This window comes from Pseudomonas sp. GP01-A4, from assembly GCF_058780865.1.
Genome location: NZ_JBYSWF010000008.1, coordinates 1 through 57,671, shown reverse-complemented (window position 1 = coordinate 57,671; position 57,671 = coordinate 1). Strand labels below are relative to the sequence as shown.

The following is a 57,671-nucleotide window of genomic DNA, read 5'->3' as shown; positions in this document are numbered from 1 at the left end:
GAACTGGCGAAGATCATCCTCGAAGACCCGGCGGTGGAGAGCCTGTCGTCCTATATCGGGGTAGACGGTGATAACGCCACCCTCAACAGTGGTCGCCTGCTGATCAACCTCAAGCCCCACGGCGAACGGGACCTGAGCGCGGCGCAGATCATCACGCGCCTGCAGCCGCAGTTGGACAAGCTGGTGGGGATTCGCCTGTTCATGCAGCCGGTGCAGGACCTGACCATCGAAGACCGCGTCAGCCGTACCCAGTACCAGTTCAGCATGTCCTCGCCGGACGCCGAGCTGCTGGCCTTGTGGAGTGAAAAGCTGGTACACGCCCTCAGCCAGTTGCCGGAACTCTCCGACGTCGCCAGCGACCTGCAGGACAAGGGCCTGCAGGTGTACCTGGTGATCGACCGTGACGCCGCATCGCGCCTTGGTGTGTCGGTGTCGACCATCACCGACGCGCTGTACGACGCGTTCGGCCAGCGGCAGATATCCACCATCTACACCCAGGCCAGCCAGTACCGCGTGGTATTGCAGGCCCAGTCCGGTGAAACCCTCGGCCCGGACGCCCTGAACCAGATCCATGTGAAAACCACCGACGGCGGCCAGGTGCGGCTGTCGAGCCTGGCCCATGTGGAACAGCGCCAGGCCCAGTTGGCAATCGCGCATATCGGTCAGTTCCCGGCGGTGATGATGTCGTTCAACCTGGCCCCCGGCGTGGCGCTGGGCAAGGGCGTCGACCTGATCAACCAGACCCAGAAAGACATCGGCATGCCGGTGGGCGTGCAGACCCAGTTCCAGGGCGCGGCCCAGGCATTCGAGGCTTCGCTGTCGAGTACCTTGCTGCTGATCCTGGCGGCGGTGGTGACCATGTACATCGTGCTCGGGGTGCTCTACGAGAGCTACATCCACCCGATCACCATCCTCTCGACCCTGCCGTCGGCAGCGGTGGGCGCCTTGCTGGCCTTGCTGCTCAGTGGCAACGACCTGGGGATGATCGCGATCATCGGCATCATCCTGCTGATCGGCATCGTGAAGAAGAACGCGATCATGATGATCGACTTTGCCCTCGACGCTGAGCGCAACCAGGGCCTGGACCCGCAAACCGCGATCTACCAGGCGGCGCTGTTGCGCTTCCGGCCGATCCTGATGACCACCCTGGCGGCGCTGTTCGGTGCCGTGCCGTTGATGCTCGCCACCGGCTCCGGCGCCGAGTTGCGCCAGCCGCTTGGCCTGGTGATGGTGGGCGGGTTGCTGATGAGCCAGGTGTTGACCCTGTTTACCACCCCGGTGATCTACCTGTATTTCGACCGCCTCGGCCGTCGCTGGCGCAAAGAGCCGGTGCGCCTGGAGCCGGTTGAGTCATGAACCTGTCCGGACCTTTCATTCGCCGGCCGGTAGCCACCATGCTGCTGAGCCTGGCGATCATGCTGCTGGGCGGCGTCAGCTTCAACCTGTTGCCGGTGTCGCCATTGCCGCAGATCGATTTCCCGGTGATCGTGGTGTCGGCCAGCTTGCCGGGGGCCAGCCCCGAGGTGATGGCGTCTACGGTGGCCACGCCGCTGGAGCGCTCCTTCGGCGCGATTGCCGGCATTACCACCATGAGCAGTTCGTCGAGCCAGGGTTCGACCCGGGTGATCCTGGCGTTCGACTCCAATCGCGACATCAACGGCGCGGCGCGGGAAGTGCAGGCGGCGATCAACGCCTCGCGTAACCTGCTGCCCAGCGGCATGCGCAGCATGCCCACCTACAAGAAGATCAACCCGTCCCAGGCGCCCATCATGGTGCTGTCCCTGACCTCGGACGTGTTGCCCAAGGGCCAGCTGTACGACCTGGCCTCGACCATCCTGTCCCAAAGCCTGTCCCAGGTGCCGGGCGTGGGTGAAGTGCAGATCGGCGGCAGCTCGTTGCCCGCCGTGCGTATCGAACTGGAGCCCAAGGCCCTCGACCAGTACGGCGTGGCCCTGGACGATGTGCGCAATACCATCGCCAATGCCAACGTGCGCCGGCCCAAGGGTTCGCTGGAGGACAGCCAGCGCAACTGGCAGATCCAGGCCAACGATCAGCTGGAAAAGGCCAAGGACTATGAACCGCTGCTGATCCGCTACCAGAATGGCGCGGCCTTGCGCCTGGGGGATGTGGCGAAGATCAGCGACGGCGTCGAGGACCGCTACAACAGCGGCTTCTTCAACAATGACTCGGCGGTGCTGCTGGTGATCAACCGCCAGTCCGGCGCCAACATCATCGAGACGGTGAAGCAGATCAAGGCACAACTGCCGGCCTTGCAGGCGGTGTTGCCGTCCAGCGTCAAGCTGAACCTGGCCATGGACCGTTCGCCGGTGATCACCGCCACCTTGCACGAAGCCGAGATGACCCTGCTGATTGCCGTGGCCCTGGTGATCCTCGTGGTTTACCTGTTCCTCGGCAACTTCCGCGCCTCGCTGATTCCCACCCTGGCGGTGCCGGTGTCGCTGGTGGGTACGTTTGCAGTGATGTACCTGTTCGGCTTTTCCCTGAACAACCTGTCGCTGATGGCGCTGATCCTCGCCACCGGCCTGGTGGTGGACGATGCCATCGTGGTGCTGGAGAACATTTCCCGGCACATCGACGAGGGTGTGCCGCCGATGAGGGCGGCGTATCTGGGAGCCCAGGAAGTCGGCTTCACCTTGCTGTCGATGAACGTCTCGCTGGTGGCGGTGTTCCTCTCGATCCTGTTCATGGGCGGGATCGTCACCAGCCTGTTCCGCGAGTTTTCCATCACCCTGGCAGCGGCGATCATCGTCTCGCTGGTGGTGTCGCTGACCCTGACCCCGATGCTCTGCGCCCGCTGGCTCAAGCCCCATGTCAAAGGCCAGGAGACAGGCTTGCAGCGCTGGAGCCAGAAGATAAACGACCGCATGGTGGCAGGCTACGCCCGCAGCCTGGACTGGGTGCTGCGCCACAAGCGCCTGACACTGCTCAGCCTGTTGGTGACCATCGGGGTCAACGTCGCGCTGTATGTGGTGGTGCCGAAAACCTTCATGCCCCAGCAGGACACCGGGCAACTGATCGGCTTTGTGCGTGGCGACGACGGGCTGTCATTCAGTGTGATGCAGCCGAAGATGGAAATTTTCCGCAAGGCCGTCCTGCAGGACCCCGCGGTGTTGAGCGTGGCAGGCTTTATTGGCGGCAACAGCGGCACCAACAACGCGGTGATGCTGGTGCGGCTCAAGCCCATCAGCGAACGCAAGATTTCTGCCCAGGCGGTGATCGAGCGCATGCGCAAGAATGTGCCACTGGTGCCCGGCGGGCGCCTGATGCTGATGGCTGACCAGGACCTGCAATTCGGCGGCGGCCGCGACCAGACCACCTCGCAGTATTCCTACATCCTGCAAAGCGGTGACCTGGCGGCCTTGCGCCTGTGGTACCCGAAAGTGGTTGCCGCGTTGCGTGAGCTGCCGGAGCTGACCGCCATCGATGCCCGTGAAGGACGTGGGGCGGCCCAGGTGACGTTGATTGTCGACCGCGACCAGGCCAAGCGCCTGGGCATTGACATGGACATGGTCACTGCCGTGCTCAACAACGCCTACAGCCAGCGGCAGATTTCCACCATCTACGACAGCCTCAACCAGTACCAGGTGGTGATGGAGGTCAATCCGAAGTACGCCCAGGACCCGATCACCCTCAATCAGATGCAGGTGATCACGTCCACCGGTGCGCGCGTGCCGCTGTCGGCCATCGCTCACTATGAGAACAGCCTGGCGGACGACCGGGTCAGCCATGAAGGCCAGTTCGCCTCGGAAAACATTGCCTTTGATATGTCGCCCGGCGTCACGGTGGAGCAGGGCACGGCTGCCATTGAGCGGGCGATTGCCAAGGTCGGCCTGCCGGAAGAGGTGATCGCGAAGATGGCCGGTACGGCCGACGCCTTCGCCGCCACCCAGAAAGGCCAGCCGTTCATGATCCTCGGTGCACTGGTGGCGGTGTACCTGGTATTGGGGATTCTGTATGAGAGCTATATCCACCCGCTGACCATTCTGTCGACCTTGCCGTCGGCGGGGGTGGGCGCCTTGCTTTCGATTTACCTGCTGGGGGGCGAGTTCAGCCTGATCTCGCTGCTGGGGCTGTTCCTGCTGATCGGGGTGGTGAAGAAAAACGCGATCCTGATGATCGACCTTGCGCTGCAACTGGAACGCAAGGACGGCATGAGCCCGCTGGAATCGATCCGCGCCGCTTGCCTGGTGCGGCTGCGCCCGATCCTGATGACCACGCTGGCGGCGATTCTTGGCGCCGTGCCGCTGCTGCTCAGCACGGCCGAAGGCGCGGAAATGCGCCAGCCCCTGGGCCTGACGATTATCGGCGGGCTGGTGTTCAGCCAGATCCTGACCCTCTACACCACGCCTGTGGTTTACCTTTATCTCGACCGCCTGCGCCACCGTTTCAACGGTTGGCGCGGAGTGCGTACCGATGCTGCCCTGGACACTGCGCTATGACCGATTCAACGTTTCCCACCGTGCAACGTCTGGCGATGACTCGCGGCTCAAAGCTGCTGAGCCTGGCCCTGTGCGGCGTGATGCTCAGCGCCTGCGCCGTCGGCCCGGACTACAAACGCCCCGAATTGACCGAGCCTGCCCAGTACAAAGAGGCCCAGGGCTGGCGCCAGGCCGCGCCCAGCGACTCGCTGGCCCGGGGCGCCTGGTGGGAGCTGTACGGCGACAAACAACTGAATGAGCTGGTAGAAAAACTCAACAGTTCAAACCAGACCGTGGCCCAGGCCGAGGCGCGTTATCGCCAGGCCGCCTCGCAGGTGCGCAGTGCCCGTGGGGCGTTCTTCCCCACGGTTGACCTGAGTGCCTCGAAAAGCCGGGCCAGCCAGGGTACCGGCAGCAGTAACGCCAGCCTCAGCAGCTCCAGCAGCGGTATTCGCGACACCCTCAACACCCAGTTGGGCGTGAGCTGGGAAGCCGATATCTGGGGCAAACTGCGCCGGGGCCTGGAAGCCAATGAAGCCAGCGCCGAAGCCAGCGCGGCGGATCTTGCGGCGATGCGCCTGAGCCAGCAATCGGAACTGGTGCAGGATTACCTGCAACTGCGGGTCATGGACGAACAGACCCGTTTGCTGCAAGCCACGGTGGACACCTACCAGCGCTCCCTGCAGATGACCCAGAACCAATACCGCGCCGGTGTCTCGGGCAAGGACGCCATCGCCCAGGCCCTGACCCAGTTGAAAAGCACCCAGGCCAGCATGATCGACCTGATCTGGCAGCGGGCGCAGCTGGAAAACGCAATTGCCGTGCTGATCGGTGTGCCGCCGGCCAACTTCAACTTGGCGGTGAGCAAGGACATTCCGGCGCTGCCGCAGATTCCGGTGAGCTTGCCGTCGCAACTGCTGGAGCGCCGCCCGGATATCGCCCAGGCGGAGCGCTCGGTGATCGCGGCCAACGCCAACATCGGCGTGGCCAAGACCGCCTACTACCCGGACCTGACCCTGAGCCTGGCCGGCGGCTACTCCAGCAGCACCTACGCCGACTGGATCAGCCTGCCGAACCGCTTCTGGTCGGTGGGGCCGAAACTCGCCATGACCCTGTTCGACGGGGGCCAGCGTTCGGCCGAAGTTGACCGCGCCGAGGCGTCCTACGATGAGACCGTGGCCAAGTACCGCCAGACCGTACTCGATGGGTTCCGCGAGGTGGAAAACTACATGGTCCAGCTCAAGGTCCTGGAAGACGAGGCGGTCGTGAGTAACGAGGCCCTCGAAGCGGCCCGGGAATCCCTGCGCCTGACCCAGAACCAGTACAAGGCCGGGTTGATCGCCTATCTCGATGTGGTCACCGTGCAAGCCACCGCCCTGAGCAACGAGCGTACGGTGCTGACCCTGCTGCAAACCCGGCTGGTTGCCAGTGTGCAACTGATCGCTGCACTGGGCGGTGGCTGGGATGGCCAAATGCAGCTGAGCGACAAGAAGTAAACACCGCTCTGGCTGGTGTACGGGCTTGTGTGGGAGCGGGCTTGCTCGCGAAAGCGGTGGGTCAGTCAACTGTGTATGAACTGACCCGCCGCTTTCGCGAGCAAGCCCGCTCCCACAAGGGTTCTGCGGTGTTTTTGAGCCAGCGGATTGGCGTCAAATTTTGAATGATGGCTATACGACAATATTTCAGGTGTACAAGATTTATTCTCGCTACAATCCCTGACTTTTCAGCCCGGCACGGATGCCGTTCGGCCCATAGGTCACGAGAAGTCCCATGCTCACCGGTAGTTATTCCCCCGCCCTGGTCCTGATTTCCCTGTTCGTCGCGATCCTCGCATCCTATACGGCGTTGGACCTGACCGGCCGCATCGCCACTGCCAGGGGCCGCGCGGTGTACCTGTGGATGGGCGGCGGCGCGCTGGCGATGGGCGTGGGCATCTGGTCGATGCACTTTATCGGCATGCTCGCCTTCCGCCTGCCCATCAGCCTCGGCTATGACGTCGGCATCACGGCGCTGTCGTTGTTGATCGCGATCCTGTCCAGCGGTTTTGCCTTGTGGCTGGTGAGCCAGCCGCGTTTGCCGGCGTGGCAACTGGCATTTGGCGCATTGATCATGGGCGCCGGCATCAGCGCCATGCACTACACCGGCATGGCCGCCATGCGCATGACCCCCGGCATCGACTACGACCCCACGCTGTTCACCGCCTCGTTGCTGATTGCCGTGGGTGCGTCGGCGGCGGCGTTGTGGATTGCCTTCAACCTGCGGCGCAACACGCCGTATGTGCGGTTGGCCCGAGGCGGGGCGGCGATGGTGATGGGCGTGGCGATTGTCGGCATGCACTACACCGGCATGGCCGCCGCGCGTTTCGCCGATGGCAGCTTCTGCGGCGCGGCCCTGGACGGCTTGAGTGGCAAGGGCCTGGATAACCTGGTGCTGGTTACCACCCTGGCAGTGTTGATCATCGCGCTGCTGACCTCCCTGGCCGATGCCCGCCTGGAAGCCCGCACCGCGGTGTTGGCCGACTCCCTGACCCAGGCCAACCAGGAACTCACCCACCTGGCCCTGCACGACATGCTCACCGGCTTGCCCAACCGCACCCTGCTCGCCGACCGGATCCAGCAGGCGATACAGCGGGTGAACGAAGAGGGCGGCTGCTTCGCGCTGATGTTTATCGACCTGGACGGCTTCAAGCCGGTGAATGACGCTTTTGGTCACCACATGGGCGACCAGCTGCTGCAGCAAGTCGGTCTGCGCCTGCGCGAAGACTTGCGCAGCCAGGACACCCTGGCCCGCATCGGCGGTGACGAGTTTGTATTGCTGGTGCAATTGGGCCAGCCCGACGATGCGTTGCGCCTGGCCGAGCGCCAGGTGGGCATGATCAACCAGGCCTTCCACGTCGCCGAGCATGAGCTGAAAATCTCCGCCAGCATCGGCATCGCACTGTTCCCCGGCAACGGCGCCACGCCCCAGGAACTGCTGATGAACGCCGACGCGGCGATGTATCACGCCAAGGGCATGGGCAAGAACGGCTACAGCTTTTTCGACGTGTCGATGAACACCAATGCGCGCAAGCAACTGCAACTGCTGCAGGACTTGCGCAATGCCGTGGAGCACGAGCAGTTCCGGCTTTATTACCAGCCCAAGTTCGACGCCATCAGCGGCCGCCCGGTCGGTGCCGAGGCGCTGCTGCGCTGGGAGCACCCGCAACAAGGCCTGTTGTTGCCGGACAAGTTTATCGAGCTGGCGGAAAAGACCGGGCTGATCATCCCCATCGGCGAATGGGTACTCAACGAAGCCTGCCGCCAGATGCAGGTGTGGTATGCCCAGGGCTATCACGACTGGCGCATTGCCGTGAACCTGTCGGCGTTGCAGTTCTGCCACGCCGGGCTGGTCAAGAGTGTCGCCGCTGCCCTGGAACGCCACCGCTTGCCAGCCAACAGCCTGACCCTGGAAATCACCGAAACCACCGCCATGAGCGATGCCGACGCGAGCATGACGGTGTTGCAGAAGCTTTCGGACATGGGCGTCGACCTGTCCATCGACGACTTCGGTACCGGCTATTCGAGCCTGATGTACCTCAAGCGTCTGCCGGCCAATGAGCTGAAGATCGACCGGGGATTTGTGCGTGACCTGGAGCACGACAGCGACGACGCCGCTATCGTCTCGGCCATCGTCGCCCTCGGTCAGGCCCTGGGCCTGCGCATTGTGGCCGAGGGTGTAGAGACCGACTCACAGCAGAGCTTCCTCACCCGGCTGGGCTGCGATTCGCTTCAGGGGTATCTGCTGGGGCATCCGTTGCCGGCCGAGGGTTTCATGGCCGACATCCAGCGCGCCGAGCAGGTGGTGAGTGTGCATTCGGTGATGTGAGCCCATGCAAAACCTGCAGGGCGCAGGTAGTATTGGATCCATCAGCTCACGTTGAACCAGGAGACCTTACACATGGACAAAGTCGTCGTCATCACCGGTGGCAGTCGTGGGATCGGCGCCGCCACGGCGCTGCTGGCCGCCGCCCAGGGCTATCGCATCTGTATCAATTACCAGGCCGATGAAGACGCCGCCCACCGCGTACTTGAGCAAGTGCGTGCCCTCGGCGCCCAGGCGATTGCCGTGCGGGCTGATGTGAGCATTGAAGACGAAGTGATTGGCCTGTTCCACCGGGTCGATACCGAACTGGGCCGGGTGACGGCACTGGTCAACAACGCAGGTACCGTCGGGCACAAGTCGCGGGTCGATGAGATGTCCGAGTTCCGCATCCTGAAGACCCTCAGGACCAATGTGTTGGGGCCGATCCTGTGTGCCAAGCATGCGCTGCTGCGCATGTCGCCCAAGCATGGCGGGCAGGGCGGCAGCATCGTCAACGTTTCATCGGCCGCCGCCCGGTTGGGCTCGCCGGGGGAATATGTGGATTACGCCGCGTCCAAGGGCGCGCTGGATACCTTCACTCTCGGGCTCTCCAAGGAAGTGGCGGGCGAGGGGATCCGGGTCAATGGCGTGCGTCCCGGGTTTATTTTCACCGACTTCCACGCCCTGAGCGGCGACCCGGATCGGGTCAGCAAGCTTGAGCCGGGCATCCCCATGGCCCGTGGCGGGCGTGCAGAGGAAGTCGCGGAAGGGATTATCTGGCTGCTCTCGGACAAGGCGTCCTATGCGACGGGAACCTTTCTTGACCTGGCGGGCGGTCGGTAGTTTTGTACCGCCTGTGGCGAGGGGCACGCCGCTCGCCACAGCCCAGGTATCAAGCGCCGCGCAGCGCTTCATAGCCCCTGAGGGAAAACGCCTTGAGCAGGCTGGCCTCCGAGTCTGGATGAATGGCGTAGCCGTGATTCGAAAAACCGTCCAGGACACCGTTGCGGCTATGGCTGGCGCTTAATTTGAGATCGTCCACGTTGTCGATAAATCGCAGTACCTTATCCAGGTTGTAGGTGGCGTCGGCGCGAGAGTCCGGGTCTTGGTTGGCCGCGCTCCAGTCACCCACCTGGCGCTTCAGGTCATCGCTCACTTCGTAGTGGTCGCGGTTATCCAGGAAGTTCTTCAGCACAGGGCTTTGTTCGGTAATCTGGTCACTTGATCGATGATCTCCCGCGGGGCGCCCGGTAGCGCCTGTCATTTCGCGCACCTGTTGCTGCTCTGCGGCACGCATATAGTGGGGAGGAACGGGAAGGGGTCGCAGGCCGGCAGCTGAAGAAATAGTCATAAGGCATCTCTGATGTGAACCAAGTGAATGCGCTCTTTCTATCGTAAGAAATAGCGCACTCCTGTGTGGTTCTTAGCCCGGCTACGGTTCCCATCCGTAGGTTAAAACGACCGCACAATCTTCCCCAGCGTCTCCATCGCCTTCTCACACGACTCATCCCACGGGCTGCCGTAGTTCAAGCGAATGCAGTTCCTGAAGCGCTGTGTCGGCGAGAAGATCGGTCCCGGTGCGATGCTGATGCCCTGGGCCAGCGCCATCTGGAACAACTTCAACGAGTCGGTCTGCTCCGGCAATTCCAGCCACAGGAAGTACCCGCCGGCAGGCTGGCTGACCCGTGTCTGCGCCGGGAAATAGCGCGCGATGGCGGCGAGCATGGCGCTTTGCTGTTCTTCCAGCGCGTAACGCAATTTACGCAGGTGCCGGTCGTACCCGCCGTGTTGCAGGTAATCGGCAATCGCCGCCTGGGCGGGCATCGAGGCACACAGCGACGTCATCAATTTCAGCCGCTCGATCTTCTGCGCATAACGTCCCGCGGCGACCCAGCCGATGCGGTAGCCCGGAGCCAGGCTCTTGGCGAACGAGCCGCAATGCATCACCAGGCCTTCGGTGTCGAACGCCTTCGCCGGTTTGGGCGCCTGTTGACCGTAGTACAACTCGGCGTACACGTCGTCTTCGATCAGCGGCACCTGGTGGCAGCGCAGTAACTCCACCAGTTCCTGTTTCCGGGCCTCGGGCATGGTTGCGCCCATCGGGTTCTGGAAACTGGTCATGCACCAGCAGGCCTTGATCGGGTAGCGCTCCAGGCTTTGCGCCAGCACCTTGAGGTCGATGCCATCGCGCGGATGTACGGGGATTTCCACCGCCTTGAGTTTCAGGCGCTCGAGGATTTGCAGGCTGGCGTAGAACGCCGGTGCTTCGATGGCCACCAGGTCGCCCGGCTCGGTCACGGCTTGCAGGCACAGGTTCAGTGCTTCAAGGGCGCCGTTGGTGATCAACAGTTCTTCCATGGGCAGCATCAGCCCGCCCACCATGTAGCGCAAGGCAATTTGCCGGCGCAGTTGCGGGTTGCCCGGCGACATGTCGGTGACCACCATGCGCGGGTCCATTTCCCGGCTGGCGCTGGCCAGGGAACGGGCCAGGCGTTGCAGCGGGAACAGCGTCGGGCTGGGGAAGGCCGAGCCGAAGGGCACGGTTTGCGGGTCCTTGATGGAATCGAGCACCGAGAACACCAATTCGCTGACGTCCACCTCGGTGGACTCGTGCACATGGGCACTCACCACCGGCTCGGAAAACGGGCTGGGCGCATGGGTGTTGACGAAGTACCCGGAGCGCGGCCGGGCGCGGATCAGCCCGCGTCGCTCCAGCAGGTAGTACGCCTGGAACACCGTGGACGGGCTGACACCGTAGGTCTGGCTGGCATAACGCACCGAAGGCACGCGCTGGCCGGGCCCGAGCACGCCGGAGCGGATCAGTTCTGCGATGTCGTCGGCGAATTTCTCGTAGCGTTTCATTGGGGCTCAGTGCTTTGAACAGATTTTGCTGATTGAACACAGATCAAACGGTGGGAGCGGGCTTGCTCGCGAAAGCAATCTTTCAGTTGATGTATCCATTGACTGGCACACCGCTTTCGCGAGCAAGCCCGCTCCCACATTTTGATCTCCAGTGTTGCTGAAAGCTGGGCTCAGCGATTCAATGGCGCCACAAACCGGCTGTCCGCCGCGCTGTAAATCCACGGCTCATCCACGTCCGAGACCTTGAAGCGGATCGTCTGCGAACTGCTGGCGGGCTTCTCTGCGGTCATCGCCACCGACACCGGCACATCGGTAATCTCACCTGGTGCCAGGCTGATCTCGGTCTTGCCCTGCAGCTGGAAGCCGTCGCCGTCCATCAGCTCCAGGCGGTAATCCTGGCGCTGCTGGGTCTTGTTGATGACCTTGAGGCTGTAGATGTTCTCGATCAAGCCGTCACTGTTCTCGCGAAACATCCCCCGGTCCTTGGTCACGTCCAGCGACACCATCGGGCGTTCTACCAGCGCCACCACCAGCGCGCCGATCATCACCAGCAGCACGGCACTGTAGCCGATCAGGCGTGGCCTGAGCAGATGGGTCTTGCCACCTTGCAACTGATGCTCCGAGGTGTAGCTGACCAGGCCGCGGGCATAGCCCATTTTATCCATGATCGAATCACAGGCATCGATACACGCGGCGCAGCCGATGCATTCCATTTGCAGGCCGTCACGGATGTCGATGCCGGTGGGGCATACCTGCACGCACAGCTGGCAGTCGATGCAATCACCCAGGCCGACGTCCGCCGGTTGCACGTCTCGTTTGCGCGGGCCACGGTTCTCGCCGCGGGCTACGTCGTAGGAAATGGTCAGGGTGTCCTTGTCGAACATCACACTCTGGAACCGCGCATACGGGCACATGTGCATGCACACCGCTTCACGCAGCCAGCCGGCGTTGATGTAGGTGGCGCCGGTAAAGAACAGCACCCAGAACAGGCTTACGCCACCCATCTGCCAGGTCAGCAGCTCCTCGGCCAGCGGCCGGATCGGCGTGAAGTAGCCGACAAATGTCAGCCCGGTCAGCACGCTGATCCCCAGCCACAGCGTGTGCTTGGCCGAGCGCCGCGCCAGCTTGTCCAGGCTCCAGGGCGCAGCTTGCAGCTTGATGCGTTGGTTTCGCTCGCCTTCAGTGACCTTTCCGCACCACATGAACAACCAGGTAAACGAGCTTTGCGGGCAGGTATAGCCACACCACACACGCCCTGCGAATACGGTGATGGCGAACAGGCCGAACGCGCAGATGATCAACAGCGCCGACAGCAGGATGAAATCCTGGGGCCAGAACGTGGCACCGAAGATGTGGAATTTGCTTTCAGCCAGGTCCCATAACACCGCCTGCCGTCCGCCCCAGTTCAGCCACACGGTGCCGAAAAATGCCAGGAACAGAAAGCCCGCGCCTGCCACGCGCAAGGTACGGAACAGGCCGGTAAAACTGCGGGTGTGAATCAGGTTGTCGCTGGATTTGGCCTTCATCTTCTTTGGATGTGCAGGCTCAAACACTTCTACGGTTCGGACGGGGATTCTATCGCTCATGGTCTTTCGCTCATCAGCCTCCATCAGGCAGATGAACTATGACCGGCGCTCTGTTTGCATAACAGACTCAGGTATGGCGATAAAAAGCGGATCAGATGGGCCGCCCGTGCATGCCTGCGACAATGTGCTGCACCCGGTGGTGCGCGGGGTGCAGCGCTTTTGAGGCGGGGCTGATCCAGGTCAATCAAATCACCGAATCACCGTCGGTAGCTTTCAAGTGCTTACGGCCGTCTTTGGCACCCGCTACGGTCAATGCGTCGGCTTCGGCTTCGGTGATATAGGTGCGGTCACCGTTCAGCTTCACGAACGACATGGATTTCTCGCTGTCGGTTTCGACCGTGACATGGGTGGCTTCCAGTTGTTTCTCGTGGCCGTCCACATCGACGGTGAAGAAACATTGCTGACCTTCGATACGTACGGGCATATCGATCTCCTTTTTGTGGGCTATTACTGATTAGGGTGGGATGCGCAGGCAATGGTTCTGCGCAACTGACTGACGGTCGATGCTGTCCATGTTCTATCGACCCCCAACAAGGAAACGTCCATGGACGCCTGGTGGCATGAAGTCTGGGTAACCCTGCAAGCGGAATTTGCCGATATCGGCGATGCCCGGCAACTCACGCAAATCACCGTTCGGCTGCTGATTGCGGCGATATTGGGCGGGATCCTGGGTTACGAGCGCGAACAGAAAGGCAAGGCCGCCGGGGTACGCACCCACATGCTCGTGGCCCTGGGCGCCGCGCTGTTCGTGTTGGTGCCGAGCATGTCCGGCTCCCAGGCAGACGCCATGAGCCGTGTGCTGCAGGGCGTGATCGCGGGCATCGGCTTTCTTGGCGCCGGCACCATCCTAAAGGGCAAGGAAGACGAGGAGGGTCAGCACGTCAAAGGGCTGACCACCGCCGCCGGCTTGTGGATGACCGCCGCCATTGGGGTGGCGGCGGGAATGGGGCGGGAATCCACGGCGGTACTCAGCACGTTGTTGGCCTTGGCGGTGTTCAGTGTGATGCCAAGAATCGTCAGGCTATTGGAAAAGAATTAGTCGCCGTATGTTTCATCAGGTCGCGCGTGAATGGGCTGACAGCGTGATATCGAGGCGTGTGCAACTTCACGCTCCTGCTGGACTGATCACCGTACCGGAATGGTGATTTGATCTTCTTTGTGATACGCGAATATGCGTTGGTCTTGAGCGAGCAAGTCAACACGAACCACCGGAAGCAGGCGCTGCGTATAGCCGTAATACTCGCGCTGAAGTTTCTTGGCCGCATCTCTTCCTGGCAAGTTGGCAGCGTTATAGAAGAAAGCCTGGAAGGGGACTTTATCAATCTCGGACACTGTCCAGGCTGAGGTGACGACTTCATTCCAATCTTCAATATAGTTTGCCGGCATCAGTTTTCTGACAGTGATGCTTAGAGAAAACTGCTGCACCGATCCACGAAACGCACACATAAAAAAATAAGCCGGTTTGACTTTGTTGAAGTGGGCCAGCCAGGTGGGGCCATCCACCACGCCTTGCTCATCGCAGTGCCGGCTCCATTCACGCTGGTAGCCTGGCAGCTCCCTGGAAGTTTCGCCGCATCCATCCGGGCGGTCACCTGTCGCACCATTGGTGGGAAAAGAGCAGCGCACGCTGATTGGGCCCGCTGCGGTGGAGGGCAATGCCGACATTATTACGCCAGCGTCCCGTGCAAACAGCTTCCTGATACCCAGGTCGGCTCGCAGGTAAGAGAATGCGGCGGCATTGCGCTCAAGCTCGCCGGGCGATGCTATGAGGCTGTCAGTGACGCGAATAAGCACCCCATTGCAGTGATACAGGGCCAGGCCATCGGCACACTGAGCAGCGGTGTCCTGGTAGCGGTTGTTTAATTTGCTTGCGATTTCCGTATCGAGCGGGCCGGAGGGTTCGGTGGTGCAGGCGGTCAAGGTGCAAAGGAAAAGCAGCAGGTAGGCGGCTGTTCTTTTCATGAGGTATCTCCGAGAGGTTTTATTGTTCTGTTGTTCGCGCGTCGCACACTTTGATCATGGGCGGCGTTCGTCTCGGTTGATACTGTCGGTTTTGACAGTTCTTTATAATTTTTTGTGAATGAAGTTGCAGCTTATAGATTCAAGTAAACGCGGAAGCCTGAAGCTTCCGCTTTTTACTTCCTGTGATCGGTCTCTTCAGACAATCACCGGCGGCATCGTCGTCGGTGGTTCCTCCACCGGTGGTGGCTGTGTGCCTGGCGGTTCCTGCTCGGGAACCGGGTCGGGTTCGGTCGGCGGTAATGTGGGCTTATCTATATTGGGATCAGGCGTTTCAGCCGGAATAGGGATATTCATCGGTATGGCCTCCTTTGTGCTTTGCTCTATCGGTGGACAATCGCGTGGTGGATTTGATTCCCCGCCCGATGGCGGGATATCCGCCTGAACTTTTCACTCGTCGGCATGCTCGGAACCTAGACGGCCCTGCTCAGGGAGAGTGGCGTCGTTTCAGAATTTGAATCAAGCACAAGAGCGTCCACTGGGCGTTAAGGGGAGATGCTCGATGACTGCTGAAACACTGACTCAAGACGATTCAACCTCCACATTACCGCTGTCCCAGGCACTGTTGCTGCCAAGGATCGCGATTGAAAGCACGACCCCGGTGATCGATGGCGGCGAGTTCGCCGTCAAGGCTGTGGTTGGCCAGCGCGTGCAGGTTGCCAGCAAGGTGTTCGCTGATGGCCACGACAAGCTTGCGGTGATGATCCGCTGGCGCCCGCGCAGTGAAGAAAGCTGGCACAGCGTGGTGATGACCGATGTCGGCAACAACGGCTGGGAAGGCGCATTCACCGTGACCGCCCAGGGCCCGCATGAGTATTGCATCGAAGCCTGGATCGACACGTTTGCCAGCTTTCGCTACGAACTGAGCAAGAAACACGAGGCCGGGGTGCCCGTCAGCCTGGAGTTGCAGGAAGGTCGCAGCCAGGTCTTGCAAGCCGCCGAGCGCAGTGACAATGAGCTGCGTGACCGCTTGATGTTGCTGCACCACGAACTCTCCGGTTTGCTGGAAACCGAGCAGGTCGCGTTGTTCCTGCACGAAGACAGTGCACACCTGATGACCCAGGCCGATCACCGCGCCTATTTGAGCATCAGCCCGGTGTACCCGATTGATGTAGAGCGCGAGGCTGCGCAATTTGCCAGCTGGTACGAGTTGTTTCCCCGCTCGATCACCGACGATCCCGCGCGCCATGGCACATTCAACGATGTGCACTCACGGCTGTCGATGATCCACGACATGGGCTTTGACGTGCTGTACTTCCCGCCGATCCATCCGATCGGTCGCAGCCACCGCAAGGGCAAGAACAATTCCCTGACCGCCGGGCCGGACGACCCGGGCAGCCCGTATGCCATCGGCAGCGAAGAGGGCGGCCACGAGGCGATCCATTCGCAGTTGGGCACCCGTGAGGATTTCCGCAACCTGGTCAAGGCCGCCGCCGACCATGGCCTGGAAATCGCCCTGGATTTTGCCATCCAGTGCTCCCAGGACCACCCGTGGCTCAAACAGCATCCGGGCTGGTTCAACTGGCGGCCCGACGGCACGATCAAATACGCCGAGAACCCGCCGAAGAAATACCAGGACATCGTCAACGTCGACTTCTATGCGGCCGACGCGATTCCCAGCCTGTGGGTCGAGTTGCGCGACATCGTGGTCGGTTGGGTGGAAGAGGGCGTGAAGACCTTTCGCGTCGACAACCCCCACACCAAGCCGCTGCCGTTCTGGCAATGGCTGATCAGCGATGTGCGTTCTAAATACCCCGAAGTGATCTTCCTCGCCGAAGCCTTCACCACCCCGGCGATGATGGCGCGCCTGGGCAAGGTTGGTTACTCCCAGAGCTACACCTACTTCACCTGGCGCAACACCAAGGCAGAGTTGAGCGAGTACCTGAGCGAACTGAACGAGTCGCCGTGGCGCGAGTGCTTCCGGCCGAACTTCTTCGTCAACACCCCGGACATCAACCCCGGCTTCCTGCATGAATCCGGCCGCGCCGGCTTCTTGATCCGCGCCGCGTTGGCCACCATGGGCTCAGGCCTGTGGGGCATGTACTCGGGTTTTGAACTGTGCGAAGCGGCCCCGGTGCCGGGCAAGGAAGAGTACCTGGACTCGGAGAAGTACGAGATCCGCCCGCGAGACTTCACGGCGCCGGGCAACATCATTGCCGAGATCGCCCAGCTCAACCGCATCCGCCGGCAGAACCCGGCCTTGCAGACGCACCTGGGGCTCAAACTCTACAACGCGTGGAACGACAACATCCTGTACTTCGGCAAACGCAGCGAGGATGGCAGCAACTTTATCCTGGTGGCCGTGAGTCTCGACCCGTTCAACGCCCAGGAGGCCAATTTCGAGTTGCCGCTGTGGGAGCTGGGCTTGCCGGACGATGCCCAGACCCAGGGCGAAGACCTGATGACCGGCCACCGCTGGACCTGGTACGGCAAGACCCAGTGGATGCGCATCGAACCGTGGCATCAGCCATTCGGCATCTGGCGCATTACCGTAAGTTGAGATCGTTCCCACGCTCCGCGTGGGAATGCAGCCCCGGACGCTCTGCGTCCCCCAAGCGTGACGCGGAGCGTCGCAACAGGCATTCCCACGCAGAGCGTGGGAACGATCAGCGGCCCTCACGAATTTTCCAGGAGTTTCCAATGGCGAAGAAACCCAAGGCTGCCACCTTTATCAAAGATCCGCTCTGGTACAAGGACGCGGTGATTTATCAGGTTCACGTCAAATCGTATTTCGACTCCAACAACGACGGCATCGGTGATTTTCCCGGGCTGATCGCCAAGCTCGACTACATCGCCGACCTTGGTGTGAACACCATCTGGCTACTACCGTTCTACCCCTCGCCACGCCGTGACGATGGCTACGACATCGCCGAATACCGCGGCGTGCACAGCGACTACGGGACCATGGCCGACGCCAAGCGCTTTATCGCCGAAGCCCATAAACGCGGGCTGCGGGTGATCACCGAGCTGGTGATCAACCACACCTCCGACCAGCACCCCTGGTTCCAGCGCGCCCGCAAGGCCAAGCCCGGCTCGGCGGCGCGGGATTTCTACGTATGGTCCGATGACGATCAGAAATACGACGGCACCCGGATCATTTTCCTCGACACCGAAAAGTCCAACTGGACCTGGGACCCGGTCGCCGGCCAATACTTCTGGCACCGCTTTTACTCCCACCAGCCGGACCTCAACTTCGATAACCCGCAGGTCATGAAAGCCGTCCTGTCGGTGATGCGCTACTGGCTCGACATGGGCATCGACGGCCTGCGCCTGGACGCGATTCCGTACCTGATCGAGCGCGACGGCACCAACAACGAAAACCTCCCCGAAACCCACGACGTGCTCAAGCAGATCCGCGCCGAGATCGACGCCAACTACCCCGACCGCATGCTCCTGGCCGAAGCCAACCAATGGCCGGAAGACACCCAGTTGTACTTCGGGGACAAAAAGGGCGACGACGGCGATGAGTGCCACATGGCGTTCCACTTCCCGCTGATGCCGCGCATGTACATGGCGCTGGCCCAGGAAGACCGTTTCCCGATCACCGACATCCTGCGCCAGACCCCGGAGATCCCGGCCAATTGCCAATGGGCAATCTTCCTGCGCAACCACGATGAACTGACCCTGGAAATGGTCACCGACAAAGAGCGCGACTACCTCTGGAACTATTACGCTGCCGACCGCCGTGCACGTATCAACCTGGGGATTCGCCGCCGCCTGGCGCCGCTGATGGAACGCGACCGCCGGCGCATCGAGCTGCTCAACAGCCTGCTGCTGTCGATGCCGGGCACGCCGACCCTGTACTACGGCGATGAGATCGGCATGGGCGACAACATCTACCTCGGTGACCGCGACGGCGTGCGTACGCCGATGCAATGGTCCATCGACCGCAACGGCGGCTTCTCCCGCGCCGACCCGGCCAGCCTGGTATTGCCGCCGATCATGGACCCGCAATACGGCTACCAGTCGGTCAACGTCGAAACCCAGACCCAGGACCCGCACTCGTTACTGAACTGGACGCGGCGCATGCTCGCGGTGCGTAAACAGTCCAAGGCGTTCGGTCGCGGCAGCCTGAAAATGCTCTCGCCCAGCAACCGCCGCATCCTGGCGTATACCCGCGAATACGCAGGCGCCGATGGCAAGAATGAAATCATCCTGTGCGTGGCCAACGTGTCCCGCAGTGCCCAGGCCGCAGAACTGGACCTCTCGGCGTTTGCCGGCATGGTTCCGGTGGAGATGCTCGGTGGCAATGCCTTCCCACCGATTGGCCAGCTGAATTTCCTGCTGACCCTGGCGCCGTATGGCTTCTACTGGTTCGTGCTGGCTGCGGAAAACCAGATGCCAAGCTGGCACGTGGAACCGGCACAAAGCATCCCGGACTTCACCACCCTGGTTCTGAAGAAACGCATGGAAGAATTGCTCGAAGCACCGTGCCGCACCACCCTAGAACAGAATGCGTTGCCGGCGTGGCTGCCCAAGCGCCGCTGGTTTGCCAGCAAGGATACGGCGATCGACAGCGTGCACATCGCTTATGGCGTGCGCTTTGGCGACCCGCAGCATCCGGTGCTGCTCAGTGAAATCGAAGTCACCAGCGCCGGCCAGGTCAGCCGCTATCAACTGCCGTTCGGCTTCCTTGGCGAAGACCAGTTCACCAGCGCCTTGCCGCAACAACTGGCGCTTGCCCGTGTACGGCGAGTGCGTCAGGTAGGTTTGGTGACCGATGCCTTCAGCCTCGACACTTATATCCGCGGCGTGCTCCAAGGCCTGCAGGCCAAAACCGTCCTCGACTCCACCGATGGCGAGATTCGCTTCGAGCCCACGGCGCAGTTGGCCAAACTGGAATTGAACGACGAGTCGGAAGTGCGCTACCTCGCGGCGGAGCAGTCCAACAGTTCCGTGGTGGTGGGCGGCAGCCTGGTGCTCAAGCTGATCCGAAAAGTCAGCGCCGGGGTTCACCCCGAGCTGGAAATGGGCGCCTACCTGACCGAGGCCGGCTACGAGCATATCTCGCCGCTGCTGGGCTCGGTGATCCGCCACGACGCCGATGGCCAGGACAACCTGCTGATGATCGCCCAGGGTTACCTCAGCAACCAGGGCGACGCGTGGGGCTGGACCCAGAATAACCTGGAGCGAGCGATTCGCGACGAACTGGCCGAAGCCATGTCCGAGCAGGAACAGCACTACAACGCCCTTGGCGAGCTGGCGGATTTCGCCGGCTTGCTCGGCCAGCGCCTGGGCGAGATGCACCTGGTGCTGGCGGCGCCCACCACTAACAAGGCGTTCAAGCCCGAGGTCACAACCCTCAAGGACAGCCAGGGCTGGGCCAGGCACGTAGGCGCACAAATCGACCACGCCTTGCAGTTGCTCAAACAGCATCAAACCAAGTTGAACCCTGCCGATCAGGCGTTGGTCAGTGCTTTACTGGAGCAGAAAAAGGCCATCGCCAGTCACGTTCAGGACCTGGCGAAAGCCACGGTGGGCGGGTTGCGCATTCGCGTGCACGGCGACCTGCACCTGGGCCAGGTACTGGTGGTCAAGGGCGATGCCTACCTCATCGACTTCGAGGGCGAACCGGCGCGGCCGTTGCCTGAGCGTCGCGGCAAACACAGCCCGTACAAGGATGTGAGCGGGGTGCTGCGCTCGTTTGATTACGCGGCGGCCATGGCGGTGAATGTGCAGGGCGTCGACCAGTCGCCCGAGGCCAATGCGTCCCGGCAACGTGTGGCGGATCGCTACTTGCATGAGGCCAAGCAGGCATTTATCCAGGCCTATCACGCTGCCACGACTACACTGGCCCATGACTGGCAGGATGCCAAAGGCCAGGACGCAGCGCTGGCGTTGTTCAGCCTGGAGAAGGCCGCGTACGAAGTGGCCTACGAAGCAGAGAATCGCCCGAGCTGGTTGCCGGTGCCGTTGCAAGGTTTGCACGGGCTGCTCAGCGGGTTGAAACCAATATCGAAAACTGCACGCGGTGGGGAGACGTCATGAGTTTTACAAGCAAAGAACCGCTGCAGGAAAAGTTGAGTGTGATGCCCAAGCCTGCTGATATCGAAGCCCTGGTGCGGGCCGAGCACCATGATCCATTCTCGATCCTGGGTCCCCATGACGACGAGCAGGGCGGCCAGTTCATTCGCGCCTTCCTGCCGGAAGCACTGAGTGTCCAGGTCCTGGCCCGCGACAGCGGCGAGCACATCGGCAGCCTCGATGCGACCCAGGTGCCGGGCTTGTTTGTCGGGCATTTCGGCAGCCGTCAGGCGTACTTGCTGAAGATCCAGTGGGCCGGTGGTGAACAGATCACCGAAGACCCTTACAGCTTCCAGCAACTGCTGCTGGGGGAGATGGACCTGTATCTGTTTGCCGAAGGCAATCACCGCGACCTGAGCAGTTGCCTCGGGGCACAAGTGACCAGCGTCGACGGTGTCCAGGGCGTGCGTTTTGCGGTATGGGCACCTAATGCCCGCCGTGTCTCGGTGGTGGGCGACTTCAATATCTGGGACGGGCGCCGTCATCCGATGCGCCTGCGCCATCCGTCCGGTGTGTGGGAGATTTTCATCCCGCGCCTGCAGCCCGGCGCGGCCTACAAGTATGAAATCCTCGGTGCCCACGGCATTCTGCCGCTCAAGGCCGACCCCATGGCCCTGGCCACGCAGTTGCCGCCGGATACTGCGTCCAAGGTCGCTTCGCCGCTGCAGGTCGACTGGCAGGACCACGACTGGATGCAATCGCGCAGCGAGCGGCAAAAGCCCAGCGCACCCTTGTCGATCTACGAGTTGCATGCCGGTTCCTGGCAGTGCGAGCTGGATGAAGTCGGCGAGGTGTCCCGCCAGTACAGTTGGCGCGAGCTGACCGAGCGGTTGATCCCTTATGTACAGCAGTTGGGCTTCACCCATATCGAACTGATGCCGATCATGGAGCACCCGTTCGGCGGCTCATGGGGTTATCAGGCGCTGTCGCAATTTGCCCCGACGGCACGTTTCGGCTCGCCGGAGGATTTCGCGTTTTTCGTCAACGCCTGCCATCAGGCCGACATCGGCGTGATCCTGGATTGGGTGCCGGCGCATTTCCCCACCGATACCCACGGCCTGGCGCAATTCGACGGCACCGCGCTGTACGAATACGCCAACCCGCTGGAAGGCTTCCACCAGGATTGGGACACCCTGATCTACAACCTCGGCCGCACCGAAGTCCACGGCTTCATGCTGGCGTCGGCGTTGCACTGGCTCAAGCATTTCCATATCGATGGCCTGCGGGTGGATGCGGTGGCCTCGATGCTGTACCGCGACTATTCGCGCAAGGCCGGTGAATGGGTACCCAACCGCCACGGCGGGCGGGAAAACCTTGAGGCCATCGACTTCCTGCGCCACCTCAACGATGTCGTTGCCCTTGAGGCTCCCGGCGCGCTGGTGATCGCCGAGGAGTCCACCGCATGGCCGGGCGTAAGCCAGCCGACCCAACAGGGCGGCCTGGGCTTCAACTACAAGTGGAACATGGGCTGGATGCACGATTCGCTGCACTACATCCAGCAGGACCCGGTGTACCGTGCCCATCACCACAACGAGCTGAGTTTCGGCCTGGTGTATGCCTGGTCCGAGCGTTTTATCCTGCCGATTTCCCACGATGAAGTGGTGCACGGCAAACACTCGTTGATCGACAAGATGCCCGGCGACCGCTGGCAGAAATTTGCCAACCTGCGGGCGTACCTGAGCTTCATGTGGATGCACCCGGGCAAGAAGCTGCTGTTCATGGGCTGCGAGTTCGGCCAATGGCGCGAGTGGAACCACGATCAGCAACTGGACTGGTACCTGCTGCAATACCCCGAACACCGGGGCGTGCAGAAACTGGTGGGCGACCTCAACCGTCTGTACCGCGAAGAGCCGGCGCTGCATGACCAGGACGACGCACCACAGGGCTTCCAGTGGTTGATTGGGGATGACGCGATCAACAGCGTCTACGCCTGGTTGCGCTGGAGCAAGGACGGCAGGCCGGTGCTGGTGGTGGCCAACTTCACACCGGTACCGCGCGAGGCCTACAAGGTCGGCGTGCCGTTTGCCGGGCGCTGGAGCGAGGTGATCAACAGCGATGCCGACACCTATGCCGGTTCCAACTTCGGCAACGGTGGCGGGGCGTTTACGGAGGAGGAGCCCAAGCATGGGCAGCCGTTGTCGCTGTCGCTGAACCTGCCGCCATTGGGCGTGCTGATCCTGCGACCGGACGCCTGACTTCCAGCCGATGAAGACCCCATGTGGGAGCGGGCTTGCTCGCGAATGCGCAGTACCAGTGCCAGATTTTTTGGCTGACACACTGCATTCGCGAGCAAGCCCGCTCCCACAGTGGGGATGTGTTGTGGCTTAGAAGTCGACCCTTATGCCAATCGTGCCTTTGCGCCCATTCAGCTGATTACTGTCCAGATTGCTGTTGTACCCCACCTCGCCATACACACTGACCGTACTCGATACCTGCAGCGTTGCCCCGGTGCTGACGTCCAGCGTGGTGGACTTCTGTTCGGTGCTGATGTCCGTGCTGTCATTGAACCTGACAGTGTTATTCCCGGCGCTGGCGTGCCACACGTTGGTACGCACATAAGGCAGCAGGGGCATGCCGCTCACGCTGTAGCTGCCCTTGAGGCGGACACCGAGACGGGTGACGACGTTAGTGTCGGCGTGGAATGAGACATCCGAGATTCCGTCGTTCTGGCTGTCCACATAGCTTCGATCGACAATCACCTGGGCCTGCGGCTCGACCTCCCACTGTTCAGACACCGCAAACGGCATTCCCACCTCCACAGACCCCAGCACGTTGTGGCCCTTGGTTGGGAGTTTGACGCCCCGGTCGGATTCACTGTGGCCATCGAACCGTGTACCCATCAGCACGACATCGATATAGGCGCGGTTGGCGCCGATGAGCGTCCAATACGCGCCCAGGCTGTCACCGCGCAGGGTGGTGTTGCCGGCGTCCTTGCCCTGAAAACCGCCATTGAAACCCGCCACATTGCCGGTCAGGCGGCTGTGGCCGACAAAGAAGCCGAAGCGTTGGGTCAGGCCAGCGTCGTTGGTCCAGGCATACAGGTCAGTGCCAACCTGGAAACCGGACAGGGAGCTGTCCAGCGACGGGCTGACGGTGCCGGCGAATGATTGCCGCGTGCTGCTGCCATACACCCGGCCCCAACCGGCCGCTAAAGCGCCAGGTTGACGTTGCAGGCTTTGATCGCCCGTGCGTTCGTGGTAGGTGCCCAGCATGCCCTGGACCATCTGCTGCACGGCGGGAAACAACACGGCATACACCGGGACTTCCGGGCGATAGATGGGTATGGGTTCTTCTCCCGGGAAAATCCCCGGGAGGTCCGGCGTGCCATCGGCGGGGACGGGGGGGAGAATGCCCACTGGGTCGTCAGGATCCTCAGGGTTGGGCAGCGGCGGCGCCACCACCGAGGACCGCAGGAACCAGTTTTGCCCGGTGCCCGGCGTTACGCCTCCTTTGAACAGGTAGTACTCATAGGCGCCTGCGGAAACGGATCCACCGCGCAGGGTAAACGCCAGGTCGCTGCTCGTGGCACCGTTAAGCGCTTCAACCACCTGGATGCCGTTCTGCAGCGTCATGGCGCCGGGGCCGGCAAGGTTGGTGACGGTGATGGTAGTGCCGCCTTGCAGCGTGCCCTGGCTGACTACCAGCTTGTCACTGGCCGAGCCGTCGGCGCCGAGTACCGATTGCAGCGCGAGTTCGCCACCATTGCCGGTGTAGTTGCCGTTGACGGTCAGGCTGTCGGTGGCGCTGGAACTGCCGGTGGTCATGTCGATCAGGCCGCCGTTGTTCAGGTTGGCTTGTTGCCCGGCCGCGAAGGGGCTGATGCTGCCCTGTGTTACCTGCAGGGCGGCACTGCCAAAAATATTCAGGGTACCGGTGGCTGTAGCGCTGTCACCGAGCTTGAAGTCGCCGCCCAGGGTCAGGCGCGAATTGTTGTCCAGGTTGACGGTTTCCCAGTTGACATAGCGGGTTGGCGTGGCGGATCGGGTGTTGTCGAAGGTCAGGGTGTCGTTACCCAAACCACCATCCAGAAGTGGTGTGGAGGCCAGGGTGGTTTCGGTCAGGTTGAGCAGGAAACCCCTGTCAGCGCCATCACCCATGAGGATTTCCTTATGGATCAGACCGCCGCCTTCCCAAGTGAACTCATCGTTGCCAAAGCTGGCGAGGATCTGCCCACTTATTTCCCCTCCGCTGACGTTGATGATGTCGTCGCCCCCGCTGACGCTGATGTTGCCACCAACCGTTCCTCCGGAAACCAGGATGGTGTCGTTTCCGAAGCCAGTAACGAGGTTGCCGATGATCGCTCCACCCCGCAGGTCAAACAGGTTGTTGTCGAGCTTCATGTCGACCCGTCCGATGCTGCCACCGGTCATCAGCGCTACATCTCCATCTTCAAAAGCGCCGACAATCCTGCCACTGCTCATGGTGAACTCGTCACGGCCGTCGCCCTGAGCCAGTGAGGCGACGGTGCCACCGCTCTGGAAGTACTGGTCTACCCCGTCACCCTGAGAGATTGCACCGGAGCTGCCGCCGCTGATTTGCGCAATATCACCGCCCGCGCCTTGCGTCACCGTGCCGGAGATATTGCCATTGAACAGTTGGAAAATATTTCTTCCGTCACCTTGATTGATCGCACCGTTGATCGCGCCGGAATCCATCGTGACCCGATCATCTCCCGCGCCATAAGTCACGTTGCCGACGATGATGCCGGTGCCGCCGACGGGGAACTCAAGGATGTTGCTTCCTTGTAAATCCGTCAGCGCGCCAGCACTGCCATCGCTGCACAGGGTGGTGTCGTTGCCTGCGGTTATGACCAACGTACAGGCGGCCTGCGCGGGGAGAGGCCAATTGAGCAACAGCGTCGTCACGCTGCAGACGCTCAGATACGTCACTGATGAAAACCGCGTGCTCATGATTCGCCCTCCCTGCAAGCCGGTGTTCCAAGCTAGCCACACAGAGAGAGCGTTCGCTACTGTCAGAAGTTACAGGTATAGACGAGTGGGTGCGCCTACAAAAACACAATCTCATAGGGCTCGCGCATGCGCTCCAGCAGCACCTGCGCCAGGATCGGCGCCAGGCCGATTTCCGGGTCGCCTGCCAGTTGGCTGGCATAGGCGTGGGCGGCGTGCAGCTTGCGGGCGACGCTCCAGGTGTCGAGCCGCACCTTGCGCGCGCGCTGCCAGGGGATGGCGGCGGTTTCCCGAAGCGGCCAGTGCCACGCCCAGATCGGCAGTTCGTGCAAGCGCACGCCCTTGACTGCGCAGGCTTTGGCAGCGGCACGGCCGACGGCGTCGTGGTCGTCATTGCCGTCGTTGCGCCAGGTGGTGAACACCACGTCGCCGGGTTGCAGGTAGCGCGCAATGAACTGGCTCATTTGCTGTTCCCGCGCGGCCAGGGCGTTGTCGGCGAAACCGCCGCGGATCCATTTCAGGCTGTGCAGGGGCACGCCCAGGCGGCGCAGGGCTTCGACACTTTCCTGGGGCCGCACCACGCTCAAGCGTTTGGCCGGCCACACGGCAGACCCCGGATGGCTGGCGCTGCCGTCGGTGATGGAGATCAGTTGCAGGGAGTATTCAAGGGTGCTGAGCAATTGCAGCAGACCGCCGCAGGCGATCACTTCATCGCCGGGATGCGGGGCGATGATCACCACGCGGGCGCCCTTGGGCACCAGGGTTGCGGGGTTGATGGCAGGGATTTGCGCGAGTTGCGGGGCGCTGTTCCAGATTTGCGCGGGGCCCCGGCGGTTGTCACTTAACAGTGCAGGCTTCATGGGTGTCACGTCCTTGTTTATCGGTGGTGCAGGCCGTACCCCGTTGACGGGACGGCTCTTGTGGTACGCGAGCGTCAGGTACTGCACGCTCGCGGCGCGACGGCGTTCCAACCCTGGATTGCCGTGCAAGGAACAGTGATGATAGTTATGAATTGCCGCTTTAACACCGCCGGGTGTCGCAATTTTTTCAGGAGGCCTGCATCAGGCTCTTCAGGTAATCACCGAAGCCGCCCTGGGCGCGACAATCCAGGCGGGCACTGGTAATCACCTGGGGCGAGTGGCTCCAGGCAATGGAAGCCCCGCAGCGCTCCAACTGGCGCACCAGCTCCACGTCTTCATGGCAGGGCAGGGGCTCGAAACCGCCGGCCCGCACGTAGGCGCCGGCACTGACGCCCAGGTTGGCGCCGTGGATATGCCGATGCCCGTCCCGGGCGGTGTAGGCCTGGTGATAGCGGATCTGCGCCGCCGGGTCGAAGCCCTCGCTCCAGGCGTCCACCGTCACCGTGCCGCACACCGCATCCACGCCCAGGGCCAGTTGCGCCACCAGCCAATCGGGAGCGACGCGGCTGTCGGCGTCGGTGCAGGAAATCCAGCGCGCGCCGTTGTTAAGCAGGTGCCGCGCACCCACGCCGCGCACGTGGCCCACGTTTCGCGCCTGCACTTCCAGGCTGTGCACCTGGTATTCGCGGGCGATCATGGCGCTGCGGTCGCTGCAGCTGTCGAGCACTGTCAGAATCTGCACCTCTTCACCCAGCAGGCCCGGATGACTGGCGGCGACCATCGCAGCTTTCAGGCATTCGGGCAGCAGTTTTTCTTCGTTATGCACGGGTATCAGGATGCCGATCATCGCAGTCCCTCCAGGGTCGCAACCGTGGTGCCGTCGCGGCTCCATAAATCCAGTAGAAAATCGCTTTCGTGATGCTGCGCCAGATGTGCCATGCCCAGGCGCTGGCCGAGGCGCGCATGCACCTGTTCGGCGGTCTGCGGGCAGCCTTCGATGACCGGGCGCCAGTGGCAGGCGAGGATTTGTCCGTCAGGCGTCAGGGAGGCGAGCGCGCGATCGATCAGCCCATCGAAATCCTTCGGGTCCAGGTAGTAGCAAAGCTCGCTGAGCACGATCAGCTCGAAGGTATCGCTGGGCCATTGCTGCGGCAGGCGGCTCTGCTGCACGGTGGCATGGCTGAAACCCCGCAGCCGCGCCTGTGCCAGGCTGACCGCCGCTTGTGCCGTGTCACAGCAGAGCAGGCGGTCACAGCGCGGGGCCAGCTCGAAGCTCAGTTCGCCATTGGCGCAGCCGGGTTCAAAGATCGAGGCATAGCGCGGCCGGGTCAGCAGCGCCAGGGTCAGGGCCCGCTTGCGCTGTTCATACCAGCGTTGCCGAAAGGCCCAAGGATCGTCGTTGCCGGCAAACAGCTCGTCGAAATAGGGCGTGGCGACACTCATACGAACACCACTTCAAAAGGTTGCAGCAGGCGCTCCAGCACATAGGGCGCGAGCACCGGCGGCAGGCCGATCTGCGGGTCGCCTTCCAACTGGCTGGCGAAGGCATGGATGGCGTGCCGTTTACGGGCCACGGCTTCAGGTGTCAGGGGGATTTTACGAGCGCGATCCCAGGGCACCTGGCTGTCTTCCGGGGTTGCCCAATGCCAGGTCCACACGGGCAGCTCGAGCAAGGTGGCGCCCACCGCCCGGGTCGCCTTGGCACTGGCACGGCCCACGGCCTCGTGGTCGCAATGGCCGTCTTCGCGCCAGGTGGTGAAGACCACGTCGCCGGGCTTGAGGTAACGCTCGATGAAGCGGCTCAGGTCTTCTTCACCTGCGGCGACCTGGCTGTCGCTGAACCCGGCCCGCAACCATTTCAGGCTGTGCAACGGCAATCCCAGCCGGTGCAGGGCCTGCGCCGACTCTTGCGGCCGCACCACGCTCAGGCGTTCCACCGGCCAGCGGCGCGAGCCGGGATGACTGGCGCTGCCGTCGGTGACGGAGATCAGCAGGATAGGGCGATCCAGCGCGGCAAGGCCTTGCAACAGGCCGCCGCAGCCCAGGACTTCGTCATCCGGATGTGGCGCGATGATCACGGCGCGGCTGCCTTCAGGCACCAGTTCGGCAATGTCTACGCAAGGCAGCTCGGCCAGTCGCGACGAGCTTTGCCACACATGCAAGGGCGTGCCCTGGCCGACGATTGGATTGATCTTCATAGTTCCCATCTCCCTGGGCGCTCATCGGCGACTTGTTGACCAAGGGCGGCCAGGTCGCGCTCGGCGTGACTTTGCCGCAGGTACACCGGCAAGTCGGCCATCAACTGGGCAAAATGCGGGTCCTTGCAATACGGCCCGGCGCCCAGTGCTCGGCCGACATGGTGAATCACCTGGTCGACGGTTTCTTCGATACAGGCCCGTGCCTGTTGTGCCAACAGCCGGGCATCTGCCTTGGGCTGCCGGTCGATATGGGTGGCGCTGTCGCGCAGCACACAGGCCGCGCTGTGCAAGGCACTGTCGACGCTGCCAAGGTGCGCCAGGGCGTGGGGCTCCGGGCGTTTTGCGCACTGCTCGCGCAAGGCCTCCGCCAGGCGTTGTGCCGCGCCGTACCAGCAGGCGGCGATGCCGATGCCGCCTTGCCAGAAACCCGGGCGCGCCAAATAGTCCCCAGGCTTGCCGATGGCCAGGCCAACGGCGTCGTGGAAAAGCACTTCAACACTGCCCGTAGCGGCCATGCCCACGGCCGCCCAGCCCTCATCGGTGACGGTTACGCCGGGCTGGTGCATTTGCACTGCAACCAGTTGCTGGCGATCCTCTTCATCCCACGCCGTGAGCAAGCCGTGGCTGACCACCGCCGCGCCCGAGCACCAGGCCTTGCGGCCCTCCAGCCGCACACGTTGGCCGTCGCGACGGATCCGCACCCTGGCGGTGGGCGGCTCGGCCGCCCACATGCCCCACGTGCTGCCAACCGGCGGCAAGGGGCTGTCGAGTTCAGCGATGATCGCCAGGGCGTCAGTGTGGCCCTCGAACAACTTGCACAACCGCAGGTCATGGCCGGCGACTTGCGCCAGCCGGCTGAAGCGTTCCAACGTTTGCCCGCTGCCCGGCAAGGGCAACTGGTCCAGGCCTTCCTCCACCAAAGCCCTCAGCGCAGCGCCAAGGGCCTGGGTGTCCGGGTAATCCCGGTAGCCGCGAAGAAACTCATGCAAGGCCATGTCACACCTCGTCCTCATGCTGCAATTCAAACAGCAGCAGCGAACGCCCGGTGACCGCGTATTCGTGATCGAAATCGAAGCGTTCCTGGCCACGCACTGCCGGCTGGTTGGTGTCGAGCATGCAGGTCCAGAAGCCGCCATCCGGCACCGGTGGCAGGCGGAAATTGACCATGTCGTGGTGGGCATTGACCACCAGCAACAACGTGGCATCGGCCCCCGGGCGGCGAATCCCGGTTTCCTGGGCGCGGCCATCCATCAGCATGCCCAGGCAACGGCCATGGCTGTCCTGCCATTGCTCGATGGTCATTTCATCGCCGCTCGGCGCGAGCCAGGTGACGTCCTTGACCCCGATATCTTCGTTGTAGTCGCCCACCAGGAAGCGCCCGCGACGCAGGATCGGGTACGCCAGGCGCAACTTGATCAGGCGCTTGACGAACTTGAGCAGGGCCTTGCCGTCTTCATCCAGTTCCCAATTGATCCAGCCGATCTCGCTGTCCTGGCAGTAGGCGTTGTTGTTGCCGTGCTGGGTCCGGGCGAACTCGTCACCGGCTACCAGCATTGGCGTGCCCTGGGCCAGCAGCAGGGTGGCGAAGAAATTGCGCATCTGGCGCAGGCGCAGCGCGTTGATTTCCGGGTCGTCGGTAGGGCCTTCGACACCGTGGTTCCACGACAGGTTGTTGTTGCTGCCGTCCTGGTTGTTCTCGTCGTTGGCTTCGTTGTGTTTGTCGTTGTAGGACACCAGGTCGTGCAGGGTGAAACCGTCGTGGGCGGTGATGAAGTTCACCGAGCTGTACGGCCGGCGGCCGCGCTGGTTGAACATCTCGCCCGAGGCGGTCATGCGTCCGGCGAAGTCGGCCAGTTGGCCGTCGTCACCTTTCCAGAACGAGCGCACGGTGTCGCGGAAACGGTCGTTCCATTCCACCCAGCCCGGCGGGAAACCGCCGACCTGATAGCCGCCGGGTCCACAGTCCCAAGGCTCGGCAATCATTTTCACCTGGCGCAGCACCGGGTCCTGGCGGCAGGCCACGAGGAAGCTGTGGCGCTCGTCGAAACCGTCGCGGTAGCGGCCAAGGATGGTTGCCAGGTCGAAGCGGAAGCCGTCGACATGCATCTCGGTCGCCCAGTAGCGCAACGAGTCGGTGACCATTTGCAGCACGCACGGGTGGCTCAGGTCGAGGGTGTTGCCGGTGCCGGAATCGTTGATGTAGAAGCGCTTGTCATCGGGCATCAGGCGGTAGTACGAGGCGTTGTCGATGCCGCGCATGGACAGCGTCGGGCCTTGCTCGTTGCCTTCGGCGGTGTGGTTGTAGACCACGTCCAGGATCACTTCCAGCTTGGCTTCGTGCAGGTGCGCGACCATTTCCTTGAACTCGGCGATCTTGCCGCTGGCCAGGTAGCGCGGGTCCGGGGCGAAGAAGGCGATGCTGTTGTAGCCCCAGTAGTTGGTCATGCCTTTTTGCAGCAGGTGCTGGTCGTTGACGAAGGCGTGCACCGGCAGCAACTCGACCGATGACACACCCAACTGGCGAATGTGCTTGAGCACATCGTCGACCATCAGCCCGGCGCAGGTGCCGCGCACTTCCTCAGGCACCGAAGGGTGGCGCATGGTGATGCCGCGCAGGTGGGTTTCATAAATGATCGTGCGATCCCACGGCGTGCGCACTGGCTGGTCGTTGCCCCAGGTGTGGGCCGGGTCGATGACTTTGCACTTGGGCACGAAGGGCGCGCTGTCGCGTTCGTCGAAACTGAGGTCGGCGTCCGGATGGCCGATGGTGTAGCCAAACAGGGCCTCGGACCATTTGAGCTCGCCCACCAGCTGTTTGGCGTAGGGGTCGATCAGCAATTTGTTGTGGTTGAAGCGATGACCGTTGGCCGGGTCATAGGGACCGTACACGCGGTAGCCGTAGATCAGCCCGGGGTGGGCGTCGGGCAGGTAGCCGTGGAAGGTTTCGTCGGTGTATTCCGGCAGTTCGATGCGCTCCAGCTCGACTTCGCCGCTGTCGTCGAAGATGCACAGTTCGACTTTGGTGGCGTTGGCCGAGAACAGCGCAAAGTTGACCCCCAGACCGTCCCAGGTCGCGCCGAGAGGGAAGGGCAAACCTTCACGAATCCGCGACGGCTCGTTTTCCGGCGTCGAGTTGGGCTTGTTGGGTTTGCTCATTGAGATGCTCCTGCAAAAGGGTTTTTCCGGGCCGAACGGGGCCATTCCGGCGTGATGCCGGGTAGATATCGGTAGTTGGATAGCCTCCTGCGGTGCGGGCGCACCTGCAGGAGGATCTTTGGGTCAGGGGGCCTTGGGCTTCTTCGCAGCAGGCTTCTTCGCCGCCGGCACTGCGCTTGGCTTGGCTGCCGGTTTGGGCGCTGCCGCTGCGGGCTTGGCTTTTGGCTTGGCCTTGGCGGCGGCCTTCGGTGCCTTGGATGGCGTCAGCGCTTCGGCTTCCGCCAGTTTGCGCGCCATTTCCCAGTGTCGTGCGTCCTCGCCATGGGGTTTACCTTCAGATTCCCAGATCTGATGTGCCAGTTCGCGGATGCGTTTGTCTTCAGTACTCATCGCAATGCTCCTCACAGAAAATTTCAGCTTTCTTGATCATCAGGATTGATAAAGACATTGACCGGGAAATCCCCCAGGGCAGCGCTGATCATGAGCTCCTTGTTTGGTGTGACTGCGCCTGTTCGGAAAAGTCCCTTCCAATTTTGGGTTGGAGCGGCGAACGGTAATCGGACCCGGGTATCGCCCCAAATCTGCGCGTTGATCAGGGGATACACACCGTTTTCAAGCAGCCGGTGAGGCCAGCGTGGCACCACCACCAGCAGCTGTTTGCCCTGGTATTCGCGGTAGAAAGCGACCACCCGCTCGGCGTGTTCGCCCACCACTTCCAGAGGCTCGTACGTGCCCTGGCGAAACAGTTGCGGATGCGCCTCGCGCAACCCCAGGACCTGGCTGATCAACGCCTGTTTTATACGCCCGTCATGCCAGTTGAACATCAGCTCGCCGATGTCCGGCGGCGTGTGCAGCCCCTGTTGCCGTGCGGGGTAGTCCACCGGGCGGCGGTTGTCAGGGTCTACCAATGTGAAGTCCCAGAACTCATCGCCCTGGTACAGGTCCGGCACGCCCGGCACGGTGAGGCGAAGCAAGGATTGCGCCAGCCCGTTGAGCGCGCCGGCCGGGGCGATGGCCTGGGCGGCCCCGCCGATGGCATCGCGCAGGGTCTTGCCGGCGTCCTCCAGCAGCAGCCGTGACAGGAACGCTTCGACACCTTGCTCGTACAACTCGTTGGGTGCGCTCCAGCTGCTGTTGAGCTTGGCTTCACGCAGGGCTTTTTGCTGCCACTGCCACAGGCGCTGGTGATAGTCCGCCAGGCCCTCGGTATCGTCGCGGTGCAGGTCCAGCGGCCAACTGCCCAGCAGCACCTGATAGAGGATCAGTTCGTCACCCGCGGACGGCGTGTTGGCATCGCTGCGCAGGCGGGCGGCAAGGGGGCGCCATTGCTCCACCTGCTCGGCATACCAGTCGGCGGCCTCGCTGAGCACAGCCAGGCGCGCACGGGTATCTTCGCCGCGCTTGTGGTCGTGGGTGGCGGTGGCCAGCAGGTTGTCGGGGAAGGTGCGCAGGCGTTGCTGATTGACCGCGTGGAAGTCTTCCAGCGGGGCGCTGAATTGTTCGGTGCTGAAACCCACGTCATTGCGCGACAACAACACACCCGAGCGGTAGAACGCAGTGTCTTCCACGGCCTTGGCCGCCGCCGGCGAGGTCAGTTGCTGGAAGCGTACGCAGGCGTGCTTGAGCATCTTGCGTTTGCGGCCCAGGGGGCGGTCGCGCCAGGGTTGGCCGCCGAGCCATTTTTCCAGGTAGTCGAGCACCGGCCAGTCGCCTTCGCTCAAGGTGCTGCGGGCACCGGCCAGGGCTTGCAGGAAAAACACGTCATCCAGTTCGCTGCGGCCCCGGGCGCTGATGTAGGTGCGGTACACCGGGAAATGCACGATCAGTTCCTGCAACGCGCGGCGAATTGCACCCAGGGTCAGGTCGCGGCTCATCACATCGTCCCGGGCCACTTGCAGCAGGGCCTGGGCCACACTTTCAAAATCCCCGGCCAGGGAACCGTTGAGGATCTGCTGCCGGGCCAGCCAGGCTTCTTCGATAAATGAAGACGGGCGCTCGGTGTGGCGGGTCCATAACTCGGCCAGGGGTTCGAAGCCCTTCGGGTCATGTTGCAGCAATGACAGCTGGTTCATGAATTCGTAGCCGGTGGTGCCGTCCACGCGCCAGTCTTCACGCAAGGTTTCGCCTTCGCCGAGGATCTTCTCGACGAAGATCGGCAAGTGCCGCCCACTCGCCAGCGAGTCCACCCGGCGGCGCAGCTTGCGGCAGTAACCGCGCGGGTCGGCGAGGCCGTCGATGTGGTCGATGCGCAGGCCGTCGATCAGGCCTTCGCTGATCAGCTGGAAGATCTTGCCGTGGGTCGCTTCGAACACCGCGCTGCGTTCAACCCGCAGGCCACCCAGCTCGTTGACGTCGAAGAACCGCCGCCAGTTGATATCGTCCGCCGCCGTGCGCCAGCTGGCCAGGCGATAGCTTTGTTGCTCCAGCAGGTGGTGCAGGCGGGCGAAACCTTCGGGCTGGCGGGCGTCGTAGAGGTCGAGGTTCGCTTCGATGGCCTTCAGGGTTTCGGGGTCGCGGGCGGCCTCGATCAGTTCCTGTTTCAGCGCGGCGGCCTGGGGATAGGCGTCCGGCTGGTAGGCCAGGCTGCTGAAGCGATCGGCCAGTGACTTGACGGGCACCAGCTCGCCATATTCCCGCGGGCAGATCGGGAAGCGATGTTCGTAATGCTCGACGTAGAAGCTGCCGTGCTGCGGGTCGAAGCGCAGCGGCAGGGCACCCGATTGCAGGGCTTCGCCGTAGTCGCTGCCCAGGAACGGCATCAGCAGTTGGCCCTTGAGCAGCGGGTCTGGCGAGTGCCATTGAATGTCGAAGAATTCGCTGTAGGGACTCAGGCGACCCCATTCCAGCAAGTCCAGCCACCACAGATTATCGGCACCGCCGACGGCCATGTGGTTGGACACGATATCGAGGATCAGCCCCATGTCATGTTCGCGCAATGCCGCAACCAATCGCCGCAGCGCCGGTTCGCCGCCCAGCTCGGGATTGACGGTGGTGGGATCGACCACGTCATAGCCGTGCATCGAACCGGCGCGGGCGCTCAGCAATGGCGAGGCGTAGAGGTGGCTGATGCCCAGCTCGGCGAAGTACGGCACCAGCGGCACGGCGTCGTCGAGGGTGAAGCCCTTATGAAATTGCAGGCGCTGGGTAGCCCGAAGCGTCAATGCTTTCATCGGTCACGCTCTTGGGCCTGGATGCGCGCCACGGCCAGCAGCTCAAGGCGGCGGGCGGCATTGTCGTCATCGAGCAGGGTGGCGGCATCGCCCGGCAGGCGGCGGCGCCAGTTCGGGTGGGTGTCGGTGGTGCCGGGCAGGTTGGATTGTTCCTCGACCCCCAGGGCGTCCTCCAGCGGCAGCAATACCAAGGGTGCACGGGTGTGGCCCAGGTAGCGCACGCTGGCGTCGATGACGTGGTCGGTTTCGTTGCGCACTTCGTCGATGAAGTTCTGCGGGTCCTGGCTCAAGGCCTGGCGCAGTGCCTGGCGTTCCCGCAGGCGGTGTTCGCTCCATTGCTCGACGGTGGGTGCATCGATCAGGCCCAGTTGGACATTCCAGTCGATATCGCGGCTGTGCCACCAACCGTTGAGGGTCGGCAGGTCGTGGGTGCTGGTGGTGGCCAGCGCGTTGTCCGGCCAATCGAGGATCGGCTTGAACTGGCCGCCGTGGTCTTGTTCGAACAGCAGCACGCGCATGCCGAGGATCGAGCGCGCGATGAGTTTTTCCCGCAGGCCGTCGGGTACGGTGCCGAGGTCTTCACCGAGGACGATCGCCTGGTGGCGGCTCGACTCCAGGGCCAACAGCCGCAGCAGGTCATCCACCGGGTAATACAGGTAGGCGCCGTCCCGTGGCGAGGCGTCCATCGGGATCACCCACAGGCGTTGCAGGCCCATCACATGGTCGATGCGCAAGCCGCCGGCGTGGGCGAAGTTGGCCCGCAGCATTTCGATAAACGCGCGAAAGCCGTTGCGCTTGAGGCCTTCGGGGGAAAACGCGGAGATACCCCAGCCCTGGCCGGCACGGTTGAGGATGTCAGGTGGCGCACCCACGGTCAGTTCCGCCAACAGTTCATCCTGGCGGCTCCAGGCCTGGCTGCCGCCGCCGTCGGCGCCCACTGCGAGGTCGGCGATCAGGCCGACACCCATGCCGCTGCCGCGCGCCGCTTGTTGCGCGCGTTCCAGGCACCGAGCAATCAGCCATTGGCTGAAGGCGTAGAAGCCGATTTCGTCCCGATTGGCTTCGGCAAACTGCACCAGGGCCGGGCTTTGCGGGCTGTGCCAGTCCTCTGGCCAGTGGCGCCAGTCGAGGCTCTCGCCGTTGGCCGCGCGTTCGGCTTGTACGGCTTCGAAGCGGCAGTGGTTTTCCAGGGCTTCACCGCCAGCCTGGCGGAAGCTCAGGAAGTCGGCATGTTGCGGGTGGTCGCCCTGGCGGAAGTCGTCATACAGGGTGCGCAACAGGCGCTGCTTGGCTTTGGCCGCGGCCGGCCAGTCGATCAGGCTTTGTTGCTCAAGGTCATTCAATTCGTCGGCCAGCCCGCTGGCCTCGATGGCAGTTTGCACCGCACGTTCGCCGAGGATGCAGCCGGGGGACGCGTACAAACTGTTGAGGAACAGGCGGCTGGACGGGGAATAGGGGCTGAAGCGCTCGGTGTCGGCGCTGAACATCGCGTGCATCGGGCTAATGGCCAGGGCGTCGGCGCCGCGTTCGGCGGCGGCGCGGGCCAGTTGTTCCAGGGCCTGGGTATCGCCAAAGCCGCCGTCGCCGCTGCGGCGCAGGGAATACAGCTGGGCGCTCAGGCCCCAGGCGCGGGCGGTCTGGGTGTCGACCGCTTCTGCAACGGTGTAGCAATGCGTCGGTGCCACGGCCAGGGTGAAATGCTGGTCGGCAATATGCACTTGTTGGTAGCCGACCGGAATCGAGCCGGGCAACACCGCGTTCTCGTCCAGGCTCAGGTCCAGCACGCTGGAATCTTCGAGGTGAATCTGGCACGGCGTACCGGGAGCGAAGTAGCGCGCCAGGTCCAGGCCGGCGCCGCTGTCGACGGTCATCAGGGGCGGCAGATGCTTGTCTTGTTGCACGCGTTCGAGGTCCAGCAGGCTGGCTTCGATCTCGGCGTCGCTGTCGGCCGGGTGGCCCAGGCCTTTGAGCACGGCGCGCAGGGCGTCGGGCTTTACATGTTGCGGGCGGCCATTCGCGTCGATCCAATCGACGGCCAGGCCCGCTCGGCTGGCGAGTATTTCCAATTGCGCGTCGCTCAAGGGTGCTCTCCAACAGGGGAATGGGTGAGGCTGACGCGGGCGCTGAGGGGAGCCAATTGTTCGGCCCCGCTGGCCTGCGTCACAAATAGGAGGTGCTCGGCAGCCGGGTAGTTCAGAGAATCGGCGCTCAGGTTGAGGTCGATCTGCAACAGGCTGCCATTGCCCAGGCGCCAGCGCGCCGTGACCGCGCCCTCCGCCAGCACGTGCGCACCCAGGGCCATGCTGCCGGGCAGGTGCGGCACGATATGTTGGTGGCGCAGGCTCAACAGGTGCCGGTAGAGCTGCGAGTCGCCGCAGTCGGCGAGGGCGGGTGCCGAGCGGCGAAAGGTCTGCAGGGAGTTGGGGTCGGGAATGCGTTCGCGGCGTTCGGGGTCGCTGAACGCGGCGAAGTCGGCAAACTCATTGCGCCGGCCTTCACGTACCGCCTCGGCCAGTTCGCCGTGATGGTCGGTGAAGAACAGGAACGGCTCCTCGGCATTGACTTCATCGCCCATGAACATCAGCGGGATCATCGGCGACATCAGCAGCAAGGTCGTCGCGGCGCTCAGGGCCTGGGGCGAACACAGTTGATGCAGGCGTTCGCCCAGGGCGCGGTTGCCGATCTGGTCGTGGTTCTGCAGGAACAGCACAAAGGCGCTGGGCGGCAGGTGCCCGCTGGGCTCGCCGCGCGTGTGGCCGTGGCGCGTGGTGTGGCCCTGGTAGATAAATCCTTCGCTCAGGCAGCGCGCCAGTTTTCCCGTGGGGTCCTGGGCGAAATCGCTGTAGTAGGCGTCGGTTTCGCCGGTGAGCAGCACGTGCAGGGCGTTGTGGCCGTCATCGTTCCACTGGGCGTCGAAACCGCTTTCCAGCAGGCTGGCCTGGTTGAATTCGTTTTCCAGCACCAGCCACACATGCCGCCCCGTGTCGACTTGCTGGCGTACTTTTTGCGCCAGCTCCTGCAGAAATTCGGGATCGTTGATGGCGTGCACGGCGTCCAGGCGCAGGCCGTCGAAGCGGTATTCCAGCAGCCACATCAGGGCGTTGTCGATGAAGAAATCCCGGACCTCCCGGCGATCAAAGTCGATGCCCGCGCCCCAGGGCGTGTGCACGTCTTCGCGAAAGAAACCCTTGGCGTAGGTGCCGAGGTAGTTGCCGTCGGGGCCGAAGTGGTTGTAGACCACATCGAGGATTACCGCGAGGCCATAGTGGTGCGCACTGTCGATCAGCTGTTTGAGCTGCTCGGGCGAACCGTAGGAGGATTGGGGAGCGTAGGGCAGGACACCGTCGTAACCCCAGTTACGTTCGCCGGGGAACTGCGCGATGGGCATCAGCTCAATGGCGGTGACCCCCAGCTCGGCGAGGCGCGGCAGTTGTTTCTCGACCTCGGCGTAGCCCCCCAGTACGCCCACGTGTATCTCGTAGATCACCGCTTCGTGCCACGGCCGGCCTTGCCAGTGGCTTTGGCGCCACTGATAGGCCAGGGGGTCGACCACCACGCTGAAGCCGTGAACGTCCGTGGCCTGTGCCCGGGAAGCCGGGTCGGGAACGTCCTGTTCGCCGTCGATGTTGTAGCGGTAGCGGGTGCCCGGCGGGCATTGCAGCTGCACCACAAACCAGCCATCGGCCTGGGGCAGCATCGCTACCGATTTTCCTTCCTCAAATTCAACGCTGACATAAAACGCGTCTGGCGCCCATAACGCGAAGCGGGTGTGTTCCGCATCCAGCATGATCGCGCCGTGGGGCCAGGTTTCCAGAGTCCGTGACGGCATCTATGAAGACCTCTTTTTTACTGTTTCCCCGATCTTCCCAGCGCTTTCGCTACCAGTTGCTCATAAAGTTCGGCATAGGGTTCCACTGCCTGGCACCAGTTGAACGGTGCGGCCATGGCCCGGCAACGCATGGCGTTGAGCAAGCCTGGGAAGGCGAAAACCTTGAACGCGCGGCTCAGGGCCGCTTTGTAGCTTTCGACAGTGGATTCGTTAAACAGGAAGCCGGTGACGCCATCCTCGATGGTGTCGGCCAGGCCGCCGGTGTTGCGAGCGACCGGCAACGAGCCGAAGCGCTGGGCGTACATCTGGCTCAGGCCGCAGGGTTCGTAACGGGATGGCATCAACAGGAAGTCGCTGCCGGCAAACATGCGCCGGGCGTCGGTCTCGTTGAAGCCGATGCGCACGCCGATCTGGCCGGGAAAGCGCAGGGCCAGTGCACGCATGGCTTGCTCTTCTTCCGGCTCGCCACGACCGATGATCGCGATCTGGCCGCCGTTTTCGACGATAAAACTGGAGACCGCTTCGGTCAGGTCCAGGCCTTTCTGGTAGACCAGGCGCGATACCACGGCGAACAGCGGGCCGGTGGAGTCATCCAGACCGAACAGGTTGCGTACATGGGCGGCGTTCTGTGCCTTGCCTTCCCAGTCACCGATGTTGAAGGGGTGAGTCAGGTGCGGGTCGGTGGACGATTCCCAGCTTTCATCAATGCCGTTGGGAATGCCGCTGAGCAGGCCTTGCTGGGTCTTACTGGCGAGGAAGCCATCCAGACCGCAGCCAAATTCGGGGGTGGTGATTTCCTGGGCGTAGGTGGCGCTGACCGTGGTGATATGGCTGGAATACGCCATGCCGGCTTTCAGGAATGACAGCTTGCCGTAGAACTCCATGCCTTCTTGCTGCAAGGCGTGTTCTGGAATACCCAGCTCCGGGCACGAGGCGAGGCTGACCACGCCCTGGTAGGCGAGGTTATGAATGGTGAACAGCGTTGGAGTGCGTGACCCACGCCAGTGCATATAGGCTGGCGCCAGGCCGGCGGGCCAGTCATGGGCGTGCACCAGGTCCGGGCACCAGTGGATCTGCGCCAGGTTGGCGGCAATATCGGCGGCGGCCAGGCCCAGGCGGGCGAAGCGGATATGGTTGTCGGGCCAGTCACGGCCGTTGTTGGCGCCGTAGGGCGTGCCTTCGCGCTCGTAAAGCTCGGGGCAGATCAGCACGTAGATAACCAGGCCGTCCTTGAGGTCCATGCGCCCGATCTTGCATGGTGGCAGCGCGGCGTGGCCACCCAGCTCACCGATGATATGAATCGGGTTGTCGCTGTCCAGCACCTGCGGGTAGCCGGGGATCAGCACGCGCACATCGTGCAGGTGCGCCATGGCGCGGGGCAGGGCGGCGGAAACGTCGCCCAGGCCGCCGGTTTTCACCAGGTCGGCCAGTTCGGAAGTGACAAACAGCACTTTTTTGCGATTGGGATTCACACGTGGGACCGGCCGCACCGTGTTGGGAAGGTCGGCCAATGAGGTCGGCCCGCCAACCGGCTGACTAAAACGCTCTCCCTGAGTATCTACAGCGGCACTGATCATAGTTCTCTCCCGAGTTCTGGTCGGCTGATGGCATATAGCAATCAGCGAAGGTTGACCGCGTCCTGCGGCCAGGCGCACAAGCGCTACACAGACTGGCAAGCCTTATGCCAGTTGTGCTGGAGTCTTAAATAGAGTGGATGGACGGGCGTTCGGTGGGAACCGTCAGCACTCGCCTTACCTTAAACCTGACCTGTGGCAGAGTTGGAAAGTTTCGATTTTTTGCGGGGTTTTTGTTTTGGATCGGACCCATCGGTCATGAGTCTAGGACAGATCCCAGAGCCTGTGGGGTCTGTGGGGTATTTTTGTAGGACAAATTTTTTTCATGAGCCCCGTAGCAGCTGTCGAGCGCGCTCCGGTTCAGGATCGGCAGTGCGCCCGACGCAGCCTCGCTGGGGCTCGACAGCTGCTACGGGGGGAGTGGGAGGTGAAATGTGTGCACTAGCTTAGTGCGCGAAGGGGCACTCCTTTGGCCCAGGCTTGGATGTCTTCGATCATTTGCTGGTAGAACTGGCGGTAGTTCTGCTCGCTGACGTACCCCACATGAGGGGTGGCCAATACGTTGGGCAACTGGCGGAATGGATGCCCGGCTGGCAGCGGCTCCTGGGCGTACACGTCCAGTGCCGCGCCCGCCAGCCGGCCATTGGCCAGGGCGTCAATCAAGGCGGCTTCGTCGACAATCGGCCCGCGTGCCGTATTCACCAGATGCGCCGTAGGTTTCATCCAGCCCAACGCTTCGGCGTCCACCAGCCCGCGGCTGCGGTCGCTGAGCACCAGGTGAATCGACAACACGTCTGCCTGTTCAAACAACTCGCGCTTGCTGACCCAGGTCACGCCGCTTTCGGCAGCGCGCTCTGGGGTAAGGTTTTCGCTCCAGGCAATCACGCGCATGCCGAAGGCCTGGCCAAATTTGGCGACCTTCTGGCCAATGCTGCCCAGCCCGAGAATCCCCAGGGTCTTGCCGTACAAATCGCCGCCCAGGCCCACTTGCCAACCCCCGGCGCGCAGGGAATTGGCTTCGGCCAGCAGGTTGCGGGTGGACGCCATGATCAGTGCCCAGGTCAGTTCCGGGGCCGCGTGCTTGTAACTGTCGGTGCCGCCTACCTGGATACCCAGGGCCTTGGCCGCAGGAATGTCGATGGCGGCGTTGCGCATGCCGCCGGTCACCAGCAACTTGAGCCTGGGCAAGCCTTGCAACAGAGCCCGGTCGAAGGTGGTGCGTTCGCGCATCACGCAGATCACCTCAAACCCCTGCAAACGCTCGATCAACGTGGCGGTGTCCGCCGGGTAATCGTGGAGGAAGTGCACCTGGCCGACCGACGCCAGGACTGACCAGTCCACCACGCCACTGGCCACATTCTGCCAATCATCAATCACTGCGATCTGTACCGACATTCACGCATGCCTCGAAAAAGGTTGGATTAAAGGGCGTTCAGCCCTTGCAACAGTGCCTTGTGAAACTGTGCCGGCTCTTCCATTTGCGGTGCATGGCCCAGGCCCGGGAATTCCACCAGGGTGGCGTGGGGAATCAACTTGGCCACTTGCTTGCCCAGCACCGCGTAGTTGCCGAGCTTCGCCTTGACCGCCGGTGGCGCCAGGTCTTTGCCAATGGCGGTGTTGTCGGAGGTGCCGATCAGCAGCAGGGTGGGCATCTGCAGGTCCTTGAACTCGTAGTACACCGGCTGGGTGAAGATCATGTCGTAAATCAGCGCCGAGTTCCACGCCACCTGGGTGTGGCCGGGGCCTTTGTTCATGCCGGCGAGCATATCGACCCAGCGGTCGTATTCAGGCTTCCAGCGGCCGACGTAGTAGGTGTCGAGCTCGTATTTGCGGATGCCTTCGGCGGTCAGTTTCAACTCGCGCTCGTACCATTGGTCAACGCTGCGGTAGGGCACGCCGATGGCCTTCCAGTCTTCCAGGCCAATCGGGTTTACGAGGGCAAGTTGTTCGGTTTGCTGCGGATAGAGCAGGGCGTAGCGTGTGGCAAGCATGCCGCCGGTGGAATGGCCGAGCAGGGTAGCCTTCTGAATACCAAGTTTTTCCAGGAGTTGATGGGTGTTGATCGCCAGTTGCTGGAAGCTGTACTGGTAATTGTCCGGCTTGCTGGAGGTGCAGAAACCGATCTGGTCGGGAGCGATCACCCGGTAGCCGGCGTCGCTCAGGGCCTTGATCGATTCATCCCAGGTGGCGCCGCAGAAGTTCTTGCCGTGCATCAGCACGATGCTGCGCCCGTTGGCCTTGCCCTTGGCCGGCACGTCCATGTAGCCCATCTGCAGGGATTTGCCCTGGGACTGGAAGGTGAAGTGCTCTACCGGGTACGGGTATTGGAAGCCTTGCAGCTCGGGGCCGTAGGTCGGACCTTCTTCGGCGGCGAAGGCGGGCAGGGCGCTGCCGAGCAACAGGCTGGCGACGCACAGAGAGCGGATCTTGGACATGGTTAGAGCTCCGGGAACAGTGCCCGGATGCTGTGGCGAGGGGATTAACGGGAGATTAAATCCAGTGCAGGGTGAGCATGGCCAGTACCCCGTAGCGCGCCCCTTTGGCCAGGGTCACCAGCACCAGGAACCGCCAGAACGGTTCGCGCATGACCCCGGCCACCAGGGTCAGCGGGTCACCAATGATCGGCACCCAACTGAGCAGCAACGACCAATGGCCCCAGCGCTGGTAGTGGGTACGGGTCTTTTCCAGGTGCCTGGGGCTGACCGGAAACCAGCGTCGATCCTTGAAGCGCTCGACCGAGCGGCCCAGCAGCCAGTTCACCACCGAGCCCAATACGTTGCCGGCCGTTGCAACCCCGAGCAGCAGCCACACGCTGTAATGCCCGCTGATCATCAGCCCCACCAGCACCGCCTCCGATTGCATCGGCAACAGCGTGGCGGCGCCGAAGGCGGCGAAAAACAGTCCCAGGTAACCGGCAAGCATCAATCAGCGTGCCGGATAGTCAGCCACTACCACGTCTTCGCCATCGCGAGTCAGGCCGATGACCTGATAGGCATCGCTGCTGCCGTCCATCTCCATGCCTGGCGAGCCCATGGGCATGCCCGGTGCTGCAATGCCCAGCAAGTCGTCGCGCTTGCGCAGGGCCAAGACCTGGTCGGCTGGCACATGGCCTTCGACGAACTTGCCGTCGATCACGCCGGTATGGCAAGACGCCAGGCGCGGCGCCACGCCCAGGCGCTGCTTGACCTCGCTCATGTTGCTTTCCACATGGTCGTTGACCTTGAACCCGTTGCTTTCCAGGTGGGCAATCCACTTTTTGCAGCAACCGCAGTTGGCATCACGGTGCACGTCAATCGGGATCAGCTCGGCAGCCTGGGCCAGGGTGCTCATGAGCAGGGCCGACAGTGCGGCCAGTCGCAGGGTGGTTTTCATCGTCATCTCATCGGATAAAGGGCAACAGCGGGGCATTCTCCCTGCTTTTTGGAAAAGGGTTTCCCGGGATTGTTACGAGGTTTTACGAAAAACCGACAGCACCAGAATAACCGCCTGGTGCTGTCGGAAAACTGAGAGGGATATGACGGTTTTGTCAGGCTGGCGGGGATTCAAGGCGCTGCTTGAGCTGGTCAAGGGCCTGGTTGGACAGTGCGATCATGCGCTCATGCAGGGTGGTCAGTTGCAGTTCGGTTTCATAGGTGAGGATGCGCTTGAACAGCGTGCCGTTGCCCTGTACTTGCAGCAGATAATGAATACAGCCATCGACCGCCAATGAGGTGAACGCGGTCTTGAACTCCCGCGGTCGCTGCGCAATCTGCACGCGATAGCTCATGGGAACCCGCACACCCAGCAGGTCGATGGTTTCAGTGAAACGATGACCGGCAGGCAATGAGCCGGCGATACCGGTGTCGGCGCCCAGGGATGTCGGATGCCATTCATGCCAGCGATCCGGTTGGGTAACGTAGTCGTAAACATCGTCGATAGAGGCTTGTATATAGCGTTCCTGACTGATCCGCTCCAGACGGATCGGGTGCTCAACTGCGTGCATGACACACCTCCTGTGTGGCGGAGCGAACTGTCAGAATAGTCCGGCTCCCGCGCATTGCACGGGAGCTTTCAGGCTATTTTTTCAACGCACCTTGAAGCGACCCATCAATGCAATAACCCGGCCATTGGCATCCAGCAGGCTCTGGGTGTTGTGCTCGGTGGCGTGGCCGCTTTGCACCAGCTCTTCGACCATGTGGCGGATGTGCACCATGCTGCGGTTGATTTCCTCGGTCACTGCGCTTTGCTGTTCGGCGGCGGTGGCGATCTGGGTGCTGAGGTTGTTGATATGGCTGACGGAGCCGGCCATCTCGTCCAATCCTGTGTTCACTCGGGCCGTGGCGTCAGCCGCAGACTGGCAGCTGGCCTGGGTGGCTTCCATGGCCGTCACCGAGGAACTCACGCCCGTGGTCAGGCGCGCCAGCATCTCATTGATCTGCGAGGTGCTGGCCTGGGTGCGGGCGGCGAGGGCGCGGACTTCGTCGGCCACCACCGCAAAACCCCGGCCTTGTTCGCCGGCCCGGGCGGCTTCGATGGCCGCGTTAAGTGCCAGCAGGTTGGTCTGGCCCGCGATGGCGCCGATCACGCCGAGGGTTTCGGTGATGCGGGCGGCATCCTGGCGCATGTTTTCCACGGTGTGGGTGGCGCTGGAGACTTCGCCGATCAACGCGCTGACGCTGCGGGAAGCTTCGCCGACCACCACCCGCGAACGGTCGGCGTGCTCATTGGCGCGCTGGGTGAACGCAGCCGTTTCGGCGGCGTTCTCGGCCACGGTGTCGGCGGTGGAACTCATCTCGGTGATGGCCGTGACGGTCTGGTCGGTTTCCGAGGCATGGCGCACCAGGATCTGGTTGGTCTGGGCCGACGTCTGCTGCAATTGCGCCAGGCTCGACGACATGGCGCCGGTGGCCAGGGTCACTTCTCCGATCATGTTTTGCAGGTAGACGATAAAGCGGTTCACCGAATGGCCAATCGCCCCCAGTTCATCCTCGGCGCGGATGGTGATGCGCCGGGTCAGGTCGGCATCGCCGTTGGACAGTGCGTCGATATTGGTCTTCAGCGCGGTCATCCGGTGCACCAGCTGGCGGATGGCGTACACCGCCAACAGCACCAACAGCAGGATCATCGGGATTTGCAGCATCGCCAACGTGCCCAGTACGTCATCACGTTGGGCGGTGATCAGCGAGGTCGGCAGCGCAGTGGCGAGGAACCACGGGGTGCCTTCGATCGGGCGCATGAAGAACGTGCTGGCCACGCCCTGGTTGTCGAACTCGCTGCGTTGCAGGGTTTGATCACGATGAGCCAGGCCGGCGCTGACCTGGGCGGCAAAGGCCGAGGTGCCGGCCAATTCGCTGATGTTCTTCAACACCACGGGGCCGCTGATGCGCGTGCTGTTGCTGATGATCTTGCCGTCGCCTTCGACGATCAGCATTTGCCCGCCGAGGTCTTTTTCCTTGCTGGCCACCAGGTCATTGAAGAAACCCAGGGTCACGTCGATGGTGGCGACGCCATAGGCTGCGCCGTCACGCTGGATCGCCATCGCGCAGTTGGTACGCGGTTCCTGGCTGGCGTCATCCTTGTAGGCCGCCGCCCAGGCGCACTGGCCGCGGGGCGAAGCGAGGCCGCCCTTGTACCAGCTCTGGTCGTAGTAGTTGGGGGCCGCGTCGCTGTTCCAGAAGGTGTTCACCGCCAGCTTGCCCGAGGCATCGCGGTGCCAGAAGGTGCTGTGCTTGTTGCGCCCCGGCGTGCGCTGGTTGGGCAAGGGCCAGATGCCGCCGCCGAACACTTTCAATTCGCCGTACTGGTCCACCAGGCCTGGCAGCACCTTGTCGATGGCGTCGCTGTCCAGCAGCGGGATGGTTTGGGTGATGCTGCGTTGCTGGGCCTGAACCTTGTTCAGTTCGCCCTGGATCTGCTCGGCCACTTCGGCAATGCGATTGAGGGCCACCTGTTCTTCGGTGTGGCGCAGCTTGGGGGCCACCAACTGTCCGATGCCCACCACCGTCAAGACGAATAACAACAGGACGAACAGCACCAGGAACAGGGTGTAGCGGGCTTGGATAGAGCGCAATGAGGGCATGGGGTCGTCCTTACGAAGCGTTTATTGTGCGACGCGGCTTTGTTAGAGCTTCGAAGGGCTATCGGCTTGGGACGGGCGAGCTTGAGGCACTATCGTGCAAGAAAACCCAGGGCAGGGATTCAAGGAGCGGAGCTGGCGAGCCAGCCCCGATCCGGCGTGGCAGGATTATTTGTCCAGCATCTGCATGACCGCTTCCGGGTAGCGCAGCCCGGCTGTGGCGTTGGCCGGGAAGATGGCCTCCAGCGCCGCCAACTCGGTCGGGCTGAGCTTGACCTCCAGTGCCGCGACGTTCTCTTCCAGGTATTTGCGTTGCTTGGTCCCCGGGATCGGGATCAGGTAATCCCCTTGCGCCAGCACCCAGGCCAACGCCAGTTGCCCGGCGGTCACGCCCTTGTCGGCGGCCAGGGCTTGTACCTGTTTCACCAGCAGCAGGTTCTTCGCGAAGTTTTCACCCTGGAAACGCGGGCTGAACCGGCGATAGTCATCCGCCGCAAAGTCATCCGGGCTTTTCAGCGCGCCGGTCAGGAAGCCGCGGCCCAGTGGGCTGTAGGGCACAAACGCGATTCCCAGGCGTTGGCAGGCCGCGAGGCAACCGTTGTCTTCCTGATCGCGGCTCCATAACGAATATTCGCTTTGCAGGGCGCTGATGGGATGCACCTTGTGAGCGCGCTCCAGGGTAGCCGCCGACGCTTCACTCAAGCCCAGGTAACGCACCTTGCCTTGCTTGACCAACTCGGCCATGGCGCCAACGGTTTCTTCAATCGCCACTTCGGGGTCGATGCGGTGCTGGTAATACAGGTCCAGGGTTTCCACGCCCAGGCGCTTCAAGGTGCCGTCGATGGCCTCGCGAATGTATTCCGGGCGGCCGTTGACGCCACGCAGTGCCGGGTTCGCCGGGTCGCGCACGATGCCGAACTTGCTGGCGAGGAACACCTGGTCGCGCTTGCCGGCGATGGCCTTGCCAATCAGTTCTTCGTTGGTATGGGGGCCGTACATGTCGGCGGTGTCCAGCAGGTTGATCCCCAGTTCCAGGGCGCGGTGCAGAGTGGCGATGGCTTCGGTGGTATCGGTGCCGGTGGTGTAGAAATCGGTCATGCCCATGCAGCCGAGGCCGATGGCGGACACCTGGGGACCATTTTTACCGAGTTGACGTGTGTGCATGGGTCCAGCTCCTGTGTGGGAAGGCCTCCATTGTTGCCCTCGACAAAAGCGGGATAAACCGGCTAAAACCGCTATCACTATTATGAAATTCTAAATAATCCCTGAAGGAAACCGGCCCGTGGACCGTTTTAATGCGATGCGAGTGTTCGTACGGATTGTCGAACTGGGCGGGTTTGCCAAGGCGGCTGACAGCCTGCAACTGCCGCGTGCCTCGGTGACCATCCTGATCAAGCAACTGGAGGCGCACCTGGGGGTGCAACTGTTGCAGCGCACCACACGCCAGGTCAGCCCGACCCTGGACGGTGCCGCCTACTACCAGCGTTGCGTGAGCCTGTTGGCGGACCTTGAGGAAACCGAGGCGGTGTTCTCCACCAGCCGGCGCAACCCGCGCGGCACGTTGCGCATTGATATGCCGTCGGGGATCGGGCGCTTCCTGGTAATTCCGGCAATGCCCGAGTTCACCACGCGTTACCCGCAGATCGATCTGGAAATCGGCCTCAATGACCGCCCGGTGGACCTGATCCGCGAAGGCGTGGATTGCGTGTTGCGCGGCGGCCTGGCGCTGGACGAGTCGCTGGTGGCCCGGCCGCTGGCGATGATGGATCAGGTGACCTGCGCCAGCCCCGGCTACTTGCAGCGGTTCGGCGTGCCATCGACGCTGGATGAGTTGGCCGGCCATCAAGTGGTGGAGTATTTCTCCAGCACCAGCGGCAAACGCTATGGCCTGGAGTTTCAGATCGGCAGCGACATCCGCTTGGTCGACCTGCCCAAGCAAGTGGCGGTCAACAGTGCCGATGGTTACCTGGCGGCCTGTGAGGCGGGTTACGGCCTGGTACAGACGCCGTACTACCACGCCGTTCGCCAGTTGGAAGCGGGCACGCTGGTGGAGGTGCTGGCGCATCAGCCGCCGCCCAGGTTACCGCTGACGGCGCTGTACCCGCCGCATCGCCAGCTGTCGCAACGGGTGCGGGTGTTTGTCGATTGGCTGGTGGAGTTGTGTGCCCGGCCGGGCAATGGGTTGCAGCGTCAACCTTGAGCCTTGCGGTAGGCGCCGGGCTGGAAGCCGGTGACCTTATGGAAGGCCCGGGTAAACGCCGCCACCGATTGATAACCCACGGCGAGGGACACGTCCGCTACGGTCTGGTCCTGCTTGAACAGCTGGCAGGCGTGGCGCACACGCATCATCAGCAGCACTTGCCCCGGCGACTGCCCGCACAGTTCATTGAAGCGCTTGAAGAACGCCGAGCGCGACAGGCCGGTGCAGGCCGCCATGCTTTCCAGGGTCCAGGGCTCGGCCGGGCGTGCGATCAACTGCTCCAGCAGGTTGGCAAATGCCGGTTGCCGAGCCAGCGCCGCCAGGCCGCCGAGGTCGGTGTTGTCCAGCACCTGTTGGCGCAGCACATACAGGAACAGCAGGTGGCACAGGCGCTCCAGCAGGGCGGGCGAGGGCGCCGGCGTGCGCTCGCATTCCTGCAGGATCAATTCAAACAGGCTGCGCGCGGCGGTCAGCGATGGATCACCGGCCCGCAGGATGATCCAGGCGGGCAGGGTGTCGACAATCATCGCCGACAGCCCGGACTGGAAGTGAAAGAACCCGCACACCAGGCCCACGCCGTCACTGGCCTGGCTGTCCAGTGGCAGCATCGGTTTGCGCGGGCATTCCTGGGCGCCGGTGGCGGTGCCATCGCTGGACAAGCGGTACGCCAGGTCCCGCAGCAGGAAGACTGCATCGCCGTTGTTCAATGGGTAAGGGGTCGAGTCGCCGTCGATGTGCATCCAGCACTGCCCTTGCACCACCAGATGAAAACTCGCGCTTGCCAGGCCATGGGTGCTGGCGTGCCAGTCGCCGCAGTAACGCCCGACGTGAAACAGGCTGGTGTTGAGTTCAAGGCTATCTAATAACCAATCGACGAGTGAACTGGACGAATTCATCTAACGGAAAGACTCTAGAGCAAGTAATCGCTACTTTAGACTATTGAGCGGATTTTTTATAACCAACAGACTTGGTACACGAATCCATGAGGAGACCACTCCATGTCCCGCGTACCGATGCTAACCCTGGAAACCGCTCCTGAGGCGGCCAAGCCCTTTCTGGAAAATGCCCTGAAGGGTTCCGGGTTCATCCCCAATCTGTTGGCGGTGCTGGCCAACGCCCCGGCAGCCCTGGAAACCTACGTCACCGTGTCGGGCCTGAACGCCAAGTCTGACCTGAGCCTGGCCGACCGCGAAGTGGTGCAACTGATTGCCGCCACCAACCACGGTTGCGATTTCTGCGTCGCCGGGCACACTGCCGTAGCGCGCAACAAGGCCAAGCTGCCGGAAGACGTGATCGACGCCCTGCGCCAGCGCGGTGAACTGCCCAACGAGCGTTATGAGACACTGGCCGCGTTCACCCGTGAAGTGATCGCCACCCGCGGTGATGTCAGCGACGCCGGCTACACCGCGTTCCGTGAGGCAGGCTACACCGACGGTCATGCCCTTGAGGTTATTCTGGGTGTGAGCCTGGCCACCCTGTGTAACTTCGCCAACGTGTTTGCCCGTACCCCGTTGAACCCGGAACTGGCGCAATACCGTTGGGAAAAACCGGCTAGCTGAAGGCGCGCAAGCGTTCGCGATGGTAAACATGCTGCAACAAGGAGAAACATGAATGCTTGACCCAATCTTGAGCCGTTGGCTCGATGTTCAAGCGCAGGCCCTGGATGTGGGCAGTTGCGATCCGCAGGAAGTGCTGCCACGGCTGGCAGAGGCCAATGTATTACGTATCGGTGTGCCCAAGGACCTTGGCGGCCTGGGCGGCGATGTCACGGGCGCGATTGAGGCGATTGCCGATGTGGCCAGTCACTCCCTGGCCTCGGCGTTTGTGTGCTGGGGCCAACGTTCGTTTATCGAATATCTGCTGCAAAGCCCGAATCAGCGCCTGCGTGAGCAACTGCTGCCGGACCTGCTGAGCGGCAAGCTGGCCGGGGCCACCGGGCTGTCCAACGCGATGAAGTTTTTGTCTGGCATCGAGTCGCTGCAAATCAGCGCCGAGCCGACCGACGACGGCTGGAATCTCAATGGCCGCCTGCACTGGGTGACCAACCTGCGCAAGAACGGGTTTGTGGTGGCTGCCGCCATCGAGCATGCCCAGGGCGGCGCGCCGTTTATCCTGGCGATCCCGGACTCGGTGTCCGGCCTGCAACGTTCCCGCGACCTGGAACTGCTGGGCCTGCAATCGAGCAATACCGCGGCCCTCGGCTTTGAAGCCGTGGAGCTGAGCCGCGACTGGTTGTTGCATGAGGATGCACGCAAGTTCCTGCCGGCCGTGCGCCCGGCGTTTCTGGGCTTGCAATGCGGCATGTCCATCGGCCTGGCGCGGCGCTCGCTGGCGGAGGTGGCCAATCACCTGGGCTCCAGCCGCACCGTATTGCGTGAAGAGCTGGAAGTGTTGCGTACCTCCTTGGAACAGGCGGTCAACGACCTGAAGAAAGGCCTGCTGGCCGGCCGCTTCGGCACTGAGCCGGTACCGTTGTTCCGCCTGCGCATCGCCCTCGCGGAAATCGCTGCCAGCGCTGTGCAACTGGAGCTGCAAGCCAGCGGCGGCAAGGCCTACCTGACGGCCCACGGCAGCGGTTTTGCCCGGCGCTGGCGCGAGTCGGCATTTGTGCCGATCGTGACCCCGAGCCTGGTGCAGTTGCGCACCGAGTTGAACCGTCAGGCCAATCTATGAGCCAGGCGGTATTGCACGCCCAGGGAATTTGCCTGGGCTATGGGGGCAACTCGGTGCTGGAAGGTTTCGACCTGCAATTGCAGCCCGGCGAAGTGGTGTCGATCCTCGGCCCCAGCGGCGTTGGCAAGTCCAGCCTGCTGCGGGTGCTCGCCGGTTTGCAAGCGCCCCAGGGCGGCAGCATCCGCCTGTTGGGCGAGCCGTTGAATGGCCCGCACCCGCGGGTGGCGGTGGCGTTCCAGGACCCCAGCCTGCTGCCGTGGCTGAGCCTGGAAAAGAACGTCGCCTTCGGCCTGGACTTTGCCCGCCAGCCGCACCTCAGCCCTGAAGAACGTCGCAGCCGGGTCGACCATGCGATCCACGCCGTAGGCCTGGAACACGCCCGCCAGCAATTCCCGGCGGCGCTGTCCGGCGGCATGGCCCAGCGCACGGCGCTGGCGCGTTGCCTGGCACGCCAGCCGCAGGTATTGCTGCTGGACGAGCCCTTCGGTGCCCTGGATGAAGTGACCCGTGCCGACATGCAGCACCTGCTGCTCAAGGTCAATCGCGAGCAAGGTTCGGCGGCGGTGCTGATCACCCACGATATCGACGAAGCGCTGCTGTTGTCCGACCGGATTCTGCTACTGGGTAACCGCCCGGCGCGGACCCTCGGCGAATGGCGCATCGACTTGCCGCAACCGCGGGAAGAACAGGTGGAAGCCATCGGCACCCTGCGCATCGAGATTCTCAAAACCCTACGGCGGGCGAGCCGCACTGACCCCCAACCCCCTGAACTGCTGGAGCCTTGCCATGTGTCTGGATGACCTCACTCACTCGCGCCGTGACTTTCTCAAACTCTCGGCCGTGCTCAGTGCCGCCGGAGCCTTGCCACTGCTGAGCAGCTTGCAGGCCCGGGCGGCCAGTGAGCCGGACGCACCGGTACGCATCGGCTATTTGCCGATCACCGACGCCACGCCGTTGCTGGTGGCCCACAACAATGGCCTGTTCGAGGCCGAAGGCATCAAGGCCGAGCGCCCGGTGCTGCTGCGCAGTTGGGCGCAGGTGATCGAGGCGTTCATTTCCGGGCAGGTCAACGTGATTCACCTGCTGTCGCCGATGACCGTATGGGCGCGGTATGGCAGCAAGGTCCCGGCCAAGGTCGTGGCCTGGAACCATGTGGGTGGCTCGGGCTTGACCGTGTCGCCGGGCATTACCGACGTGAAGCAACTGGGCGGCAAGTCGGTGGCGATTCCGTTCTGGTACTCGATTCACAACGTGGTGGTGCAGCAGCTGTTCCGCGACAACGGCCTGACCCCGGTAGCCCGCGCCGCCGGCAGTGCGATTGCCGCCAACGAGGTCAACCTGATCGTGTTGCCGCCCTCGGACATGCCGCCGGCCCTGGCCAGCAAGCGCATCGACGGCTACATCGTCGCCGAGCCGTTCAACGCCCTGGCGGAAAACCTCAACGTGGGCCGCGTACAGCGCTTTACCGGCGATGTGTGGCGCAACCATGCGTGCTGCGTGGTGTTCATGCACGAGCATGACCTGACCAACCGCCCGGAATGGTCGCAGAAGGTGGTGAATGCAATCGTCAAGGCCCAGGTCTGGACCCGCGACAACCGTGAAGAGGCGGTGAAGCTGCTGTCCAAGGACGGCGAGAACCGCTACACCCCGCATGCCGAACCAGTGCTGCGCAAAGTCCTGGCGCCGGCTGCCAGCGACCGTGCGGCTTACCTGGCTGACGGCGCGATCCAGCACGCCAACTGGGATGAGCATCGCATCGACTTCCAGCCGTATCCATTCCCCAGCTACACCGAGGAGCTGGTACGCCGCCTGAAAGACACGCTCATCGAGGGCGACAAGAAATTCCTCGCCGACCTGGACCCCGCGTTTGTCGCCAAGGACCTGGTGGACGACCGCTTCGTGCGCAATGCGATCGCGGCGGTGGGCGGCATGAAGACCTTCGGCTTGCCTGAGGGCTTTGAGCGAAACGAGGAGATTGGCGTTTGAACAACGGCAAAACCTTGGGGTTGCCGGGCTGGTTGCTTGGCTTGAGCGGGTTGGCGGGGTTGTTGTTGCTCTGGTGGCTGGGGGTGAAGGTCTTTGGCAGCGCGGACGGTTTGTCTGCGCGGTTTTCGCTGTCGGCGACCCTCGCCAGCCTGTGGGAGTTGCTGGGCCGCAGCGAGCTGTACCTGAACATAGCCGTGAGCCTCAAGCGGATCTTCGTCGGGCTGTTCCTGGCATTGCTGATTGGTGTACCGCTGGGCTTGCTGGTGGGTAGTTCGCGCAAGCTGGAGGCGGCGACCACGCCGGCGTTCCAGTTTCTGCGGATGATCTCGCCGCTGTCGTGGATGCCCATCGTGGTGATGTTGATGGGCGTGGGCGACCAGCCGATCTACTTCCTGCTGGCGTTCGCAGCGGTGTGGCCGATTCTGCTGAATACGGCGGCGGGTGTGCGTCAGCTCGATCCGCGCTGGTTGCAACTGAGCAAGAGCCTGAGCGCCACGCGCTGGGAAACCTTGCGCCGGGTGATTATTCCCGGGGTGATGGGGCACGTGCTGACCGGCGTGCGCCTGGCCATCGGGATCCTGTGGATCGTGCTGGTGCCGTGCGAGATGCTCGGGGTCAGTGCCGGGCTGGGTTATTACATCCTCGACACTCGCGACCGGCTGGCCTACTCGGAGCTGATGGCGATGGTGCTGCTGATCGGCTTGTTGGGGTTTGCCCTGGATGCGTTTGCGCGCTGGTTGCATCAGCGCTGGGTGCATGGAGGGTGAACACCTCATGCAAAGGCTCGGAGGCTTTCCGGGCCTTTGCGATGTGCTCAGGGTTTCACGTAGATGCGCAGGTCGCCTGGAATATCGTTGGGCTGTAATGGCCGGTTCGGGTCTGGCGCAGGGTTTTTTGCTTTAAGCCCGATGCTGCTGTGGGTCATGTTCCTGTTGTCAAAAACCCCGATGCCGATGCTTTCCGTCAGTTCCGCCAGGCCCGGAACACCTTCGGAGGTGTTCATGTGCGCGCTCCCCACTAACGCGACCCACTTTTCGGTGCCCGAGTTTGCCTGGATGGTTTCCGCAGCGTAGTAGTTGAACTCCTTGAGCCGCTTTTCAGAGTTGACGCCAGTCCGGGTGCGATCACGGGATTTGTCGTGTCTATGTCGCGTCAGATAATAGTGATCGAGGGGTAAAAGCTCTATTCCATTGTCTTCAAATTTTTTCTTGAGTTGCTCCAGTGTTGGATTCGTGCGGCGAGTGTTGCTGTTTCCGAGCATTCCGATTCCATCATCAACGGGGCCACCGATGTAGTCGATATACCCTTCGAAGTAGACTTTTTTTACACCCTGGTTTTTTAGCGTATCGACGTTGTCGAACAGCATTTTAAAGCTGGCCATCTGCGAGTGAGACTCTCCAAACACCACGCCGTTTGATGCTTTCAATGCCTTTGTGATCAGATCGGCTGCGGGGATCGGTACGGGAACATCGGGGATTGTAGGGCGCGGCGGAAGGCCTCCGTCTTTTATCGCATCGTAATAATCCTCCATTTCCACCCGAAACTTATCCAGCGTTGCCTGGCGTGTGTCGGATTTGAAATGGGATGATTCGAGCCTGCCTTTCAAACTTTCCACGTATTGGCCCTCGGGTAACGGCTTCCTGATTGGAGGTGGGCGGTTGACGGTGTTTATCGGGTTAAACCGGTGAGTGCTCTTGCTCGAAGAGGCATAGGCGTTGGGGGAGGGCTCCAGCGTATCAGCGCTACTGAGCGCTTGCAGGGGGCTGCCGTATGGCTGGTGCTTTTGTGCGTCGAAAGCGTACCACTTGCCCTTGATCTGCACCGCGCTGCCCTCGACCGTCTGCTCGCCCATCTGGAATGAGCCGGTAGCGGCTGCGTCATATCGATTACCGGCGGCGGCGAGCTCCCGACTGTTTGCAGTGCCCTTGAGTGTTTTTAAACCCTGGGTGGCTGCGCTTGCGCCGTCGATGGCGAGTTTTCCCGCGCCGACTACCAGGTCGCCAAGTCCGCTCAGCGGATTGAGTTCCGAGAGTGCGGTAACCCCGAAAATCTTGCTCAGCTTGAGGGCTTTGCTGGCCGCGCTGCTGGCAGTGCTCAGGGTTTTTCCGACCTTCGCGGCGACGCCTGCACCTGCCGTGAGAAAGCCGAACACATCAAATGCCAGGTCAGAGAACCCATCTTTATAGTTGCCATTACTGAAGTTGACGATGGCCGACCTGAGCGGAACAAGGTCGAGAAAAAAGTTGCCGATGGTGCTGGCGACCGTCCTTCTATGCTCATCCGGCGTACTTCCGGCCGCTTGTTGCCTGAAGGTTTCCAGATCGAGCCCCTCGACGATTGAATCCGCAAGGTACTCCGCCCGGAAATTCCTGAACAGGTTGGGATTGGATCCCTCGAGCGGGTTCTCTTGCTTTATATAGTCGCGCTTGGCATCGAAGGTGGAGAACTCTTCTATTCGGGTTACTTCGTTGGCGATCTTCTGGTCCTGGCGAGTGATAATTGCGTTGCTGACTTTCCTGATGCTGCCTTTTTCGGTATCGAACTCATAGGTGGACGGCTTGTTCTGGTGTTTTGTGGTGACCAGTATTTTTTTGCTTGTATGGAAGAGGGTTTCTCCCGCGAATGGTGTCCAGCTGACTCTGTAGGATTTTTCTTTGTAGAAGTTCAGCTTTCCTAACCGCAAGTTTTCTTTGTCCTCCGGTGGAAGGTTGGCGAGGGCATTCAAGATGGAATATTTCTTGACGGTTTTATAGTCGCTTATGGTCTGGCTAATGGCTTTGTCAAAGGTGTCGGGGACTTTAAAGCCGGGGCCATGGGTAAAGGCGGCGAAGGCATCAAGATCGACGCCATGCGTTCCAGGTTTGAGCTCCCAGTCTGATGCCGTTATTTTCTCGCCTTGCATGGTCAGGTCCAGCATGGAATAAGGGCCGCGAGTGGGGATCGTCTTGTTGGCGGTTTTGTTGGGCTTGAGCAACACCTTCTCTTCAAAGGGGACGCCTTCGCCAAATTTTTCCTTGAGCAGGTCCAGCGCCATCTGCTTGCGGCTGGGCATCGGGGTGTCAAGCAAGCCGGAGGCGTGTTTCAGCTTGCCCAATTGATAGTTGAACGCGTCCATGGCGGTATCAATGTCTGGTTTTTCGTAAAGCGTGTCGTCTTTCGCCTCAAGCACCCCATTGACCACGGCCCAGTCCAACAATGCCGCAGTTTGGGCAGCTTCGGGCGCGGGCCCACTTGAGTCGGCGGCGATCATCACTTCGGCAAAACTCATGTTCGCTACGCTGCCAGGGGACCTGGCTTCGATGGCGGCCGCCGCGATGCACAGGTTGGCCCAGGCCAGGCTGCCGTAGACCACGCTGTCGGGAATATCCTTGATCAGCAACTGCGGTGCCGCCCGCATCAACAGCAGATGCGTACCCAGCGAGGCGTTGGCAGGTGAGGTTTTGCCGGTATCACTCAAGTGCTCGCGCAGGCCGGCGACGATCGCCGAGGTGGGTTTGCCCCAATATTGTTTATGTGACAGGTCGAATCCGGCCACTTTGTTGCGATGCGGTTGGGTGATGGATTCCTGATCCAGATCGAGGTTGATGGCCGCCAGTACGTGATCATTCACACTGCTATCAGTCGGAATGCTCTCCAGTTTGGTCTGCAAGGCCTCTCCCAGCGCCTGGCCTCGGGGGGAACGGATGAGGGCTTCCAGCGTTTTGGCCGGATCGCTCGAGGCGTCGCTGGAGAGCGGCAGGTTACCGTTCAGAAACTCCAGGAGCCCCCGCTGCTGGCTTGCTTGCTGAACATCCGGAGCGCCAGCGGCATGTTCTCTGGCGGCGGTGAGCAGTTCGTTCTGCTGAGGTGTGCTCAAGGGCAGGGGCCAGGACAAGGCGCCGCCCAGATTTCCCCATGGATGGGGGTGGGAACGTGTCAGCGATGTGCGCGCCAGGGTCAGCAGCTCATCATGGGTGGTTGGCTCGGGCAGGCCCATAGCCTTGAGAAAGTTTGCAAGACTCACGGCGTTAGCACTATTTGGGGGGTAAGAAGAGTTGGGCGCGAGGTCCATCAGCGTGCTTCCCAGCGCAGATCGCACCACCAGAAACGGCGCGTTCGGTCCTGCCAACGTGGCGACATGAGTGAGCTGCTGCGCCAGTGCCTGCCAGTTTTTTCGGTCAGCCAGCGCGGTCTCCAAGGCTTTCGGGCCATTGGGGGGCGGTGTGTCAGCCGCGGGGTCCGGAATGTCCGTTGCGCTTTGCAATATTTCATCGGGGTATGACGGTATATCGGGGAGTGGTATCGGAGGAGGGG

General features: G+C 62.4%; 42 protein-coding genes (1 of these 42 running past the window's edge). 15 read left to right on the top strand and 27 right to left on the bottom strand.

Annotated elements, in window-relative coordinates:
* The 5 genes from AC3WKX_RS07680 to AC3WKX_RS07660 form a co-directional block, all read left to right on the top strand.
* On the top strand, positions 1-1,356 hold the 3' end of the coding sequence (locus tag AC3WKX_RS07680) for an MdtB/MuxB family multidrug efflux RND transporter permease subunit (RefSeq protein ID WP_102605668.1). 1,746 nt of this gene lie to the left of the window's left edge; only the last 1,356 of its 3,102 coding nucleotides appear in the window; the start codon falls outside the window, past its left edge; it ends in the stop codon at positions 1,354-1,356.
* Complete coding sequence (locus AC3WKX_RS07675) at positions 1,353-4,460, top strand: efflux RND transporter permease subunit (protein WP_102605669.1); 3,108 nt, start codon at positions 1,353-1,355, stop codon at positions 4,458-4,460. The genes AC3WKX_RS07680 and AC3WKX_RS07675 overlap by 4 nt, the downstream gene beginning before the upstream one ends.
* On the top strand, positions 4,457-5,935 hold the full coding sequence (locus AC3WKX_RS07670; RefSeq protein WP_102605670.1) for an efflux transporter outer membrane subunit: 1,479 nt from the start codon (positions 4,457-4,459) through the stop codon (positions 5,933-5,935). Before AC3WKX_RS07675 ends, AC3WKX_RS07670 begins: the two co-directional genes overlap by 4 nt.
* A 274-nt stretch (positions 5,936-6,209) precedes the next feature.
* The gene (locus AC3WKX_RS07665; protein ID WP_003207505.1) at positions 6,210-8,303 is read left to right on the top strand and encodes a putative bifunctional diguanylate cyclase/phosphodiesterase; all 2,094 of its coding nucleotides are present in this window, start codon (positions 6,210-6,212) and stop codon (positions 8,301-8,303) included.
* A gap of 72 nt (positions 8,304-8,375) precedes the next feature.
* On the top strand, positions 8,376-9,122 hold the full coding sequence (locus AC3WKX_RS07660) for an SDR family oxidoreductase (protein WP_008435175.1): 747 nt from the start codon (positions 8,376-8,378) through the stop codon (positions 9,120-9,122).
* Positions 9,123-9,171: 49 nt separating this feature from the next.
* Here AC3WKX_RS07660 and AC3WKX_RS07655 read toward each other — a convergent pair whose 3' ends face one another.
* The 4 genes from AC3WKX_RS07655 to AC3WKX_RS07640 all read right to left on the bottom strand — a co-directional run bounded on the left by AC3WKX_RS07655 (position 9,172) and on the right by AC3WKX_RS07640 (position 13,151).
* Entirely contained in the window at positions 9,172-9,543 is a 372-nt protein-coding gene (locus AC3WKX_RS07655) for a hypothetical protein (protein WP_008435173.1), read from the bottom strand.
* Positions 9,544-9,731: 188 nt separating this feature from the next.
* Positions 9,732-11,141 (bottom strand): GntR family transcriptional regulator MpaR, encoded by a 1,410-nt coding sequence (gene mapR / locus AC3WKX_RS07650; protein ID WP_102605568.1) that lies wholly within the window; start codon positions 11,139-11,141, stop codon positions 9,732-9,734.
* Positions 11,142-11,311: 170 nt separating this feature from the next.
* Positions 11,312-12,727 carry a cytochrome c oxidase accessory protein CcoG gene (ccoG, locus tag AC3WKX_RS07645; RefSeq protein ID WP_102605567.1) on the bottom strand — a complete coding sequence of 472 codons (1,416 nt, stop codon included), beginning with the start codon at positions 12,725-12,727 and terminating at the stop codon, positions 11,312-11,314.
* Positions 12,728-12,911: 184 nt separating this feature from the next.
* Positions 12,912-13,151: a DUF3203 family protein gene (locus tag AC3WKX_RS07640; protein ID WP_003207514.1), complete on the bottom strand. Its 240-nt coding sequence runs from the start codon at positions 13,149-13,151 to the stop codon at positions 12,912-12,914.
* A 120-nt stretch (positions 13,152-13,271) separates the two neighbouring features.
* On the opposite strand from AC3WKX_RS07640, the gene AC3WKX_RS07635 reads away from it, so the two are divergent.
* Positions 13,272-13,766 (top strand): MgtC/SapB family protein, encoded by a 495-nt coding sequence (locus AC3WKX_RS07635; protein WP_087692384.1) that lies wholly within the window; start codon positions 13,272-13,274, stop codon positions 13,764-13,766.
* A gap of 86 nt (positions 13,767-13,852) precedes the next feature.
* Here the strand turns inward: AC3WKX_RS07635 and AC3WKX_RS07630 are convergent, their stop codons facing one another.
* Together AC3WKX_RS07630 and AC3WKX_RS07625 are read right to left on the bottom strand one after the other, a co-directional pair.
* Entirely contained in the window at positions 13,853-14,689 is an 837-nt protein-coding gene (locus AC3WKX_RS07630) for a hypothetical protein (protein ID WP_102605566.1), read from the bottom strand.
* Between the two features lie 195 nt (positions 14,690-14,884).
* Positions 14,885-15,043 (bottom strand): hypothetical protein, encoded by a 159-nt coding sequence (locus AC3WKX_RS07625; RefSeq protein WP_166742161.1) that lies wholly within the window; start codon positions 15,041-15,043, stop codon positions 14,885-14,887.
* A gap of 205 nt (positions 15,044-15,248) precedes the next feature.
* Between AC3WKX_RS07625 and AC3WKX_RS07620 the strand changes: the two genes are divergently transcribed.
* From AC3WKX_RS07620 to glgB, 3 genes are all read left to right on the top strand, one after another.
* Positions 15,249-17,246: an alpha-1,4-glucan--maltose-1-phosphate maltosyltransferase gene (locus AC3WKX_RS07620; protein WP_102605565.1), complete on the top strand. Its 1,998-nt coding sequence runs from the start codon at positions 15,249-15,251 to the stop codon at positions 17,244-17,246.
* Positions 17,247-17,386: 140 nt separating this feature from the next.
* Positions 17,387-20,734 carry a maltose alpha-D-glucosyltransferase gene (treS, locus tag AC3WKX_RS07615; RefSeq protein WP_102605564.1) on the top strand — a complete coding sequence of 1,116 codons (3,348 nt, stop codon included), beginning with the start codon at positions 17,387-17,389 and terminating at the stop codon, positions 20,732-20,734.
* Positions 20,731-22,965 carry a 1,4-alpha-glucan branching protein GlgB gene (gene glgB / locus AC3WKX_RS07610; protein ID WP_102605563.1) on the top strand — a complete coding sequence of 745 codons (2,235 nt, stop codon included), beginning with the start codon at positions 20,731-20,733 and terminating at the stop codon, positions 22,963-22,965. Before treS ends, glgB begins: the two co-directional genes overlap by 4 nt.
* A gap of 129 nt (positions 22,966-23,094) precedes the next feature.
* Here the strand turns inward: glgB and AC3WKX_RS07605 are convergent, their stop codons facing one another.
* The 19 genes from AC3WKX_RS07605 to AC3WKX_RS07515 form a co-directional block, all read right to left on the bottom strand.
* On the bottom strand, positions 23,095-25,680 hold the full coding sequence (locus AC3WKX_RS07605; RefSeq protein WP_102605562.1) for an autotransporter family protein: 2,586 nt from the start codon (positions 25,678-25,680) through the stop codon (positions 23,095-23,097).
* 95 nt (positions 25,681-25,775) lie between these two features.
* On the bottom strand, positions 25,776-26,537 hold the full coding sequence (locus tag AC3WKX_RS07600; protein ID WP_003207524.1) for a PIG-L deacetylase family protein: 762 nt from the start codon (positions 26,535-26,537) through the stop codon (positions 25,776-25,778).
* A gap of 187 nt (positions 26,538-26,724) precedes the next feature.
* Entirely contained in the window at positions 26,725-27,384 is a 660-nt protein-coding gene (locus tag AC3WKX_RS07595) for a glycosyltransferase family 2 protein (RefSeq protein ID WP_003207526.1), read from the bottom strand.
* Positions 27,381-27,980, bottom strand: coding sequence for an SAM-dependent methyltransferase (locus tag AC3WKX_RS07590; protein ID WP_102605561.1), 600 nt, complete (start codon positions 27,978-27,980; stop codon positions 27,381-27,383). Before AC3WKX_RS07590 ends, AC3WKX_RS07595 begins: the two co-directional genes overlap by 4 nt.
* On the bottom strand, positions 27,977-28,735 hold the full coding sequence (locus AC3WKX_RS07585) for a PIG-L deacetylase family protein (RefSeq protein WP_003207531.1): 759 nt from the start codon (positions 28,733-28,735) through the stop codon (positions 27,977-27,979). Before AC3WKX_RS07585 ends, AC3WKX_RS07590 begins: the two co-directional genes overlap by 4 nt.
* Entirely contained in the window at positions 28,732-29,730 is a 999-nt protein-coding gene (locus AC3WKX_RS07580; protein ID WP_102605560.1) for an acyl-CoA dehydrogenase family protein, read from the bottom strand. The genes AC3WKX_RS07585 and AC3WKX_RS07580 overlap by 4 nt, the downstream gene beginning before the upstream one ends.
* Before the next feature lies 1 nt (position 29,731).
* Positions 29,732-31,891 carry a glycogen debranching protein GlgX gene (gene glgX, locus AC3WKX_RS07575; protein ID WP_003207536.1) on the bottom strand — a complete coding sequence of 720 codons (2,160 nt, stop codon included), beginning with the start codon at positions 31,889-31,891 and terminating at the stop codon, positions 29,732-29,734.
* 123 nt (positions 31,892-32,014) lie between these two features.
* A complete protein-coding gene (locus AC3WKX_RS07570) occupies positions 32,015-32,281 on the bottom strand; it encodes a DUF2934 domain-containing protein (RefSeq protein ID WP_003207537.1) in 267 nt (88 codons plus the stop codon).
* 23 nt (positions 32,282-32,304) lie between these two features.
* Entirely contained in the window at positions 32,305-35,061 is a 2,757-nt protein-coding gene (locus AC3WKX_RS07565; RefSeq protein ID WP_102605559.1) for a malto-oligosyltrehalose synthase, read from the bottom strand.
* Positions 35,058-37,142 (bottom strand): 4-alpha-glucanotransferase, encoded by a 2,085-nt coding sequence (malQ, locus tag AC3WKX_RS07560; RefSeq protein ID WP_087692374.1) that lies wholly within the window; start codon positions 37,140-37,142, stop codon positions 35,058-35,060. Before malQ ends, AC3WKX_RS07565 begins: the two co-directional genes overlap by 4 nt.
* On the bottom strand, positions 37,139-38,890 hold the full coding sequence (treZ, locus tag AC3WKX_RS07555) for a malto-oligosyltrehalose trehalohydrolase (protein ID WP_087692373.1): 1,752 nt from the start codon (positions 38,888-38,890) through the stop codon (positions 37,139-37,141). Before treZ ends, malQ begins: the two co-directional genes overlap by 4 nt.
* A 17-nt stretch (positions 38,891-38,907) precedes the next feature.
* Positions 38,908-40,467 (bottom strand): glycogen synthase GlgA, encoded by a 1,560-nt coding sequence (gene glgA, locus AC3WKX_RS07550; protein ID WP_102605558.1) that lies wholly within the window; start codon positions 40,465-40,467, stop codon positions 38,908-38,910.
* A gap of 438 nt (positions 40,468-40,905) precedes the next feature.
* Positions 40,906-41,859, bottom strand: coding sequence for a D-2-hydroxyacid dehydrogenase family protein (locus tag AC3WKX_RS07545; RefSeq protein WP_102605557.1), 954 nt, complete (start codon positions 41,857-41,859; stop codon positions 40,906-40,908).
* Between the two features lie 26 nt (positions 41,860-41,885).
* Entirely contained in the window at positions 41,886-42,899 is a 1,014-nt protein-coding gene (locus AC3WKX_RS07540; RefSeq protein ID WP_087692370.1) for an alpha/beta fold hydrolase, read from the bottom strand.
* A 55-nt stretch (positions 42,900-42,954) separates the two neighbouring features.
* The gene (locus AC3WKX_RS07535; RefSeq protein ID WP_087692369.1) at positions 42,955-43,386 is read right to left on the bottom strand and encodes a YqaA family protein; all 432 of its coding nucleotides are present in this window, start codon (positions 43,384-43,386) and stop codon (positions 42,955-42,957) included.
* A gap of 3 nt (positions 43,387-43,389) precedes the next feature.
* The gene (locus AC3WKX_RS07530) at positions 43,390-43,836 is read right to left on the bottom strand and encodes a DUF411 domain-containing protein (protein ID WP_102368894.1); all 447 of its coding nucleotides are present in this window, start codon (positions 43,834-43,836) and stop codon (positions 43,390-43,392) included.
* A gap of 154 nt (positions 43,837-43,990) precedes the next feature.
* On the bottom strand, positions 43,991-44,446 hold the full coding sequence (locus AC3WKX_RS07525) for an SRPBCC family protein (RefSeq protein ID WP_003207553.1): 456 nt from the start codon (positions 44,444-44,446) through the stop codon (positions 43,991-43,993).
* A gap of 81 nt (positions 44,447-44,527) precedes the next feature.
* Positions 44,528-46,522: a methyl-accepting chemotaxis protein gene (locus tag AC3WKX_RS07520; RefSeq protein ID WP_087692367.1), complete on the bottom strand. Its 1,995-nt coding sequence runs from the start codon at positions 46,520-46,522 to the stop codon at positions 44,528-44,530.
* A gap of 165 nt (positions 46,523-46,687) precedes the next feature.
* Complete coding sequence (locus AC3WKX_RS07515; RefSeq protein ID WP_102605556.1) at positions 46,688-47,683, bottom strand: aldo/keto reductase; 996 nt, start codon at positions 47,681-47,683, stop codon at positions 46,688-46,690.
* A 118-nt stretch (positions 47,684-47,801) separates the two neighbouring features.
* On the opposite strand from AC3WKX_RS07515, the gene AC3WKX_RS07510 reads away from it, so the two are divergent.
* Entirely contained in the window at positions 47,802-48,719 is a 918-nt protein-coding gene (locus AC3WKX_RS07510; protein WP_102605555.1) for a LysR family transcriptional regulator, read from the top strand.
* Here the strand turns inward: AC3WKX_RS07510 and AC3WKX_RS07505 are convergent.
* A complete protein-coding gene (locus AC3WKX_RS07505) occupies positions 48,710-49,615 on the bottom strand; it encodes an AraC family transcriptional regulator (RefSeq protein WP_102605554.1) in 906 nt (301 codons plus the stop codon). The genes AC3WKX_RS07510 and AC3WKX_RS07505 overlap by 10 nt on opposite strands.
* A gap of 102 nt (positions 49,616-49,717) precedes the next feature.
* Here AC3WKX_RS07505 and AC3WKX_RS07500 point away from each other — a divergent pair, with 102 nt between their 5' ends.
* Genes AC3WKX_RS07500 through AC3WKX_RS07480 form a run of 5 tightly spaced genes read left to right on the top strand, consistent with a single transcriptional unit; the run spans position 49,718 to position 54,145 of the window.
* On the top strand, positions 49,718-50,278 hold the full coding sequence (locus AC3WKX_RS07500; protein WP_102605553.1) for a carboxymuconolactone decarboxylase family protein: 561 nt from the start codon (positions 49,718-49,720) through the stop codon (positions 50,276-50,278).
* 52 nt (positions 50,279-50,330) lie between these two features.
* Positions 50,331-51,392: an acyl-CoA dehydrogenase family protein gene (locus AC3WKX_RS07495; protein WP_102605552.1), complete on the top strand. Its 1,062-nt coding sequence runs from the start codon at positions 50,331-50,333 to the stop codon at positions 51,390-51,392.
* Positions 51,389-52,192 carry an ABC transporter ATP-binding protein gene (locus tag AC3WKX_RS07490; RefSeq protein WP_102605551.1) on the top strand — a complete coding sequence of 268 codons (804 nt, stop codon included), beginning with the start codon at positions 51,389-51,391 and terminating at the stop codon, positions 52,190-52,192. The genes AC3WKX_RS07495 and AC3WKX_RS07490 overlap by 4 nt, the downstream gene beginning before the upstream one ends.
* On the top strand, positions 52,179-53,378 hold the full coding sequence (locus AC3WKX_RS07485; protein ID WP_010171568.1) for an ABC transporter substrate-binding protein: 1,200 nt from the start codon (positions 52,179-52,181) through the stop codon (positions 53,376-53,378). The genes AC3WKX_RS07490 and AC3WKX_RS07485 overlap by 14 nt, the downstream gene beginning before the upstream one ends.
* 14 nt (positions 53,379-53,392) lie before the next feature.
* Positions 53,393-54,145 carry an ABC transporter permease gene (locus AC3WKX_RS07480; RefSeq protein ID WP_172834573.1) on the top strand — a complete coding sequence of 251 codons (753 nt, stop codon included), beginning with the start codon at positions 53,393-53,395 and terminating at the stop codon, positions 54,143-54,145.
* Between the two features lie 47 nt (positions 54,146-54,192).
* On the opposite strand, the gene AC3WKX_RS07475 is transcribed toward AC3WKX_RS07480, so the two are convergent.
* On the bottom strand, positions 54,193-57,555 hold the full coding sequence (locus AC3WKX_RS07475; protein ID WP_256579822.1) for a membrane-targeted effector domain-containing toxin: 3,363 nt from the start codon (positions 57,553-57,555) through the stop codon (positions 54,193-54,195).
* Between the last annotated feature and the right edge of the window lie 116 nt (positions 57,556-57,671).

Coding starts and splice junctions, on each gene's coding strand:
- AC3WKX_RS07675 (WP_102605669.1), top strand. CDS start 1,353: ATGAACCTGTCCGGACCTTTCATTCGCCGGCCGGTAGCCACCATGCTG.
- AC3WKX_RS07670 (WP_102605670.1), top strand. CDS start 4,457: ATGACCGATTCAACGTTTCCCACCGTGCAACGTCTGGCGATGACTCGC.
- AC3WKX_RS07665 (WP_003207505.1), top strand. CDS start 6,210: ATGCTCACCGGTAGTTATTCCCCCGCCCTGGTCCTGATTTCCCTGTTC.
- AC3WKX_RS07660 (WP_008435175.1), top strand. CDS start 8,376: ATGGACAAAGTCGTCGTCATCACCGGTGGCAGTCGTGGGATCGGCGCC.
- AC3WKX_RS07655 (WP_008435173.1), bottom strand. CDS start 9,543: ATGACAGGCGCTACCGGGCGCCCCGCGGGAGATCATCGATCAAGTGAC.
- mapR (WP_102605568.1), bottom strand. CDS start 11,141: ATGAAACGCTACGAGAAATTCGCCGACGACATCGCAGAACTGATCCGC.
- ccoG (WP_102605567.1), bottom strand. CDS start 12,727: ATGAGCGATAGAATCCCCGTCCGAACCGTAGAAGTGTTTGAGCCTGCA.
- AC3WKX_RS07640 (WP_003207514.1), bottom strand. CDS start 13,151: ATGCCCGTACGTATCGAAGGTCAGCAATGTTTCTTCACCGTCGATGTG.
- AC3WKX_RS07635 (WP_087692384.1), top strand. CDS start 13,272: ATGGACGCCTGGTGGCATGAAGTCTGGGTAACCCTGCAAGCGGAATTT.
- AC3WKX_RS07630 (WP_102605566.1), bottom strand. CDS start 14,689: ATGAAAAGAACAGCCGCCTACCTGCTGCTTTTCCTTTGCACCTTGACC.
- AC3WKX_RS07625 (WP_166742161.1), bottom strand. CDS start 15,043: ATGAATATCCCTATTCCGGCTGAAACGCCTGATCCCAATATAGATAAG.
- AC3WKX_RS07620 (WP_102605565.1), top strand. CDS start 15,249: ATGACTGCTGAAACACTGACTCAAGACGATTCAACCTCCACATTACCG.
- treS (WP_102605564.1), top strand. CDS start 17,387: ATGGCGAAGAAACCCAAGGCTGCCACCTTTATCAAAGATCCGCTCTGG.
- glgB (WP_102605563.1), top strand. CDS start 20,731: ATGAGTTTTACAAGCAAAGAACCGCTGCAGGAAAAGTTGAGTGTGATG.
- AC3WKX_RS07605 (WP_102605562.1), bottom strand. CDS start 25,680: ATGAGCACGCGGTTTTCATCAGTGACGTATCTGAGCGTCTGCAGCGTG.
- AC3WKX_RS07600 (WP_003207524.1), bottom strand. CDS start 26,537: ATGAAGCCTGCACTGTTAAGTGACAACCGCCGGGGCCCCGCGCAAATC.
- AC3WKX_RS07595 (WP_003207526.1), bottom strand. CDS start 27,384: ATGATCGGCATCCTGATACCCGTGCATAACGAAGAAAAACTGCTGCCC.
- AC3WKX_RS07590 (WP_102605561.1), bottom strand. CDS start 27,980: ATGAGTGTCGCCACGCCCTATTTCGACGAGCTGTTTGCCGGCAACGAC.
- AC3WKX_RS07585 (WP_003207531.1), bottom strand. CDS start 28,735: ATGAAGATCAATCCAATCGTCGGCCAGGGCACGCCCTTGCATGTGTGG.
- AC3WKX_RS07580 (WP_102605560.1), bottom strand. CDS start 29,730: ATGGCCTTGCATGAGTTTCTTCGCGGCTACCGGGATTACCCGGACACC.
- glgX (WP_003207536.1), bottom strand. CDS start 31,891: ATGAGCAAACCCAACAAGCCCAACTCGACGCCGGAAAACGAGCCGTCG.
- AC3WKX_RS07570 (WP_003207537.1), bottom strand. CDS start 32,281: ATGAGTACTGAAGACAAACGCATCCGCGAACTGGCACATCAGATCTGG.
- AC3WKX_RS07565 (WP_102605559.1), bottom strand. CDS start 35,061: ATGAAAGCATTGACGCTTCGGGCTACCCAGCGCCTGCAATTTCATAAG.
- treZ (WP_087692373.1), bottom strand. CDS start 38,890: ATGCCGTCACGGACTCTGGAAACCTGGCCCCACGGCGCGATCATGCTG.
- glgA (WP_102605558.1), bottom strand. CDS start 40,467: ATGATCAGTGCCGCTGTAGATACTCAGGGAGAGCGTTTTAGTCAGCCG.
- AC3WKX_RS07545 (WP_102605557.1), bottom strand. CDS start 41,859: ATGTCGGTACAGATCGCAGTGATTGATGATTGGCAGAATGTGGCCAGT.
- AC3WKX_RS07540 (WP_087692370.1), bottom strand. CDS start 42,899: ATGTCCAAGATCCGCTCTCTGTGCGTCGCCAGCCTGTTGCTCGGCAGC.
- AC3WKX_RS07535 (WP_087692369.1), bottom strand. CDS start 43,386: ATGCTTGCCGGTTACCTGGGACTGTTTTTCGCCGCCTTCGGCGCCGCC.
- AC3WKX_RS07530 (WP_102368894.1), bottom strand. CDS start 43,836: ATGAAAACCACCCTGCGACTGGCCGCACTGTCGGCCCTGCTCATGAGC.
- AC3WKX_RS07525 (WP_003207553.1), bottom strand. CDS start 44,446: ATGCACGCAGTTGAGCACCCGATCCGTCTGGAGCGGATCAGTCAGGAA.
- AC3WKX_RS07520 (WP_087692367.1), bottom strand. CDS start 46,522: ATGCCCTCATTGCGCTCTATCCAAGCCCGCTACACCCTGTTCCTGGTG.
- AC3WKX_RS07515 (WP_102605556.1), bottom strand. CDS start 47,683: ATGCACACACGTCAACTCGGTAAAAATGGTCCCCAGGTGTCCGCCATC.
- AC3WKX_RS07505 (WP_102605554.1), bottom strand. CDS start 49,615: ATGAATTCGTCCAGTTCACTCGTCGATTGGTTATTAGATAGCCTTGAA.
- AC3WKX_RS07500 (WP_102605553.1), top strand. CDS start 49,718: ATGTCCCGCGTACCGATGCTAACCCTGGAAACCGCTCCTGAGGCGGCC.
- AC3WKX_RS07495 (WP_102605552.1), top strand. CDS start 50,331: ATGCTTGACCCAATCTTGAGCCGTTGGCTCGATGTTCAAGCGCAGGCC.
- AC3WKX_RS07490 (WP_102605551.1), top strand. CDS start 51,389: ATGAGCCAGGCGGTATTGCACGCCCAGGGAATTTGCCTGGGCTATGGG.
- AC3WKX_RS07485 (WP_010171568.1), top strand. CDS start 52,179: ATGTGTCTGGATGACCTCACTCACTCGCGCCGTGACTTTCTCAAACTC.